This is a genomic window from Vibrio pomeroyi (genome assembly GCF_024347595.1).
Lineage (GTDB): Bacteria > Pseudomonadota > Gammaproteobacteria > Enterobacterales > Vibrionaceae > Vibrio > Vibrio pomeroyi.
The window spans coordinates 1038088-1095758 of record NZ_AP025507.1 but is presented as its reverse complement, the minus strand read 5'-3'; the positions used below and the strand labels follow the sequence as shown (position 1 = coordinate 1095758).

Annotated in this window: 53 protein-coding genes, 2 tRNA genes and 1 pseudogene (2 of these 56 only partly in view); 24 read left to right on the top strand and 32 right to left on the bottom strand. The window is 44.4% G+C overall.

The window, feature by feature from the left end:
• Positions 1–454: the 3' portion of a TDT family transporter gene (locus tag OCV12_RS20960; protein WP_449361573.1), read on the top strand. Its footprint begins 527 nt before the window's first position; only the last 454 of its 981 coding nucleotides appear in the window; its start codon lies off the left edge, out of view; its stop codon occupies positions 452–454.
• Positions 455–590: 136 nt separating this feature from the next.
• Here the strand turns inward: OCV12_RS20960 and hmpA are convergent, their stop codons facing one another.
• Positions 591–1787, bottom strand: a complete 1197-nt coding sequence (gene hmpA / locus OCV12_RS20955) for an NO-inducible flavohemoprotein (RefSeq protein WP_176679569.1) — start codon at positions 1785–1787, stop codon at positions 591–593.
• Positions 1788–2157: 370 nt separating this feature from the next.
• Here hmpA and norR point away from each other — a divergent pair, with 370 nt between their 5' ends.
• Together norR and OCV12_RS20945 are read left to right on the top strand one after the other, a co-directional pair.
• Positions 2158–3750, top strand: a complete 1593-nt coding sequence (gene norR / locus OCV12_RS20950) for a nitric oxide reductase transcriptional regulator NorR (protein WP_261886020.1) — start codon at positions 2158–2160, stop codon at positions 3748–3750.
• 89 nt (positions 3751–3839) lie between these two features.
• The gene (locus OCV12_RS20945; protein ID WP_239831204.1) at positions 3840–4199 is read left to right on the top strand and encodes a glutaredoxin family protein; all 360 of its coding nucleotides are present in this window, start codon (positions 3840–3842) and stop codon (positions 4197–4199) included.
• Positions 4200–4307: 108 nt separating this feature from the next.
• On the opposite strand, the gene OCV12_RS20940 is transcribed toward OCV12_RS20945, so the two are convergent.
• Positions 4308–4943, bottom strand: a complete 636-nt coding sequence (locus OCV12_RS20940; protein ID WP_261887116.1) for an OmpA family protein — start codon at positions 4941–4943, stop codon at positions 4308–4310.
• Positions 4944–5212: 269 nt separating this feature from the next.
• On the opposite strand from OCV12_RS20940, the gene OCV12_RS20935 reads away from it, so the two are divergent.
• The 6 genes from OCV12_RS20935 to OCV12_RS20910 all read left to right on the top strand — a co-directional run bounded on the left by OCV12_RS20935 (position 5213) and on the right by OCV12_RS20910 (position 10866).
• Positions 5213–5839: a thioredoxin domain-containing protein gene (locus OCV12_RS20935; RefSeq protein WP_017631826.1), complete on the top strand. Its 627-nt coding sequence runs from the start codon at positions 5213–5215 to the stop codon at positions 5837–5839.
• A 76-nt stretch (positions 5840–5915) separates the two neighbouring features.
• The gene (locus OCV12_RS20930) at positions 5916–6389 is read left to right on the top strand and encodes an FKBP-type peptidyl-prolyl cis-trans isomerase (RefSeq protein ID WP_176679566.1); all 474 of its coding nucleotides are present in this window, start codon (positions 5916–5918) and stop codon (positions 6387–6389) included.
• Positions 6390–6590: 201 nt separating this feature from the next.
• The gene (locus tag OCV12_RS20925; protein ID WP_261886019.1) at positions 6591–7184 is read left to right on the top strand and encodes a TetR/AcrR family transcriptional regulator; all 594 of its coding nucleotides are present in this window, start codon (positions 6591–6593) and stop codon (positions 7182–7184) included.
• 171 nt (positions 7185–7355) lie between these two features.
• Complete coding sequence (locus OCV12_RS20920) at positions 7356–8387, top strand: NADP-dependent oxidoreductase (protein ID WP_261886018.1); 1032 nt, start codon at positions 7356–7358, stop codon at positions 8385–8387.
• A 24-nt stretch (positions 8388–8411) separates the two neighbouring features.
• Complete coding sequence (locus OCV12_RS20915; RefSeq protein ID WP_261886017.1) at positions 8412–9032, top strand: glutathione S-transferase family protein; 621 nt, start codon at positions 8412–8414, stop codon at positions 9030–9032.
• 151 nt (positions 9033–9183) lie between these two features.
• Positions 9184–10866 carry an RluA family pseudouridine synthase gene (locus OCV12_RS20910; RefSeq protein WP_261886016.1) on the top strand — a complete coding sequence of 561 codons (1683 nt, stop codon included), beginning with the start codon at positions 9184–9186 and terminating at the stop codon, positions 10864–10866.
• 81 nt (positions 10867–10947) lie between these two features.
• Here the strand turns inward: OCV12_RS20910 and OCV12_RS20905 are convergent, their stop codons facing one another.
• Positions 10948–11307, bottom strand: a complete 360-nt coding sequence (locus tag OCV12_RS20905; protein WP_261886015.1) for a DoxX family protein — start codon at positions 11305–11307, stop codon at positions 10948–10950.
• 129 nt (positions 11308–11436) lie between these two features.
• On the opposite strand from OCV12_RS20905, the gene OCV12_RS20900 reads away from it, so the two are divergent.
• Positions 11437–12333: a LysR family transcriptional regulator gene (locus tag OCV12_RS20900; protein ID WP_261886014.1), complete on the top strand. Its 897-nt coding sequence runs from the start codon at positions 11437–11439 to the stop codon at positions 12331–12333.
• A gap of 54 nt (positions 12334–12387) precedes the next feature.
• On the opposite strand, the gene OCV12_RS20895 is transcribed toward OCV12_RS20900, so the two are convergent.
• The 3 genes from OCV12_RS20895 to OCV12_RS20885 form a co-directional block, all read right to left on the bottom strand.
• Positions 12388–12681, bottom strand: coding sequence for a YkgJ family cysteine cluster protein (locus tag OCV12_RS20895; protein ID WP_019821980.1), 294 nt, complete (start codon positions 12679–12681; stop codon positions 12388–12390).
• A gap of 165 nt (positions 12682–12846) precedes the next feature.
• On the bottom strand, positions 12847–14031 hold the full coding sequence (locus tag OCV12_RS20890; protein ID WP_176679559.1) for a D-alanyl-D-alanine carboxypeptidase family protein: 1185 nt from the start codon (positions 14029–14031) through the stop codon (positions 12847–12849).
• A gap of 172 nt (positions 14032–14203) precedes the next feature.
• A complete protein-coding gene (locus tag OCV12_RS20885; protein WP_261886013.1) occupies positions 14204–14800 on the bottom strand; it encodes a DUF4136 domain-containing protein in 597 nt (198 codons plus the stop codon).
• A gap of 268 nt (positions 14801–15068) precedes the next feature.
• On the opposite strand from OCV12_RS20885, the gene OCV12_RS20880 reads away from it, so the two are divergent.
• Entirely contained in the window at positions 15069–15323 is a 255-nt protein-coding gene (locus OCV12_RS20880; RefSeq protein ID WP_017068159.1) for a YgjV family protein, read from the top strand.
• 162 nt (positions 15324–15485) lie between these two features.
• Here the strand turns inward: OCV12_RS20880 and OCV12_RS20875 are convergent, their stop codons facing one another.
• Together OCV12_RS20875 and OCV12_RS20870 are read right to left on the bottom strand one after the other, a co-directional pair.
• Positions 15486–16949 carry a sensor domain-containing diguanylate cyclase gene (locus tag OCV12_RS20875; RefSeq protein WP_261886012.1) on the bottom strand — a complete coding sequence of 488 codons (1464 nt, stop codon included), beginning with the start codon at positions 16947–16949 and terminating at the stop codon, positions 15486–15488.
• A gap of 374 nt (positions 16950–17323) precedes the next feature.
• The gene (locus tag OCV12_RS20870) at positions 17324–20491 is read right to left on the bottom strand and encodes a chitinase C-terminal domain-containing protein (RefSeq protein WP_261886011.1); all 3168 of its coding nucleotides are present in this window, start codon (positions 20489–20491) and stop codon (positions 17324–17326) included.
• 450 nt (positions 20492–20941) lie between these two features.
• Between OCV12_RS20870 and OCV12_RS20865 the strand changes: the two genes are divergently transcribed.
• Positions 20942–22528, top strand: coding sequence for a BCCT family transporter (locus OCV12_RS20865; protein WP_017631810.1), 1587 nt, complete (start codon positions 20942–20944; stop codon positions 22526–22528).
• Between the two features lie 128 nt (positions 22529–22656).
• On the opposite strand, the gene OCV12_RS20860 is transcribed toward OCV12_RS20865, so the two are convergent.
• The gene (locus OCV12_RS20860) at positions 22657–23019 is read right to left on the bottom strand and encodes a RidA family protein (RefSeq protein ID WP_261886010.1); all 363 of its coding nucleotides are present in this window, start codon (positions 23017–23019) and stop codon (positions 22657–22659) included.
• Between the two features lie 250 nt (positions 23020–23269).
• On the opposite strand from OCV12_RS20860, the gene OCV12_RS20855 reads away from it, so the two are divergent.
• Positions 23270–23716 carry a YkgB family protein gene (locus OCV12_RS20855; RefSeq protein WP_261886009.1) on the top strand — a complete coding sequence of 149 codons (447 nt, stop codon included), beginning with the start codon at positions 23270–23272 and terminating at the stop codon, positions 23714–23716.
• A gap of 104 nt (positions 23717–23820) precedes the next feature.
• Here OCV12_RS20855 and OCV12_RS20850 read toward each other — a convergent pair whose 3' ends face one another.
• The 9 genes from OCV12_RS20850 to OCV12_RS20810 all read right to left on the bottom strand — a co-directional run bounded on the left by OCV12_RS20850 (position 23821) and on the right by OCV12_RS20810 (position 29992).
• Positions 23821–24297, bottom strand: coding sequence for a GNAT family N-acetyltransferase (locus tag OCV12_RS20850; protein ID WP_261886008.1), 477 nt, complete (start codon positions 24295–24297; stop codon positions 23821–23823).
• A 100-nt stretch (positions 24298–24397) separates the two neighbouring features.
• Positions 24398–24685, bottom strand: coding sequence for a YciI family protein (locus OCV12_RS20845; RefSeq protein WP_132936139.1), 288 nt, complete (start codon positions 24683–24685; stop codon positions 24398–24400).
• A gap of 44 nt (positions 24686–24729) precedes the next feature.
• Positions 24730–25248: a GNAT family N-acetyltransferase gene (locus OCV12_RS20840; protein WP_261886007.1), complete on the bottom strand. Its 519-nt coding sequence runs from the start codon at positions 25246–25248 to the stop codon at positions 24730–24732.
• A gap of 70 nt (positions 25249–25318) precedes the next feature.
• Positions 25319–25783, bottom strand: coding sequence for an acyltransferase (locus OCV12_RS20835; protein ID WP_261886006.1), 465 nt, complete (start codon positions 25781–25783; stop codon positions 25319–25321).
• A gap of 113 nt (positions 25784–25896) precedes the next feature.
• Complete coding sequence (locus OCV12_RS20830; RefSeq protein ID WP_165886753.1) at positions 25897–26046, bottom strand: hypothetical protein; 150 nt, start codon at positions 26044–26046, stop codon at positions 25897–25899.
• A 93-nt stretch (positions 26047–26139) separates the two neighbouring features.
• Positions 26140–26496 carry a hypothetical protein gene (locus OCV12_RS20825; protein WP_176679551.1) on the bottom strand — a complete coding sequence of 119 codons (357 nt, stop codon included), beginning with the start codon at positions 26494–26496 and terminating at the stop codon, positions 26140–26142.
• A 224-nt stretch (positions 26497–26720) separates the two neighbouring features.
• The gene (locus tag OCV12_RS20820) at positions 26721–27968 is read right to left on the bottom strand and encodes a RidA family protein (protein WP_261886005.1); all 1248 of its coding nucleotides are present in this window, start codon (positions 27966–27968) and stop codon (positions 26721–26723) included.
• Positions 27969–28590: 622 nt separating this feature from the next.
• Positions 28591–28941: a hypothetical protein gene (locus OCV12_RS20815; RefSeq protein ID WP_261886004.1), complete on the bottom strand. Its 351-nt coding sequence runs from the start codon at positions 28939–28941 to the stop codon at positions 28591–28593.
• Positions 28942–29107: 166 nt separating this feature from the next.
• The gene (locus tag OCV12_RS20810) at positions 29108–29992 is read right to left on the bottom strand and encodes an AraC family transcriptional regulator (RefSeq protein ID WP_017631246.1); all 885 of its coding nucleotides are present in this window, start codon (positions 29990–29992) and stop codon (positions 29108–29110) included.
• 193 nt (positions 29993–30185) lie between these two features.
• On the opposite strand from OCV12_RS20810, the gene OCV12_RS20805 reads away from it, so the two are divergent.
• The 6 genes from OCV12_RS20805 (at position 30186) to OCV12_RS20780 (ending at position 36178) form a co-directional block, all read left to right on the top strand.
• Entirely contained in the window at positions 30186–31334 is a 1149-nt protein-coding gene (locus OCV12_RS20805; RefSeq protein WP_261886003.1) for an iron-containing alcohol dehydrogenase, read from the top strand.
• Positions 31335–31587: 253 nt separating this feature from the next.
• The gene (locus OCV12_RS20800; protein WP_315972802.1) at positions 31588–32334 is read left to right on the top strand and encodes an amino acid ABC transporter ATP-binding protein; all 747 of its coding nucleotides are present in this window, start codon (positions 31588–31590) and stop codon (positions 32332–32334) included.
• Complete coding sequence (locus OCV12_RS20795; RefSeq protein WP_261886002.1) at positions 32334–33131, top strand: amino acid ABC transporter permease; 798 nt, start codon at positions 32334–32336, stop codon at positions 33129–33131. The genes OCV12_RS20800 and OCV12_RS20795 overlap by 1 nt, the downstream gene beginning before the upstream one ends.
• Before the next feature lie 12 nt (positions 33132–33143).
• A complete protein-coding gene (locus OCV12_RS20790; protein WP_261886001.1) occupies positions 33144–33953 on the top strand; it encodes a transporter substrate-binding domain-containing protein in 810 nt (269 codons plus the stop codon).
• Between the two features lie 139 nt (positions 33954–34092).
• The gene (locus OCV12_RS20785) at positions 34093–35016 is read left to right on the top strand and encodes an amino acid ABC transporter permease (RefSeq protein WP_261886000.1); all 924 of its coding nucleotides are present in this window, start codon (positions 34093–34095) and stop codon (positions 35014–35016) included.
• Positions 35017–35233: 217 nt separating this feature from the next.
• On the top strand, positions 35234–36178 hold the full coding sequence (locus OCV12_RS20780; protein WP_261885999.1) for an ADP-ribosylglycohydrolase family protein: 945 nt from the start codon (positions 35234–35236) through the stop codon (positions 36176–36178).
• A 193-nt stretch (positions 36179–36371) separates the two neighbouring features.
• Here the strand turns inward: OCV12_RS20780 and OCV12_RS20775 are convergent, their stop codons facing one another.
• Positions 36372–38378 (bottom strand): TonB-dependent siderophore receptor, encoded by a 2007-nt coding sequence (locus tag OCV12_RS20775; RefSeq protein WP_261885998.1) that lies wholly within the window; start codon positions 38376–38378, stop codon positions 36372–36374.
• 19 nt (positions 38379–38397) lie between these two features.
• Here OCV12_RS20775 and OCV12_RS20770 point away from each other — a divergent pair, with 19 nt between their 5' ends.
• Complete coding sequence (locus OCV12_RS20770; protein WP_261885997.1) at positions 38398–39606, top strand: helix-turn-helix domain-containing protein; 1209 nt, start codon at positions 38398–38400, stop codon at positions 39604–39606.
• Positions 39607–39623: 17 nt separating this feature from the next.
• Here the strand turns inward: OCV12_RS20770 and OCV12_RS20765 are convergent, their stop codons facing one another.
• Positions 39624–40514: a LysR family transcriptional regulator gene (locus tag OCV12_RS20765; RefSeq protein ID WP_261885996.1), complete on the bottom strand. Its 891-nt coding sequence runs from the start codon at positions 40512–40514 to the stop codon at positions 39624–39626.
• Between the two features lie 101 nt (positions 40515–40615).
• Between OCV12_RS20765 and OCV12_RS20760 the strand changes: the two genes are divergently transcribed.
• Positions 40616–41227: a LysE family translocator gene (locus tag OCV12_RS20760; RefSeq protein WP_261885995.1), complete on the top strand. Its 612-nt coding sequence runs from the start codon at positions 40616–40618 to the stop codon at positions 41225–41227.
• Positions 41228–41279: 52 nt separating this feature from the next.
• Here the strand turns inward: OCV12_RS20760 and OCV12_RS20755 are convergent, their stop codons facing one another.
• From OCV12_RS20755 to OCV12_RS20725, 7 genes and pseudogenes are all read right to left on the bottom strand, one after another.
• Positions 41280–42518, bottom strand: a complete 1239-nt coding sequence (locus OCV12_RS20755; protein ID WP_261885994.1) for a DUF1501 domain-containing protein — start codon at positions 42516–42518, stop codon at positions 41280–41282.
• A gap of 8 nt (positions 42519–42526) precedes the next feature.
• Entirely contained in the window at positions 42527–43888 is a 1362-nt protein-coding gene (locus OCV12_RS20750) for a DUF1800 domain-containing protein (protein WP_261885993.1), read from the bottom strand.
• A gap of 140 nt (positions 43889–44028) precedes the next feature.
• On the bottom strand, positions 44029–44460 hold the full coding sequence (locus tag OCV12_RS20745) for a GNAT family N-acetyltransferase (protein ID WP_261885992.1): 432 nt from the start codon (positions 44458–44460) through the stop codon (positions 44029–44031).
• 122 nt (positions 44461–44582) lie between these two features.
• Positions 44583–45077 (bottom strand): GNAT family N-acetyltransferase, encoded by a 495-nt coding sequence (locus OCV12_RS20740; protein ID WP_261885991.1) that lies wholly within the window; start codon positions 45075–45077, stop codon positions 44583–44585.
• 51 nt (positions 45078–45128) lie between these two features.
• A pseudogene (locus tag OCV12_RS20735) lies at positions 45129–45551 on the bottom strand (N-acetyltransferase).
• A 101-nt stretch (positions 45552–45652) separates the two neighbouring features.
• Positions 45653–45991 (bottom strand): zinc ribbon domain-containing protein YjdM, encoded by a 339-nt coding sequence (locus tag OCV12_RS20730; RefSeq protein WP_132745611.1) that lies wholly within the window; start codon positions 45989–45991, stop codon positions 45653–45655.
• Between the two features lie 198 nt (positions 45992–46189).
• The gene (locus OCV12_RS20725; protein WP_261887114.1) at positions 46190–47353 is read right to left on the bottom strand and encodes a threonine/serine exporter family protein; all 1164 of its coding nucleotides are present in this window, start codon (positions 47351–47353) and stop codon (positions 46190–46192) included.
• 520 nt (positions 47354–47873) lie between these two features.
• Here OCV12_RS20725 and OCV12_RS20720 point away from each other — a divergent pair.
• Both OCV12_RS20720 and OCV12_RS20715 read left to right on the top strand, forming a co-directional pair.
• Positions 47874–47948 (top strand) — tRNA-Gly (locus tag OCV12_RS20720).
• A 39-nt stretch (positions 47949–47987) separates the two neighbouring features.
• Positions 47988–48062 (top strand) — tRNA-Gly (locus tag OCV12_RS20715).
• A 178-nt stretch (positions 48063–48240) separates the two neighbouring features.
• On the opposite strand, the gene OCV12_RS20710 is transcribed toward OCV12_RS20715, so the two are convergent.
• Entirely contained in the window at positions 48241–50526 is a 2286-nt protein-coding gene (locus tag OCV12_RS20710) for a glycoside hydrolase family 9 protein (protein ID WP_261885990.1), read from the bottom strand.
• 300 nt (positions 50527–50826) lie between these two features.
• Here OCV12_RS20710 and OCV12_RS20705 point away from each other — a divergent pair, with 300 nt between their 5' ends.
• On the top strand, positions 50827–51084 hold the full coding sequence (locus OCV12_RS20705; protein WP_176679532.1) for a hypothetical protein: 258 nt from the start codon (positions 50827–50829) through the stop codon (positions 51082–51084).
• A gap of 101 nt (positions 51085–51185) precedes the next feature.
• Here the strand turns inward: OCV12_RS20705 and copI are convergent, their stop codons facing one another.
• From copI to OCV12_RS20685, 4 genes are all read right to left on the bottom strand, one after another.
• Positions 51186–51791 carry a copper-resistant cuproprotein CopI gene (copI, locus tag OCV12_RS20700; RefSeq protein ID WP_261885989.1) on the bottom strand — a complete coding sequence of 202 codons (606 nt, stop codon included), beginning with the start codon at positions 51789–51791 and terminating at the stop codon, positions 51186–51188.
• A gap of 105 nt (positions 51792–51896) precedes the next feature.
• Positions 51897–55040 (bottom strand): efflux RND transporter permease subunit, encoded by a 3144-nt coding sequence (locus tag OCV12_RS20695; RefSeq protein ID WP_261885988.1) that lies wholly within the window; start codon positions 55038–55040, stop codon positions 51897–51899.
• Positions 55037–56764, bottom strand: a complete 1728-nt coding sequence (locus tag OCV12_RS20690) for an efflux RND transporter periplasmic adaptor subunit (protein WP_261885987.1) — start codon at positions 56762–56764, stop codon at positions 55037–55039. The genes OCV12_RS20695 and OCV12_RS20690 overlap by 4 nt, the downstream gene beginning before the upstream one ends.
• Positions 56765–56774: 10 nt before the next feature.
• Positions 56775–57671, bottom strand: partial view of a TolC family protein gene (locus OCV12_RS20685; RefSeq protein WP_390904572.1) — the 3' portion only. Its footprint extends 468 nt past the window's final position; only the last 897 of its 1365 coding nucleotides appear in the window; its start codon lies beyond the right edge, outside the window; it ends in the stop codon at positions 56775–56777.

Genomic DNA, 57671 nt, shown 5'->3' with positions numbered 1-57671 from the left:
TGTGGTGTTATATCGCTTAGTATTTGAAGGCAACCTACCACGCAGAGCAAGACCAACACTGGCAATCATGGCCGCACCAGTAAACTTGTCTTTAGCAGCTTACTTGGTCAACTTTGATAATCCAGACCCTATTCTTACGGGCGCATTAGCGGGCATCGCCATCACCATGACGCTACTGATTTACTTGTGTTATATCCGATTGATGCGTTTGAAGTTCCAACCTTCGATTGCTGCAGTTACCTTTCCATCGGTGATCAGCGCCATTGCGATGCATCGCTTAACTACCTTTTTCGGGGCTGAATTTCCGCAATGGTATTGGCTACACAAGTTTGGTTTCTTTGAGCTGACCATCGCTACGATATTGGTCATTTGGGTCGCAGGCGGTTACGTGAAAATGTACTGGCCTGAATTTTTTGATACTAACTATATGTCGAAAAAGGCGAAGCGCTCTTAATTAACTCAAGCCCTCTTTGCTAGAGACCTATCTATTCAGCGCTACACTAAATAAAAAAGGCCTCACAGTGTGAGACCTTCTGAATGGGCAAGGTTTTAGTAGATCAGGCGAGTGTTAATAAAACTGCCGAGAGATCTTAGAAGTTAGCGTGAGGGCCGAATACTTCGTAGTGAACGCGTGAACGGTCAACTTTCAATGCATCAAGCTGCTCTACGATATTCTTCATGAAGCCAACAGGGCCACAAATGTAGAAGTCGCTCTCTTCAAAGCCTTTCGTATCCGAGATAGATGCTAGGTTCATTTGACCTTGGTGCGTGTTTTCACATGCCGATTCGCCTTTATCCATATACCACGTTTTTGCTTCCCAACCTTTATCAGCAACAATGTCTTTCACACGAGTTGTGAAAGAGTGTTGGCCTACGTTTTCACAAGCGTGAAGGTAAAGTACTGGCTCGCTTTTCTCTTCAGTGTTTAGGAATTCAAGCATAGACTGCATTGGCGTTACACCAACACCTGCAGAGATCAGTGTTACTGGCTTGCTGCGCTCTTGGTACATGAAGTCACCCGCAGGCGCATAAAGATTAACTTCATCGCCGATAGCAACGGTGTCATGAAGGTGGTTAGAAACCACACCTTGTGTTTCTTGGCCATGGCCTTCACGCTTCACAGAGATGCGGTATTGCTTACCGTTCGGCTTGTCAGATAACGAGTATTGGCGAATTTCGCTGTATTGCGCACCTTCAGGCTTCACTTCGATACCGATGTATTGACCTGGAGTGTAATCCAGAACGTCACCGCCATCTTTTGGCTGAAGGATGAAGCTAGTTACTAGAGCTGATTCTTCAATCTTGTCTGCAATAACGAACGTACGTGCTGCTTCCCAGCCGCCTACCGCTTGCTTACGCTGCAGGTAAAGCTCTGCTTCACGGTCGATGAATACTTGTGCTAAGAAAAGGTAAGCCGCTGTCCACGCCTCTTCCACTTCTGGAGTGAATGCTTCTGTTGCCAATTCGCGCAGTGTTTCAATCAGGTGTAAACCAACAATTTGGTAGTGCTCTGGTTGAATGTTAAAGCTTGTGTGTTTCTGAGCAATACGTTCAACGGCTGTTGTTAACGCTGCTAGGTTTTCAATGTTCTTTGCATAAGCCGCGATAGCTTCAAACAGTGCTACGCCTTGGCGACCTGTTCTTTGGTGAGTCATATTGAAGATATCTTTCAACTCAGGGTTATGCGTGAACATACGTTGATAAAAATGCTGAGTTAAAGCCGGGCCTGCGCTCTCAAGTAGCGGGATAGTAGATTTGATGATTTCGATATGTGCGTTGTTAAGCATGAATTTACTCCGAACACTGAGTCTTATGACCTATATGTCATTTTGACTACTTGAAAAATTATGAATGACTTTTCGATTTTCTGAAACCTTAGTTATTTTTAGAAACTGAGTGATTTTGACTCGTTTTCGCTTCAAAAAATCGTAAAACCTGATTAATGCCACCTGATTGATTAAGATCAAGAATACTCTTTTTAATCAGAGTTATAATCGGGCTTCGATGATTCTTTTGCACAATCGATGCCAAGTTTATCAATCCCCGTCATTACTGGTTTTATTCTCAAAACCCATCTTATAAAAATGTCAAAAAGACCTTTTTTTTAAGTCAATAAGACTCTACTATGTATATAAACACACAGAGTTAGAGTTTTTTATGCAAGATATCTCCGCATCTACCCTCATGGAAATGACCATTGGCCTTGCAAGTGGCGTGAACGATCAAGATCGTTTTAATCGCCTCATTGATGCTATTCGTAAAACCATCACGTGTGATTGTGTCGCGCTTTTAAGCCTTCAAGGTGACACACTAGTACCTATCGCAATGCAAGGGCTCAGTCGAGACACGTTCGGTCGTCGTTTCATCATTTCAGAGCACCCACGTTTTGCGGAGATATGTGCATCTCGCTCTCCTGTTCGTTTCGATTCTGATAGCTCACTCCCTGATCCTTTTGATGGTCTACTGATCGATCATGATGGCGATCTGCCAATGCACGCTTGTATGGGCCTGCCTCTACTATTTGGCGATAAGCTATTAGGCATTCTGACGCTAGACAGCCTGAAGCCGGATGTCTTCGCTAATATTCCAGCGCGTAACCTTGAAGTATTAGCAGCGATTGCGGCTTCAAGCATGCAAATGGCATTGACCTTCTCTCAGCTTGAGCATCAAGCAAAGCAATCTAAGCAGCTATTAGAAGAGTTGAACGTTGAAGCGTGGGAGCGTGACGGCGGCGAATTAATTGGTAACAGTGACACCATGGTCGCGCTTAAAAATGACATAGCAGTGGTAGCGCCGTCTGAATTCAACATTCTGATCCACGGTGACACGGGTGTAGGTAAAGAGTTAGTGGCTCGTACTCTGCATCATCAATCACAACGTAAACGCAACCCATTGGTTTACGTCAACTGTGCTGCGATTCCTGAAAATCTTGTAGAAAGTGAACTGTTTGGTCACGTGCGAGGCGCGTTTACAGGCGCAGACAAAAACCGTTTAGGTAAGTTTGCGTTGGCCGATAGCGGTACCCTATTCCTTGATGAAATTGGTGAGCTGCCGTTAGCTGCGCAAAGTAAGTTATTGCGAGCGCTACAAAACAACGAAATTCAACCTGTTGGTCAAGACAACATTCAAACTATTGATGTGCGCGTATTGGCTGCGACCAACCGAGACTTAAAAAAAGAAGTGGAAGATGGCCGATTCAGAGCCGACTTGTACCACCGATTGAGTGTTTACCCTATCGCGGTTCCTGCACTGAAAGATCGTGGTGACGATATCAGCTTATTAGCGGGCTTCTTCCTAGAGCAAGCGCGTCGTAAGCTTGGAATCAACCAAGTGAAATTCCGTTCTGATGTGCTTGTGTTCCTGAACCGCTATGGCTGGCCAGGTAACGTGCGTGAACTTGAGCATGTAATCAGCCGTTCGGCTTTGAAAGCACTGGCTCGCAGCACTAACAAGAACCTAGTGACGATTACCAAAGAAGATTGCGGCCCACTGGACCAAGATCAGCCAATCGCAACCACTCAAACGAAGACGACTCCGTTATCAACGCCAACTATCGATCTAACGGCAGGTTTACGTGGCGCAACAGACGATTTCCAGCGCACCATCATTACTGAGGTGTTAGAAGACGCCAACTTTAACTGGGCGCAGGCTGGTCGAGTTCTGAAAACAGACCGAGCAAACCTGACCAGACTTTCGAAGCGTTTAGGGTTAAATGTGGCTAAGTCTCACACGATCGAACGGACAAAATAGATATTAGCGGTTTGTTGCGAGCATCTGACAAAACTTGTGTATATAATGCTGCAAATTGTAACGCTAATTTTAAATATGTAGAGAGAGTTATGAAGTTTATCCGTTGGTTCTTAGGTCGCGTCATTTTGCTATTGAATTTTGTTTTCAGCCCTCGTGGTGTGAAGCGTTCTCAAGAAGAACAAAGCCAAGTGAATGAGCAAGCAAAAACGCACACGTTATACCAATTCGAAGCGTGCCCATTTTGTGTAAAAGTGCGCCGCGCGATGAAACGTCAATCGGTTCAGTTTGAACTTCGTGATGCAAAGAACAATGAACAACACCGTGCAGAGCTAGAAGCTGGTGGCGGTCGTGTGAAAGTGCCTTGCCTACGTATTGAAAAAGACGGCAAAACTGAGTGGATGTACGAGTCTTCAGACATCGTTGCTTACTTGGAAAAACAATTCGCATAAGCTCACAAGCTAAGCGAAAGCCAGATACAAAAAATCCCTCGAATGTGAGGGATTTTTTATGTCTGTTATTTGTGCATTCTTCTAGCTTGTGAGCAAAAACGCCAAAGGCTATTTAGCAACAATCAACATCAGCTCTACACGGCGGTTACACGCCTTACCTTGCGCTGAAGCGTTGGTGCAAGCCGGAACGTACTCGCCAAATCCGCGAGTATAGATTGAACGGCTCGACACATAGTTGCTCTCTAATCGCGCTTTCACTTCTTTTGCGCGCTGCTCGGATAGAGGATCATTGATTCGATCTGTGCCCGTGTTATCGGTATGCCCTTCAATCACAACATCGATATCTTGGCGTTGAGAAAGGTAGCTGCCTAGTGTGTCTAGCCATTGGTTGTAAGCAGGTTCAGGGAATGCAGAGCCTGTTTTAAAGTTCACATGTTGCTCAAGCTTTACCATTACATGATTGCCCGGTAGAACTTCAAAATCGATACGGTTTTGTCTGAGGAAAACTTCTAGCGGATCATTGGTTGATACGCCACGACCATAGTTGGTAGTAATGGTTGTTTGCTGACGAGAATTGCTCTGCATTGAATAACCACGATTACTCGCGACATGTGTCGCCTGAACCACGCCCCACTCTGGGTGCATAAGATCGTAATCGGTTTGTGGCGCAGTCTCTAGCATATCACCACCAAGTAAATCAGTTGGTGACGTCGTTTCACACCCAGCCAAAGCTATGCTTAACATTATTGCTAAATATCTCATTACTTCACCAACCACTCATGCAGATAAACCATTCACTAATGTCTATATCGGCACCGAGACAAAAACTTTAGACAAAAACTTTAGACAAAAGAGCACACATCAAAAAAAGTGCTTTTGATCACAGTTAACCGTCAACTAGCCTGTCTTCGCTCGCTAGTTCGAACTGTTTGCATTTATTTACCTTATAATTGTTTTCCAATTCCTACTAAATAGTTAGAATCTCACGACTTCTCAACGCTAGAGTAAACATTATGTTTAAACCATTTACTAAATTCATCACAGCAATCGCTGCCGTACTGATTATCGCCGGTTGTAGTGAAACAGATGAGCCACAAAAAGGCGTTCAATACGAAGCGCTTCCTACTGCTCTAACAGAATTTAACCTGTCTCCGATCACTGAAATCTTCTCTCTTAACTGTGGTCACTGTCGTCAAATGGAAAGTGCAATTCCAGAGATTGAGTCGCTTACAGACCAAACTATTGGCAAGATGCACGTAACATTCAATGAAAGTGCTCAAATTAGCGCAATGATCTACTACACAGCAGTGATGCAGCTTGATGCGACACCGGACCATGCCTTCATGGACGACCTATTCGGTGCGGTTCAAATGGGTGCAGACGCGACTCCAGAGCAACGTCAGCAAGCGCTAGAAACAGCATTCACTTCTCGCGGTCTGGTTAGCCCGTACCAACTGAACAAAGAGCAACAAGTTGCGCTTTTTGACTACGTTAAGAAAGCGGAAGAAGTTTCAGTAAAAGGTCAGATCAACTCAGTACCAACATTTATCATCAACGGTAAATACCAAGTGCTGACAGCCGGTCACCAAGATGTTGCTGGTATCGCAAAAACGATCAACTACCTTTTGACTCAACCATAATCACGGCTGTTGCCAACTGATTAACACATTTTGTATTAACTACGAAATTCAGCACTCAATATAAATAGGTTTTACTATGTCTAAATTTGTCATCCCGGTCATTGTCTTTCTTTTGGCGGGTTTCATGATTTACCGTACTTGGACGAATCATAAGTCTGGTGCAGAAAACTTCGAACAAGGTCAACAGTTCCTTATCGAGAATGGCGCTAAAGAAGGTGTTGTAACGACTGAAAGCGGCCTACAGTACCTTGTACTTGAAGAAGGCACAGGTACAGAGCACCCAACAAAGAACAGCAAAGTAACAGTTCACTACCACGGTACTTTGATTGACGGCACGGTTTTCGATAGCTCTGTTGAGCGCGGCGAGCCAATCTCATTTGCTCTTAAGCAAGTAATCAAAGGCTGGCAAGAAGGTTTGACTTACATGGTTGAAGGCCAAAAAGTTCGTCTGTTTATCCCAAGCCCATTGGCTTACGGTAAAGGCGGTTCAGGCCCTATCCCACCATCAGCAACACTGATTTTTGATGTTGAGCTAATCTCTATCCAATAATCGAATTGCTATAAACAAGCTTCTGATTAAGCCCCAACATGCACACCATGTTGGGGCTTTTTTATGTAGCTATATGTTTTAAAGCGGTTTTAATTGAGATCTTTCTAAGCTATCGCTGAAAAATACAGTCAACATCCAAGGCCAATCAAACGAAATTAGACCCACTAGACGACTGGTCTAATTTAAACTATAGTACCGACCATGAACGAAAAAACGAATGACACACGCCTGCACATTTTAAATGTTGGCTATCAATTAATAGTGAACAACGGCTTCAATGGCGTTGGCTTATCACAATTGCTTAAAGAAGCGGACGTGCCGAAGGGTTCGTTTTACCACTACTTTAAATCGAAAGAGAAATTTGGTGAGGCGTTAATTCAGCACTATTTTGAAAACTACATCACTAAGATTGAATCCATTCTGGTACACGGTGAAGGCAACCATTATCAACGTATTCTGGGTTACTTTTCACTGTGGGCAAAGACTGAAAATGGCACCTGTAACGCACATAAATGTTTAGTGGTTAAGCTCAGCGCTGAAGTCTCTGATCTTTCTGATCCTATGCGCCAAGCTCTGCTCAAAGGAGCTGAAAAAGTCACTCAAACGATACAGCACTGCGTTGCTGGTGGTGTGGATGATGGCTCTATCAAAGTAGGAAACAGCCAAGAAGTTGCTCAGAACCTATACTCAATGTGGTTGGGCGCCAGCTTATTGAGTAAGTTAAGCCAGAGTCCTCAGAGCTTGGAATCGGCATTAAGCCTTACCGAACGAATTTTAAAAGGTGAAAGCGAATAACGCGCACCGCGCCTTATTCGCTTTTGCTTGCTTTGAATTGCTTTAACCCGCTTTAACTTAAAAGAAATCACCCGCCCTCTTATCAATTTGATGACGGCGGGATTTTTAGACAACAAGACTAGACGACTGGTCTAATTCTAAATGAACACAATATAAAATTAAGGACATCCAATGACTCAACAAGACAATCGCCGCATCGTATTGGCTTCTCGCCCAGTTGGCGCACCGACTCAAGATAACTTCCGCTTAGAGACAGTGGCTGCACCAACAATTAACGACGGCGAGATGTTACTTCGCTCGGTTTACCTATCTCTTGATCCTTACATGCGTGGCCGAATGAGCGATGCGAAATCTTACGCAGACCCAGTTGCTATTGATGATGTGATGGTTGGTGCAACCGTGTGTCAGGTTGAAGCGTCAAACAACAGCGATTTTGAAGTTGGCGAATGGGTATTGGCGTACACAGGTTGGCAAGATTATGGTATTTCTAACGGCGAAGGTCTTATCAAGCTAGGTAAAGAGCCAAGCCACCCTTCTTACGCACTAGGCATCATGGGTATGCCAGGCTTTACCGCTTACATGGGTTTATTGGATATCGGCCAACCGAAAGAAGGCGACACATTAGTTGTGGCGGCGGCGACAGGCCCTGTAGGCGCAACTGTTGGACAAATCGGTAAACTGAAAGGTTGTCGTGTCATTGGCGTGGCTGGCGGTCAAGAGAAATGCCAGTACGCAAAAGAGGTTCTTGGCTTTGATGAATGTATCGACCACAAGGCAGACGACTTCGCAGAACAACTGGCGAAAGCGTGTGACAACGGCATCGACGTTTACTTTGAAAACGTTGGCGGCAAAGTATTCGATGCTGTAATGCCTCTTCTAAACACAGGCGCTCGTATCCCTGTTTGCGGCCTTATCTCTCAATACAACGCGACATCACTTCCTGAAGGCCCAGATCGCATCTCTAGCCTAATGGGCACTCTTTTAGTTAAGCGCATTAAGATGCAAGGCTTCATCATCTTTGATGACTACGCGCACCGTTACAACGAGTTTGCAACTCAAATGACCGAATGGCTGTCTCAAGGAAAAATGCACTACCGTGAGCACCTAATTGAAGGCCTAGACGAAGCACCACAAGCTTTCATGGGTCTATTAGAAGGTCAGAACTTCGGCAAACTTGTTATCAAAACTAACGAAGCAAAATAGCTCAAAGATAGAATAGGCAGAATTATGATTACTTTACATCACCTGAATAAATCGCGTTCGAAACGTATCATCTGGCTACTCGAAGAGCTTGGTGTCGACTATCAAATTAAACCTTACCAACGAGACAGTGTCACGTTTTTAGCACCACCAGAACTGAAGTCTGTTCACCCTCTTGGTAAATCTCCAGTCATTGAAGATGATGGCATTGTGATCAGTGAATCTGGCGCAATTACTGAGTACCTTATCGACAAGTTTAGCCAAGGTAAATTCGCACCAGTGCGTGGCACAGTTGAATATGTTGAATATTCACAATGGCTACACTTTGCTGAAAGCTCGGGTATTTTGCCAATGCTGCTTAAGATCTTCGTGATGAAAGACGGCTGCGAGACAAACTTCCTTGGTGGTTATGCCGACGACGAAAATCAAAAGATCTTAACCTTCGTTAACGAAGCACTTGAAGGCAAAACCTATCTTGTAGGCGAAACACTCACTGGTGCCGATTTCATGATGTCGTTCATCGTAGAAATTGTGGGTAACTTTGGCGCGACTACGCTCTACCCTAACATTGCTAAATACGGTGATCTTTTAGCAAGCCATCCTGCTTACCAAAAAGCGGAGCAATCAGAGTTAGAACACTCTAACTAATCAAGATTTGTTCCATTCAATGCTTCTATAGCATGAAGATGACAATCTAAATGAAGCCAAAGCCGATTTATCTTCCGCTTTGGCTTCTCATTTGCCTCCATTTCGACAACAATATCGAGCTCTAACCGAATACCCATAGAGTTTGATCTTCATGTCAGCAAACCTTGCTCAATACACACCACTGCGCACGTTAAACCAAACAGCGAATCAAGCGTTGTCGCTGCCAGAGCGTTTTACATTCCCGTATTACTATACTCCGCATCCTTTGTGTGAATTAGCGATGCAGCAGCTTCAACAGTCTCTGCTTGACTGTGGTGTGAATGAAACATCGCAAGGTAACCTCTATGCCGTTCTTCTGGTTCAACATCCTCAAACTCAAGAACTAGGCTACCTTTCTGCGTTTTCAGGTTTGCAGCTAGATTCGTCTTTGGAACCTCTGCTATCGAGTATCGCCTTCGTTCCTTCTGCTTTTGATGAGCAGCAGTTTGAAGCCCTAAACACGCAAAACTTAACTCAGCAAACAACATTAGCTAACGACATTGCGAACCTAGAGAAAACTCACAACCTCGATGAATTGACTGCAACGCTGAGCGAACTTAAAAACGACGCGAGTAAAGTAATCGAAACCTTTCAACTCACTATGGCTGCCAACAAAGCACAGCGTAATGAGCTTAGAGAGCAAGCTAACCAAGAGAAAGAACTAGGTAACCTAGAGTCTGCAGCCAGCCTACTCAAACAATTAGGTAACCAAAGCAGCCAAGAGAAGCGAGACTTAAAAGCACTTCGAATTGAGTGGAAGCAAAAGATCGCAGAACGTCAGTTACAAGTTGATGCCATAGAAACCGATCTCAAAAGCCGCAAGCAAGACTACCAAGCCATTTCCGCAGAACTAGAGACTCAGCGTTTGTCTCATTATCGCTTTATCAACCAAGCCGCAGAGCCAAAGAGCCTGCTTGAATTATTAGATGGTAAAGACGCGCTTAAAGGTTCAGGTGACTGCTGCCTACCCAAGCTGCTTAATTTTGCCTTTGAGCACAGCTTTCAACCATTAGCTTTATCTGAGTTTTGGTGGGGATTGCCGCCAACAAATATCATTCGACAACACGGAAACCTTTACCCTGTTTGTCAGAGCAAAAGCTTCGAGATTCTCGACCACCAGCTAACTGGCGTTGAGTTAGAAGATAATCCGCTTATCGTAAACCCTGCGGTGGGTAAGTCGTTTGATATTGTTTACGAAGATGACGAGATCGTAGTCGTGAACAAGCCTGAAGAGTTCTTGTCGGTTCCGGGCAAGTTCATTGAAGACTCAGTTTATACTCGCATTAAAGCACGCTACCCAGACGCCACTGGCCCGTTGATTATCCATAGACTGGACATGTCGACATCTGGCTTGCTGATCTTGGCGCTGACTGCCGAGTCCAACAAACACATCCAAAAACAGTTCATCGATAGAACGGTCGAGAAACGTTACACCGCTTTACTTGATGGTGATATCCACGGGGATTCTGGCGATATTAGCTTGCCGTTACGCGGCGACATCACCGACAGACCAAGACAGCTCGTTTGCCATGAACATGGGCGTAACGCTGAAACGCATTGGCAAGCCGTCAGCACCAACAACGGCAAAACCAAGGTTCACTTGTACCCTAAAACAGGTCGTACCCACCAGCTGCGTGTTCACTGTGCTCACCCATCAGGCCTCGGTGTACCAATCCGCGGTGATGACCTTTATGGCTACAAACGTGAACGCCTGCACCTTCATGCGGGCTACCTAAAACTCATTCACCCAACAACCGGGGAATGGATGGAGTTTGAAGTACCGTCTGAATTCTAAATCGACTTTCTTGCGTAGGGCTTTCGAGCCCTACTCTTATTAAATAACCTACAAATAGGCTTTCAATACACTACATAGAGGCTAGTACCAGAAAGCTAATACTAAAAAACTTGAACACAACAAGGTGACTATCGCAGGAATACCGTCTTTCCAAGTATCAAATCTTAAATGGAAATAAAGTGCTCCTATTGAAGTCGCTCCAAGTATTGCTCCGCCCATCACTTGAGTCTGTTCTGGTGAAATTTCACATAGAGCTAAAATCAAAAGTACTGCTCCTGTCAGTTCGACTAACCCCACCAGAAACATAATCACTCTATTCAAGCCATAGCTTTTAAAGAAACCAAGTTGAATTTCAAATACCTTCTTTTGCCAACCAAGTGTTTTAATCGAACTCGCCAACACAAAGAACACCACCATCAAAATGCTGATTGCTGTACCCATCTCGCTACCTCTATAAGAATCACATTAATTTCAACGATGCTATTTAAGCATTCATAATTGAGGTGATAAATGCTAGCTTTAGGATAGTTAAGATTCCAAATTGGAATAGATAAACCAAAGGCGAGTAAGATGGACAAGATCGAATGTATTCGCATCTTTGTGGAAACCGCGCAACTGAATAGCTTCACTGCAACGGCCAACAAGTTAGACATGACACAAAGTGCAGTGAGCAAGAAGATAGCGTGGTTGGAGAGTGACTTAGGGATCACTTTGTTTCAACGAAACAGCCGAAAAATCTCCCTCACTCATGCAGGAAAAGACTACCTCACCTATTGCTCCCGTTTACTCGAAGAGATGTCTACCATAGAAAGCAAACTCAAGCGTGAGACTGAATCCGTAGAAGGCGAGCTTAAGATCTCAGCACCAAGTGCATTTTCTACAATGTTATTGAGCGAACCACTTCAAGCCTTTATTGAGCAGCATCCAGGTATCCGTGTAAACCTCAGTGTCGACGACCGAATTGTAAACCTGAATGACCACAACATTGATATTGCTATCCGAGCATCACAACTCAAAGACTCAGGGTTAAAGGCTCGCTTCCTGTTCAACAACAAAATCCAATACGTTGCATCACCCGATTACCTAAGTAAGTACGGGAAACCTGAAAACCCCAAAGATCTTAGCCAACATCAGTGCTTAACCTATTCTTTGATGAATCCGGCAAGCGAATGGCGTTTCACCGATAAAGAGCACCAATGCACCAGCGTGAAAGTAAACCAGATTTTTACGTCAGACAGCCCAGAAATGCTGCTGACTATGGCTCGACAAGGTTTAGGCGTGGTTGCGTTACCGGATTGGATGAGTGACGAGTTTGTTGAAAAAGGAGAATTAACGCGGTTATTGGAAGGTTGGAATAACGAATACTTGCCGATGTACGCGGTGTACCATGCAAGTGATTATTTGCCTCAGCGAATTCGTGTGTTTATCGATTTTCTCGCAGAGTGCTTGAGCTCCACTGATAATTAGAGCTCTACGAACAATAGAGCTCAGGCAATAGTTAATACATTACTTTGGTGACGCTTAACCCATCACATCTTTGCGCTGGTCAACGCATTCAAAAGAGCCCATTTCAAACTCACGACAGATCCAAGGTCGGTTTTCGTAGATGGTACACATCAGTGTTTCCCGATCGACCGCTGAGCACCAACCATCATCTAGACGTTTCATGGTTTCACCGCCCCATTCGTCATAAGCGATATGCTCTTCTGGAACGCCAGTGTCTGTGATGATCATAACCTCTAAACGACAACAGCACGCCTGACAATTGGCACAAGTTACTTCAGGTTCGGTGATGTTCTTTATCTCTATGGTCATATGTGACTACACTGCTAAATTTTGCGTATAGTAATCGAAACCGCTCGCTACGGCTAATAAAGAAAGCAGCCAACACTGTTTTCGGGCGGACAAAATTAAAAACGGGCGTTGTGATTGACTCACAACACCCGTTAGATTTTTCGTTTAGCTAGGTAGAAGCGCTATCTAGAATAGACTCGCAAAAAACAACTTAACGTAATCCATTAAACGCTTGAACAACCCGCCCTGCTCGACTGCTTCAAGTGCAATCAAAGGTTGAGTTTGAACATCTTCGCCATCGACTGTGTAGTGAACCACACCTAAAGTTTGCCCTTCGGCAATCGGTGCTTTCAGTTCAGAGTTAAGCTCGATAGACGCGGTCAGCTTTTTACTGTCTGACTTAGGCAACGTGATAAACGTATCTTCCGCAACACCAAGCTTCAATGTGTCTTGATCACCAAACCACACCTTCTCTTCTGCTACTTGATCGCCGCCTTGATGCGGGTTTAGCGTGTCGAAGAAGCGGAAGCCGTAACTCAATAGCTGCTTACTGTCTGACTCACGGCTCTTAACGCTTGATGCGCCCATAACCACCGCGATAAGTCGCATTTCACCTTGTGTCGCAGAGCTCGCTAAGCTATAGCCTGCGCCAGATGTGTAGCCTGTCTTCATGCCATCAACGGTTAAGCTTCTATCACGTAGCAAGCCATTACGGTTGTGCTGTGTGATACCGTTATAGCTGAAAGAACGTTCGCTATATAAGCCATACACATCAGGAAGATCTTTAATAATCGCTCGGCCAAGCAGCGCGATATCATAAGGAGTCGAATAGAGGTCTTCGGCATCTAGACCGTGTGCGTTAGCAAAATGGGTATTTTCCAATTTGAGAGAAGTCGCCCAAGAGTTCATCAAATCAACGAAAGCATCTTGTGAACCCGCTACGTGCTCGGCAATAGCAACACTGGCATCGTTGCCCGATTGAATGATCAAACCACGATACAGGTCCATCATCGCCACATCAGTATTCACTTCAATGAACATCTTTGAAGAGTCCGGGAAGTTCTTCGCCCATGCGTTTTCACTGATACGCACTTGGTCGTCAGCAGAGATGTTGCCTCGCTTCATCTCTTGGCCAGCAACATAGCTGGTCATCAGCTTGGTTAAGCTTGCTGGGTTTAACTTAGTGTGTGCATTGTTTTCGACAAGCACATCACCAGAATTGAAGTCGATTAACACATACCCTTTCGCACCTAAGCTAGGTGGAGTCGGTACGATAGAAGGTGCTGCGACGGCGGCATTACTAACCATCGCGGCGTTACTTACAATGAATATACTTAATAGAGGGAGAGAGTATTTGGAGAACAGTTTCATTGAATCAAACCTAAGTTAACGTTTTGTCCAGTATAGACAAATGCTAGCAAAAGAAGCGCGAACTTTACGTTGCTTTACGCAAATGTACCTTTAGTTACAAATAAAAAAGTATAATCTGCGATCTGTCCGTTTTTTAGACAGATAATATTGACTCAATGAATATATTTAATACTTAGTTTAAGCGCTCGGGCATGCGTCTAAATAGCATCTCAACAAAGCCTGAAATACGTTGTTTGCTTTCGCCAGATTCCAGTTGTGGTTGAATGCCAGATTGCGCTAATGCTCGCCACTGAATCATTTCTGAATTTGGTACTGAAAACACGATATACAGAGATCCTTTTTCGGCCAATTTACCTTTGCCATCATAGAAAGGTACGCCCGTAGAAAGCTGAACCGCATCAAAAATTGAATTGTCATTGAGCTCTGATTCTTCCGCGAGCCCGAAACCAACCACTACATCACCAAGACTGCCGTCCTGTTCCAAACGGTATCCTTTCTCAGACAATTGCTCTTCAATTGCGTCACGTACCATATCGGTAACCAAGGTTTCATCGTATTTTTGAGAAAGATAGACCTGTTCAGATTGTGGGTGCCACGAGTATGTCGTCACACCATCTTTCATGAATTCGAAGTCACCGCTTGTCACTACACCATAGTCATGTGCTGCTGGTTGTTCTTGTGTGGTACAAGCCGTCAGTCCAACCGCCATTAAAGCCAACAGTGCCGCTCTTTTTATGCTTTTTGTTGCACAAATGGATCGTTTTATCATTCGCGGAGTCCCTACCTATATAAGAATAACTATCAATTTAACCTCCAACATAATTAGTAATTATGTTAATAGAAAGGTCATTAAACGTTTGCGTAATCGCTAACCTTCACTTCTGCCCGTTTTGGGGGTTTAATCACAAAAACAGAGTTGGTATAGTCTACCCCGTTAAACAAAACCAGACCATTCGAGGCACGGAGCTTCCTCAATCATCTCATGAAGAGAAGAATTGGTACCGACAAAGTATCGGCAAATTTAAGAGGGTCAAACAATGGAATTCAATATGGTTGAAATTTTAGGTTACGCTGCGTCTATTATGGTCGCAATTTCATTAACAATGAAAGATATCGTTCGTCTGCGTGTCCTTAACTTTATCGGTTGTGCTCTCTTCACAGCTTACGGCATCATGATTGACGCATGGCCAGTTGCTGCAACCAACGGTTTTATCGCTTGTGTAAACATCTACTTCCTTGCAAAAATGCAAAAGGAAAAAAAAACGGAAGCGATGAAAGCAGCGAAAGCTTAAATTAGCGACTCGCATTTCAAAAATTTGTGAAAAAGCCCAAACGGTTCCTCTCGTTCTAGTAAGAACAGAAGCACAGTTTGGGCTTTTTTATGTCTGTCGTTTATCAATCTCTTGATCTGTCGTTTTAAAAGTTGTCTTCACAGCGACACCGTCGAAAGTGTATCAAGTATAAGCAATCCGATATTCGTTCTCTCGATACATCTGGGTGTTATTGCGGCCACTCTCTTTGGCTTGATATAGCGCTTTGTCGGCTTTTTCGATTGTACCTTCTATCTGAAACAACACCTGAGCATAACAACACCCTGCACTCACTGTTACTGGTGACACCAAGCCTTGTATTTGTTCGACTCTGTGTCTTAACGATTCTGACAATTCAAACAGTTGACGCTCATCACAGTCAAACGTCACCAGAATAAACTCTTCGCCACCATAACGAGCAATCAAGCGATGATCACTTGTAAACTGCTTCAAGGTTTTTGCGACGGCACAAATCACCCGATCACCCTGAGCATGTCCGTGTAGGTCATTCACTGATTTAAAATGGTCAATATCCAATAGAATAACGCCAACACCTTGTAAGGGATAAGGCGAGTTATCCGATATTCTCAGCTTAATCTGCTCAATGAAACTGCGCCGACTATGGAGTCCAGTAAGATAATCAAGGCTCGCCACATCTAAGATCTTTAGGTGACGATGCCGCAGGTAAAGGACCAGAACCACAATAATACTCAGTAGGCTAACCACCAACGTCATCAAACTTGCCAGCAACAAGCTGTGATTTTTGTTGAGCTCTTGTTCTAACACACCCGCAGAAATAACCCAGTTCAGGTATGGATAAAACTTATAGAAGATGTTTTTGCTTGTCGTGCCATCTTCTGTAGAGATTGAGTAGCTAAAGTGACCTTCAGGTTCAGCCACAACCTTATCGAGCAGCAACTCTGAAGAGTCTTCAATCAAGGCTTTTAAATGCTGGTGTTCAAAGTTAGGTTGAAGAACTAACTCACCCTGTAAATCAACGATATACACATAACCACTATCGCCATAAGAGTACTTTCTCAGTTTGTCTTTAAGCGCTTCAAGATCAACAAGATACATCAGTTCATCTTTATAAGTGGTCGCCACCAATGTATTACCACTCGGGAGCCTCACTGAATATGCAACCTTCGCACGTTTACCGACTTCATGTGGATTGACATGAGAATACTGAGTCATTCCTGATTTTAAACTCAGTTGTTGTTGAATATGGGTTAAATGCGCACGATTTTGCCCTTGTAGAAACGGATGATACAGATGAACACCTTGAGGCGACATTAAATAGATATAACCAGACTCTCCAATCACCAATTCATTGGCGATTCGGATGACCTCGTCGACTTCCTGTTCTGGATTGACACGCACGGTATGAGAGGCGACGGTATCAGTCACACCTTTGAGGTAGGTTCTTATCGCTTCGTTGACTGTGGTGTCTACGATGTCATAGCTCGCGTTCACAATGGTACGAAAGAAGAACTGGTTGGATTCTAATAGTGATTCTTTCGTTCGGTTGAACTGAACAGCAGAAAGGATCAAAGAAACTACGGCCAGTACAATTGAAAAACTAAGAATGTATTTACGTCTGACTTTCAAAATGACCCCGTAGCTTTTTAATTTTAGGGAACGCTATTGTTTTTGTGATAAGCAGACTGTTTTATATCATAGTTGTGCTTTTTACTGAACGAGTGTCGATATTTTGAGAGATTTCTATACGCAATCTGTGACTTATAGCAAAAACGCCGAACTGAATTCAGTTCGGCGTTTTAATTTTACGTTTGAGTTGTATGTTTAAATTACACTAAATCACTGATAAATAAATTCAAAACCATTCGTATTTATTATCTTTTATCATTGCCTTTAGCATTATTTTAGCTCAGTACACGATGTTTAAATGCGCTCTTACATTCACTTATCCAACAGTCGTGTACTGCACGGTTAACGTATTGGTATAAACCATTTCGTCTTTATTAAGAACAAACCTGAGTCCAGCTACCGTCGCTACCCGGCTCAGAGCTTGTCCACCAGTTAGCTTGGTAAATACTACCGTTGTGAACCACTTGGTCACCCGTGTTTGCATGGCTTGGATTACCTGCCCAATCTTTCTTAGGTAGATCTGGGTAAACCGTTAAACCCGCAGTGTCACATGTACCAGGGTTTGTGCCACCATCGCCAGGGTTACCACCACCAGAGCTGATATCACCTAATGGTAAATCGGGTTGCTCGAAGCTAAAGGCATAGTCGACACCATTCACACTCACTGCATAGTTTGCAGGGCCTGAAATTGGCAAGTAATACACCATATCTAGCTCATACACACCACCAGCAGGAAGATCTTCCCATGCAGGTAACGTGAACGCTACACGGTGCATAGTACCGTCTAATCCGCCGATGTTATCCGCACGAGTATGACCCGAAGCAATCACAGACAAACCACCGCCCGATTGATCTTTCGCGTTATCAGGAGCTGATACTGGGATATCGAATTGGAACTCAGTTCCCCCCGGAAGTGCTTGCCCTGTGTTGTTCGTGAACGTGATCTTAGGGTTGATTGGGTAGTTTTGGTCACCGACTTTGAAGCCACCAACCGATACCGCGATATCTAGCGCTTCTGTTGGGATAGCACCCGTCGCGACTTTGTTTCCATATGGGGTTGCAGACTTAAACTTATCGTAGATAGCTTTCGTCATTGTGTTACCCATGTGGAACTCACCGTTACCGCTGTTACACGCTTGCTCAGTGGTATCGATTGAAGTTCGGTTGCCGCTCGCATCCAGTACATAACAGTTATAATCCCCTGCTAGTTCCCAGAACATAATGCCGCCGATTTCTTTATCGATAACGTAGTCCGCTTTCACATCGATAGACTGCTTATCTTCTGTAGAAAGGAATACGCCCTTCTCTGCATTCCACAACCAAGGTGCAACCGCCACGCTGTCGTAGTTACGCGTGTAAGTGCCGGTTAGAACATCCGTTGGATCGTTGACAGGGTCAAGCTTGTAAGCATCCGCATAAGAACCCCAAATACCTTTCTCTAGGTTCTTCGCATGCCACATTGGGTTGGAACCCGCACCCATCTCGTTGCCTTTCGGATCGGTATCGTGCCACATGTTGTCGATACCAATTGCGCCATGACCACAGTTGTTCTTCTCGCCTTCGCCTGTACCCGCCGCACATTCAGATTGATTTGGCAGTGCAGCTCGGCCCCAAAGACCATTCTCACCACCCGTTACACCTTGCCAACCACGCGTGTAGTAAGGTACACCGATGTTAATACGACCTGCTGGCATAGAACCACGGAAGTAATGGTAAGCCCAATCCGTGTTCAGATAACCGATACCACCGTAAGCCGCAGTGCCATAAACATTCCACTGTGCTAGCTCTGAATCTTTACCTGTATCAAACAAGGCAGCGTTATGACCAACGTGATCGTTCCATGCACCGTGAAGGTCGTAAGACATGATGTTTACGTAATCGAGATACTTGGTGACATCAAATGTTTCCATACCGCGCAATAGGTAACCAGAAGAAGGAGCCGCGATAGTTAACATGTAATGATTGCCATCTTCCGCAGACGCCACATCAAGCTTCTCACGTAGCACTTTCATCAATACTTGGTACGAAGCCCAGAGGTACTGACGACGTGGTTCCATGAAGTCCTTGTCGTATGGGTTACCTGCACCCGCCATTGAAGTTGGGTATTCGTAATCGATATCAAGACCGTCGAACTGGTATTTACGAAGCATTTCAACCGCTGAAGTCGCGAATGTTTCGATACCTTGATGGTTGATAGAGCCATCAGCATTGGTTGTCATGGTGTAGAAACCACCATCAGCAACTCGGCTGCCGTCAGTCGCGAAGTGACCGCCTGTTTCAGCCCAACCACCGATTGAGATTAACGTTTTAACGCCGTGTTTTTTCTTCGCTGTTGCGAGTGCACCAAAATGACCTTTAAAACCTAAAGCAGGATCAACTTCCACGCCCGGCCACTCTTTACCTACAGCAGCATTATTAGGATCATTTACATCACCCACATTTACTTTGCCGTCTGAACCAATGCTCACGAATGCGTAGTTAATGTGTGTAAGTTGTTCCCAAGGAATATCATTTACTAGGTAAGCGGCTTGTGGGTCGTCCCCTGCACGCCAGCTTGTGAAGTAACCAATCACACGACGTGGGTGATCCGCGCCCATCTTCTCGCGGCCTTCATCATCGTAAATCGTACAGTAAGGGACATCGATACCTTGCGTTTGATACAAGCCATCAGGTCGACAAGTACTCACCGTTGGAGCGCCGTTAACTGTCAAAGAAGCCAGTGCTGAATCTGCCGTTGCGCCTTGGTTGTCTGTCGCTTTCGCGTAAACCGCTAAAGAGCCTGCTTGAATGGTTGTGTAATCTAGCGTGTATGGGCTGGTCGCTGCTGTACCCACAAGAGCACCCGCTACGTAGAAATCAACCTTATCAACCGTGCCATCGCTGTCTGCTGCCGTTGCTGTCAGTGTGACTACACCACCAACATCAACGGATGTCGCTGAAAGTGCTACCGAAACTGTCGGTGCTTCATTACCTGGTTGTGCTGAATCAACAGAAACAGAAACCGCACTTGCAACACTTGCTGCGCCTTCATTATCCGTTGCAACAACTGAAACTTGATGGTTACCAGACGTTGCAGCCCAAGCCGCTTCAAATGGTGCCGCTGTCACTACTGCAACCGAAGAACCATCGACAAAGAATTCTACCGAAGCGACACTGCCATCAGAGTCCAGTGCTGTTGCGCTAAGTACCACATTATCGCCTTCAACAATCACATCGGATGCGGTTGGCGCTGTTAACGAGGCTGTTGGCGCTTCATTTGGTGTACCGCCGCCTCCATTACCGCTACACACATCCAGTTTTTTCCACTGTGCGTAATCACCTTCAAATTGGCTCGGGTTGTTGTTTTGATTCCAGTAATTCGCTGAGTACGCGCTGCCGTCATGTGAAACCTGATCACCACCGGTGTAAACCGTGGCTGAGTCCCACGTTTCTAACGTTGAACAATCAACAGCCGCATAACTGTTGAACGCCATTAAGCATGACGCGGTGAGAGTACTGAGTGTAAAAACCTTCTTGGCCACTCTTCCTTGGTTTAGGTGCATGTTAGCTATCCCTTAAGTTGTTGTTTCAAGATGTTTAATCTAAATGGCATTTTCCTCACCACTTAAATCTCTTCGCAAAACAACTGTAGGTAACAGCGCCAATTAAACACCTAAAATATTCAGTATTTATAAAATGACTCGCATTAATTTGTTTATAGCATGCAATGAGTCGACACTTATTTTGCACCAACAACTAATATTAATTTATTTCGGAAAGCTAAAAAATAATGTCTCAAAAATCGGAAATGTGACTCAGGTTTGAGAAAAAATTCGCATTAAATCTAACCAAAAAGTAGAGATTTATAGGCGATTTGATGTTCTTTTTAGAATTCGCCCACTTTTTGATAACAAATGTGTTAGTATCGGCGGCTTTTTTGACGAACCTCACATTTCTATGCAAGTGTGGGAGAAATACATAGGCTTGAAAGAGCCAAATATAGCGAAGAAATAATGTCCAACTTGACGCAAGTCGCCAACGAAAACATCAACGCAGAATCTACTTCTATCGATTTCAATAAAGCTCAATCTTTGGGTGAAAAACTGGAACTCGGAAACCCAGTCTTTTGGCTTAGTGGCAGTTTTTTAACCCTCTTTGTCATCCTCGCTTTCACCAACACCTCCGTGTTGTCCGAACTTGTTAACATCGGCTTTAGTTACTCAACTAAGTGGTTCGGTGCTTTCTGGCAAGTCCTATTACTACTCAACTTCATCATCGGCTTAGTGCTTGCACTAGGACGTACAGGCCACGTTCGTCTAGGAACGCTTGCCCTCCCTGAAATGACCACTTTTAAATGGATGTCTATCGTCTTATGTACGCTGCTAGCTGGCGGCGGTGTGTTTTGGGCAGCAGCAGAGCCTATTGCTCACTTTGTTTCAGCGCCGCCACTTTATGGCAACGCTGATCCGCAAGCGATGGCGTTTAACGCTCTATCACAATCTTTCATGCACTGGGGTTTCCTTGCATGGGCAATCTTAGGTGGCTTGTCTTCTATCGTGTTAATGCACCTGCATTACGACAAAGGCCTTCCTCTTAAGCCTCGCACTCTGCTTTACCCCGTACTTGGCGACAAGGCAATCAACAGCTGGGTGGGTAACGTAGTCGACGCATGCAGCATTGTTGCTGTAGCCGCAGGTACTATCGGCCCTATCGGTTTCCTTGGCCTACAAATCAGCTACGCATTGAGTGAACTGTTTGGTATTTCAGACAGCTTTGCAACTCAAAGCGTGGTGATCCTGTTTGCAATCGCAATGTACACATTGTCTGCATTAAGTGGCGTGAACAAGGGCATCCAACTGGTTAGCCGTTACAACATCATCTTGTCTGTGTGCCTAATCGGCTACATCCTTCTAGTAGGCCCAACGAGCTTCATCGTTGACGGTTATCTACAAGGCATGGGCGAAATGGTTGATAACTTCATCCCAATGGCGCTTTACCGCCAAGATACGGCGTGGCTAGGTGGTTGGACAGTATTCTTCTGGGGCTGGTTCTTAGGCTATGGCCCGATGATGGCAATCTTTATTGCTCGTATCTCACGCGGCCGTACCATTCGCCAAATGATCGTTTCTATCAGCATCGTTGCACCGCTTGTAACGTGTTTCTGGTTCAGCATTGTTGGTGGTAGTGGTTTAGCGTTTGAATTAGAGAACCCAGGCGTGATTTCTAGCGCGTTCGAAGGCTTCAACCTTCCAGCAGTTCTTCTAGCAATTACCGCGCAACTGCCGTTCCCTACTCTGATTGCGATTCTGTTCCTTATTCTGACGACCACGTTCATCGTGACAACAGGTGACTCAATGACTTACACAATCAGTGTAGTAATGACGGGCACAACAGAGCCGAACGCAGCAGTACGTACCTTCTGGGGTATCATCATGGGTGCGGTAGCTATTGCACTTATCTCGATGGGCTCTGGAGGCATCTCTGCGCTACAGTCATTCATTGTGATCACGGCCGTGCCTGTATCCTTCATCTTGCTACCGTGTTTATGGCACGCACCAAAGATCGCAAAACAGATGGCAAGAGATCAAGGCATCGCTTAATACCTAATCCGATTTAGTATCGGTTAGCGTGTAAAACGAAAAAGCCACTCAAGTGATTCACCTGAGTGGCTTTGTTTTATCTGTTCGTTACCTGTATTGACGAAGCTTACTTCTACCGATAGTTCGGCTTATTGAAACTTTTCACCCGCAGCAACCATAAAAGACATCTCAACCAATAGCTCTGGGTTTGCCAATTCAGCTTTTACACACGCTCGGCTTGGTGCGCTACCTTCAGGGAACCACGAATCCCACACTTCATTGAGTGCATCAAAGTTAGCAAAATCTGTTAGGTAAATTGTCACCGACAATACGCGAGATTTATCGCTGTCGATTAAACTCATCATTTCTTCAGCTTGGTCAAAAATTTGCTGAACCTGACTCTTAATTCCTACCGATGTATCCGTCTCTGGTACTTCAACAAAGCTTGCGATGCCATTAAAAACAGTGACATCAGACCAACGCTTGGTCGGGTTAATTCTATGGATTTTCACGGGCGATTCTCTTCTTATAATTTGGATTTACGTCAGCGTAATCTAATCCAAATTACTAATATTGAAAACAAAAATTAGAATGGACCTCTTCCTGCTTTAAAACTCCCCTTTGCAACCAACCACTTTTCGGCTTGATTCATGAAGTCTCAAACTAGCGCTTACTAAAAAAGATTAAGTATTATTCTCACAGCGAAATTAATTTTGTACTCGTGCGGTCATATTCAGGGATTTTATTAAATGGAGTACTTTTATGCATGTTCAAACCTATGATTTAAAACAGACTAATGTGGGATATAACCTTGGAGTGGTTGGCGTTGCATTAGTGCTCGCTTGGATTGGTATTTACAAGTTTACGCCAACCGAAGCGATGCTCATTGAACCGTTAATCGCAAATCACCCTGCAATGAACTGGCTTTACAATCTGTTCTCAGTGCAAGCTGTGTCTAACATGGTGGGTGGCGCGGAGATCATTGTCGCAATTGGACTGATCGTTGGATTTAAGAAACCGAAAGTTGCCTTCTATTCAGGCATTGCAGCAGCGGCTATCTTTGTTGTGACACTCAGCTTCCTGATTACAACGCCAAATGCTTGGAAAGTTTCAGATGGCATATTGGTCACTAACTTCTTCCTAGTGAAAGACATCCTGTTCTTGGCGATCGCTATTAGCGTAATCGAACGTAACAAACCTCAGAAGTAACCGTAAATCTATAAGTGGCCGTAACTAGAAGTAACCTTAAACCTTGAAATAAAAAGACTCGAAGCTGGCTAGAAGGACGCTGCCAGCTTCTAATGTATAAGCTTTTATTCTGCACCGGCATCGTGATTGAAGCATTGTCTCGTTACCAAGCCCCATTTTTCGTCCTGATATTGATCTTCCACGTAGTTACCTGATGTGTAGTCGTTAACAACCTCTCTCCAGAACTTAACAGCATGCTCTGCGCCGAGTACTTGCTTGATCTCCCAACTGCCTTTTAGGTGTTCAAACAGCTCACAGATAAACCGTTTCCCGACTTTGTTTTTTCGAAAATAAGGCACGACATAGAAATCGCAGATCTCAAACTCGTTTGGCGCTTTAGTTTCAATGGCGGTTAACGCTGCAGGAACGCCATCAATGTAGAGTAAGTAACCCGTTACGGTCTCACCAAGCGTCGGGTAAATCTCAAACAAGCCATACTCGTCTGGTTTATCTCCGATGATCTTTGAAAACTCAGCGGCATAACCCTGATATAGATTCGCGTATACCTGCTGATTACCACTATAGACTGTCACAATATTCATAAACTGATCTCTGTATTGTTCACTCTGCAATTCATGTGAACGTATATTTACCACACTCATTATCTCAGTGATCGTAAAAGGAGTTGCCGATATCCGACGGTTATGTAACCAAAAACTCAAATTCTTTTGAAGCTTTCGTTGGTAGCATCTCGATAACTTCGTATTTAGCTATACCTTCTCGATGAAATGGGTCTTGAGTAAGAATCGCATCTAGTTGCTCTCGATTACTGAGCGTAGATAAGATAACTCCACCTGTTCGAGGTTTTTTACGCCCAGACAGCTGAAAATACCCCAATTCATACTGCTCATTCAAAAATTTAACATGTTCAGGAATGAAGCGGTCTACCTCTTCCATCGGCACTTGGTATTCGAGAGAAACAATAAACATAATAATTCCTTATTTCAGAATATGAGTGATGTTGAGAAAATTATTTAAACAGATAACGCTTTACGATAGTAATTGGCGTCTTGATTTTCCCCTTTGAAGACAGCGTAGTTCTCTACAGTCCCAACTAACTCAAAGCCTGTATTGGATAAGATTTTATTTGAGCCAACATTACCCACTAACGCATAGGCATCAACATATTTAAGGGAAGAGTACTCAGCCAAGTAGACAAGTAACTTCCTCACTGCGTTAGACGCAATACCTTTAGAACCAAATGAGCGACCAACTCGATAGCCTAACTCTCCACTTTCACCGTTGAGGCCGATATCACGAACGTTGATTCGCCCACAAATAGTGCCATTAGCGTCTTTGATCAACATAGGAATCATCTCGCCATTGTCATACTCTGTTAGAAAGTTCGTGACTTGCTCGGCAACACCCACATTGGAATAGAAACGGTCTTCCCGGGCTGGGACAAATTGCTCAAACCACTCTCTATTTTCGACTTCAAACTCCAACAAAGCACTGACATCGCTTGGGTGAAGTAAGTGTAAAAATACATCCATAATCAATACTCTGTCGCTTATCTAAAAAGCCGCACCTTATGATTCATACAGCTCAGCTTGTCTTCTGAGTTTAAGGTAAGTCTCTTAACTTCTTAGCAGGGTTGCCTGCATAAATACCTTTCTCAGTGATGTCTTTGGTCACCACACTACCCGCTCCAATCACCACCCCTTCGCAAATGCTGACAGACAACACTGTCGCGTTGGAACCAATGGTAACGTTATTTGCGATAACGGTGCGTCCCCAGCTGTCTGGGTTTGGATCCGGCTTACCCTCTTTGAACAAATCATTCGCGAACATCACGCCGTGGCCGACGAAGCAATCACTTCCGATAGTCACATACTCACAGATAAAGGTATGGGACTGAATCTTACTTCTCTCGCCTATCACGGAGTTCTTTTGAATTTCAACAAATGGTCCAACTAACACATCATCTTTAAGTTCACAACCATAAACGTTGCTCGGCTCGATGATAGTGACATTCTCACCACAGGCAATATTAGTAATCTGCGCCTTTAAAACTCTAGGACTTGCCATACTTCCTCTCGACATTAGCGTCACAATTCAACCTAAGCGATTGTGCCGTATGCATTAAAGTGCATCAAATAGAGATATTAAGAGTTGGCAATAGATCAAAGATCCTGCATAAATTAAAACAAGCCAACCAACACGACTGACAACAGTATGCCTCCGATAAAACTTGGGGCATGAAATGGGCGAGCTTTAGATTTTACGTACTCTTTCTGAAGCTCTTCTTGATAAGTTTTGACGGCAAGTTCTTTTACGTAGTTATTTTGCATAATAAGCTCCTTTTCAATGATTAAGAGAAGCTTAAGACTTGAAGTAAGGTTGAGGTAAAGCAAAAATTCAGATTAATTGAACACTTTATTTTGTTACTCAAGGATTACCCTAAAGACATCGTTATTCACACCACCTACGTCCACTAACTCTCCAGTTTTCACATGAAGTGACGTGTTTAGTTGTCGAGTTGAGCGTGGCTCTTTCGTTTCTCGAATCACGAGCATATCGACCAAGTAACCAGAGTCTTGCTTTCGTATTGACCCCGAAAAAGTCACGCTTTCAACCCTGTCCGCGAGTACAGAATTAAATGTTTTATCTTCTAGCACACCTGCGGAGATCGATGTATCGCCATAAAACAACGTGATACTGGTTGGTTCAGGTGCTAACACTTGATTGGATGAACACCCCATCATAGCTAGGCACAACATTAAAATAACTCGAAATTGCATAAACTGGTTTTCTTACGTTAAGCGTCTGTTTTTCATATTAAAACACTTCGCATCAATAAACGCCATACGTTGGCAGAAGCTTGTTTAGAGTGATTTGTGTAGTGAGGCTTAACGATTGGTTTATATCTTGAGATGGGGCTCGCTATTCACAGATTCGGCTCTAACTCCTTGTTAAGAAGTCAGAGCCGACATTGGATCGCTATATTCAAAATGAGTTCAGTGAATTAAGAAACGACGTCTTGTGGAGGTGTTCCTTCGCAGTTAGAAACGACGGCATCAATTTGGATTAGAGCATTCATAGGAATCTCTGAAACCCCTACCACCGTTCTTGCCGGTAACTCAGCATTAAAGAACGTAGTGTAGATTTCGTTGACCGCATCAATATCTGAAACATCTTTAAGCTGGATATTAATTTTCACCGTATCGTCCATGTTGTGGTCAACACTTTCAATGATCGCCTTAATATTTTTAAGACACTGTTCAGCTTGCTCTTTTATGCCACCAGCAACCACTTCATTGGTTTTCGGATCTACAGGTAGTTGACCAGAAATATGATTGTAGTGAGAGAAAGCAACGGTGTGCGAATAAGGCATAAATGGCGCATCAACCGTATTATTAGCTTCAATAACCAGTAAACGAGTGTCTTCTGGCAGTTGTGGCGGTGTGCCATCGCCGTGTGAAACGGACGTATCGATTTGAACTAAAGCACCCATTGGTAGTTCAGCAGCATTAACAAGTGTTCTTGCTGGTACATAACTTGGGAAGAACTTAGCGCAAACTTCATTTACCTTTTCTGCATCTTCAATATTTTTAAGGTAAATCGTGGTTTTAACCACATCGTTCATGACATGACCGATGCTCTCTAGAATCGTTTTAATGTTTGTTAAACATTGTGTTGTTTGTTCTGTGATACCACCTGAAACCAACTCACCTGTATTTACATCGATAGGCAATTGAGCTGAAAGGTTGTTGTAGTGAGAAAAAGCCGCTGTCTGAGTAGAGACAACACTTTGAGGCGCGTTATCTGTATTCCTTGATACCTTCACCAGCGCGCAAGGTGCTTGTGGTTTAGTTCCTTCGCCGTTTGAAATAAGCGCATCCATTTGAACTAAAGCGTCAGTGTTTGGAAGCGCAGCTACGCCCACAACAGTGCGTGTAGGTAGACTGTTTTGGAAGAAGCTTTTGTAAACTTCATCGATAGCATCGATATCAGAAATATTCTTAACGAAAACATTAATCTTCACGACATCATCCATAACATGGTCGATGCTTTCAACAATAGCCTTAATATTATTTAAGCATTGTGCTGCTTGGTCTTTAATATCACCAATCACAACTTCACCTGTTTTAGGAGCGACAGGTAATTGAGCTGAAAAGTTATTATAATGAGAAAAAGCGACCGTTTGTGTAGATACAGAATTTGTTGGTGCGTTTTCAGTATTTCTTGAAAATTTAATGATATCGCTACTCATCGAAATTATCCTTTTAATAATATAGGAATACGTGTTTATGTTGAACAATCGTATTGGAAAGAATGATTAAAGTAGCACCATGTTAAGTTAATTATTTTAGGGGAAACGTGATACCCGTCAGACTCTAAGGTGACTATAAATCAGTAAGTTACAGAATAATTAGTCATCACACGACTAAATATCCGTCACATTTGGCTTTATCAACTGCTAAATTCTCATTAATTTTCAAACTATTCAATAATCTTGAATACTCTCTCAGATAATTCTATGAGTTATTCCAAAAATTTAGATGCTGTTTGATAGGTTGTTCACAATAAAACAGCCTTATTATCAGAACCATTGAGCTATCAATAAAATACCCTGCATAAACTCTTAAGCTATTTAACTAATTATTTTAAAGAGGCTGTTTTATACAAGTAAGTTAATAATATGTTCGATAATCAAATGCCAATAATCGGACAAAGCCCATGGTTAGATACATTTACTCATATAATTAAACAAGCGACATGTTTAGGATAACTGCGTGAGAAAGGTGGTTGTGATACTAAGAAGTGCTGTTTTCTGAAATTAAGATGGCGCCAAGACTAGCCATAGACGCCATTGTGTCTGGTGAACCTTCAATTCAAAGGAATTGCAGAATAAAGCAAGCAATGAAAGCAGGTAAACCAGCGATGAACAACACTAAGCCTGTCTGGTAATTCAATCGGTAGTGTTCTTGTTGGTCTTTATCAAAGTCATGCCCTTCGACCATTTTGTAGACTTTATCTGTAATTGGGTCATCAAGGCGTGTCGTTTTACTATGAACACCACCCTCCCACATTAACTTTGCTAGAACCCAAATAACAATGACCACAAAAAACAAGAAGTCGACGAGCCTTGTCGTGGCAAAGAAAGGAAAAAACTGAGAAAGCGCTAAAACAATCAACGCTGCTGTTAAATTAATTAGCGCTACTTTCTTCAATAAATCGAGCAAACTATCTCCTAGAAAAAGTATGTAATTTAGGTGTTCTTCAAATGACTATGATTTGTATACGAACAAGTATTTATAAAATAAATACTTCTCGATCAACCGAAAAATACGTGTGATATCGCATATTATGAAATGCCGCACGTTTCGGAACATAGATATCGAGTAAACGCTAAACAGCTCTTGGGGTGGTATTGAAGTGACGCTTAAATTCGCGGCTGAATTGAGATGGGCTAGAATAGCCGACTCGGCGTGCAGCATCGTTGATTCGTAGGCCTTCTAACTGGATCAACTCTTTGGCTTTGTTGAGCCTGACCTTCTTCAAGTATTGAAGTGGCGATTCAAAGGTGACGTTACGAAAAGCATTATGGAAAGCAGACACACTCATGTTCGCTTCATCGGCAAGCGATTGAACGGTAATGGTTTGGTCATACTCTTCATGTACTTTAGACAGTGCTTTGGCAACACGTGCGTAATGGCCGTCGTGATGGGCAAGATCGAATAACACACGCCCCTCTGAACCAGTGAGCGCGCGATAAACAATTTCGCTAACAAGCGCATCGCCCAATATGTTGGCTTCGATGTCGCAATGCAGGGTTTTGATCAGTCGAGTAAAACTTTCTAGCATCCTATCTTCCATAGGGGTCGACTCTAAGCCGCTCGAGTTCTGCTTATGTTTGTTGCAGTAGCTTTCGAGAAAGCCTTGATCTTCCAACTTTTTTACCAAGCTGTGTAAACGCTGAGAATCAATGTTGATCGATAAACCAAGCAAGGGTTCCCCATCGACAGGTAAGGCTTCGCACTCTAATGGCATTGGCACACCAACAACGAGGTAATCGCCCGCGGCGTAAGTAACAGGCCTTTCACCGATATAGATGTTCTTTTTACCCTGCCCGAGCATGATGATGCCAGACTGATAGGTAAAAGGTTGGCGCTGGTTACCACCACTGCTTCGGTAAAACCAGACACCCTCGATCTCAGTTTCTCTGATCCCTTCGAGATCATCCCAACCTTTGTATTCAACGTAAGACTGCATTAACTGAGCGAGTGTATTCATAACTGGTGATATTCCATTCAAGGTGCGGAGTGTATTTGCACAAAAGCCAAAAAAGAATAACAAGTTTGTAGAAATAGGCAATTAATTTGGAGGAACTGGCCTTCACCACCCTAAATTCCTGTACTAATATGCAAATATAGAAATTGAGCAATAAATCAGAATAAAAAATCTAGCTTTACACAAGGAACCTACAATGCAATTTACTTATGTTAACCCTACAGTAATCCACTTCGGCCAAGGCCAAATCAACGCTATCAGCCAAGCGGTTGATACTTCAAAGAAAGTACTTGTCATCTACGGTGGCGGTTCAATCAAAAGCAATGGTGTTTACGACCAAGTAGTCGCATCTCTTAAAGATCACGCTTGGATTGAGTTTTCTGGTGTTGAAGCCAACCCAACGAAAGAGACGCTAGACAAAGCCGTCGCTCTTGTTAAAGAAGAAAACGTAGAATTCATTATCGCTGTCGGTGGTGGTTCGGTAATCGATGGTTCTAAGTATGTGGCTGCAGCGGCTAAATACGACGGTGACGGTTGGGACATCCTAACAGGAAAACACCAAGTAACAGAAGCAACGCCAATCGGTGCAGTGTTAACGCTTCCTGCTACAGGTTCTGAATCTAACATGGGTGCGGTAATCACGCGTAAAGCGACTCAAGAGAAGCTGGCTTTCCTTAACCCTGCGGTACAGCCTAAGTTTGCGGTAATGGACCCAGATGTAATGAAGTCTCTACCTGAACGACAGCTAGTTAATGGTTTAGTTGATGCTTGGGTACACGTGTGTGAGCAATACATCACAATGCCAACAGACGCGATGGTTCAAGACGGTTACGCAGAAACACTGCTGAAAAACCTACTTGTGCTGGGTAAGCAATACGACGAGCGTGACAACGACGCATGGCGTGCAAACCTAATGTGGACAGCAAACCAAGCACTTAACGGCCTGATTGGCACGGGTGTTCCTCAAGATTGGGCAACACACATGATTGGCCACGAGTTCACAGCACTATGGCACGTAGACCACGCGCGTTCACTTGCGATTGTTCAACCTTCATTACTTCGTAACCAAATCGAAGCGAAGCGTGGCAAGCTAGAGCAAATGGGTCGTAATGTATTTGGCCTAGAAGCAGGTGCTGACTTAGCAGAGCGCACTATCGATGCAATCGAAGCGTTCTACCACAGCCTAGACGTTGCAACTATGTTCGACGGCTACGAAGCAACTAAAGCGGCAGCAATCGACAACGTTGTTGCTCAGCTTGAATCGCACGGTTACCTGCAACTTGGTGAGAACCAAGCAATCACGCCAGAGAAAACACGTGAGATTCTAGAGTCTGCGATTCACTAAGCTCGTTAAAGCTTAAAGATGGCCGAACAAAGTAGAATTACAAAGACAATTTGAACAAGTGAAATGCCGTAAACAAGATTTATGGCATCACACTGAACCAAATACTTTGGCCCTACGTATATCAAAAGCAGCGTCCATTTTAGGCGTTGCTTTTTATTTGCCCTACAAGATGCTATTAAATTCTCATAAGTCCCTAATTTTATGTGCAATCATATTTCTATATTGTTAAGGTAAACCTGTCTCTTTACTAGGTATGAACAACGATTTGAACAATCTCAAGGAAATGGTTAAGTTTAAGTCACTTAACAAGTGGTATGGTGATTTTCATGCCCTAAAGGATATCGATTTAAATATTGAACAGGGAGAGATAGTGGTGATTTGCGGACCGTCTGGTTCAGGTAAATCAACCTTGATCCGCTGTATCAATCAGCTAGAACCCTTCGAAAGTGGCGAGCTTTCCGTGCTAGAACAAACGCTTCCGTGCAAATTCCACACGCCAGGCCAAGTCGGAATGGTGTTTCAGCACTTCCATTTGTTTCCCCACCTTACTGTGCTTGAAAACCTGACTCTGTCTCCGATTCGTACGCTCAAGAAAAGCAAAGAAGAAGCAGAGGAAACGGCTATGCACTATCTCGAATGTGTGCACATTGCCGAGCAAGCGAATAAGTACCCAGCTCAACTTTCTGGTGGCCAACAACAACGTGTTGCGATTGCTCGCTCTCTTTGTATGAAGCCAGAACTCCTATTGTTTGATGAACCGACATCTGCTCTTGATCCGGAAATGATCAATGAGGTGCTTGATGTGATGGTTGAGCTTGCAAGTGAAGGGATTACCATGGTGTGTGTGACACACGAAATGGGCTTTGCGAAACGTGTTGCCGACCGTGTCATATTTATGGACGAAGGACAAATCGTGGAATCCAATACACCACAATGCCTGTTCGAGAATCCTCAACACGAGCGTACTCAAGCGTTCCTAAATCAGATTCTGACTTACTGATGCTGCTTAAAATTGTAAAACCTGCCCTATCTGCATTGGTACAAATTGTTGTGCTCGCGGCTGCGGTTGTCTGGATTCTCGATTCTGGCGCACAAGCCATGGGATACAGCTGGCAATGGGAACGCGTGCCCGACTACATCGCCTTTTATGAAGATGGCGAATGGTGGCCTGCAGAATTGATGGAAGGGCTACTCGTCACCATCAATATCTCTCTGATTTCTTTGGTCGCTACGTTGGCTATTGGTTTAACCACAGCCCTATTACGTCACTCTAATTCTGTGGTTGGGCGAACCTTAGCCACCAGCTATGTCGAGTTGATTCGTAATACGCCGTTATTAGTACAAATCTATTTGCTCTATTTTGTGTTTGGCCCCGTACTAGGGCTGGATCGCTTTAGCACGGCTGTTTTAGCCTTGGCACTTTTCCAAGGGGCATACACTGCCGAGATATTCCGAGCCGGTTTAAATGGCATTGCTAAAGGACAATTTGAAGCGGCTCAATCTTTGGGCTTATCAAAGACCTATACTTATTGGGATGTGATTCTTCCTCAGGTGATTCAACGCACGTTGCCGCCTTTGACGAATGAGGTTATCTCCCTTATCAAAAACTCTTCGATTGTGAGTGTCATGGCGATTTTTGACCTGACAACCGAAGCCAGAAACATTGTTTCTGAAACCGCGATGCCATTTGAGATCTGGTTCTCTGTGGCGATCATTTATCTCGCACTTACACTTTCACTTTCTGCCGTTGCAGCTTGGCTTGAGCATAAGCTCGGAGCTAACTGGCGAACACAATAAGGATTTATCAGCATGAAGCTATTTAAAACCGCAATTACAGCTCTACTTGCGCTTGCCGTAAGTTTGCCTGCACTTGCTTCTGATACGCCTAACCTAGATAAAATCAACGAACGTGGCTCTCTACGTGTTGGTATGTCGACTTTTGTACCTTGGGCGATGCGTAACAAACAAGGTGATCTTGTTGGCTTTGAAATCGATGTGGCAAAACGCCTAGCTGAAGATTCAGGCTGGAAAGTTGAGTTTGTACCGACGGCATGGGATGGCATTATCCCTTCTCTACTGTCGAACAAGTTTGATGTGATCATCGGTGGTTTGTCGATCACTGGAGCACGCTCTAAGAGTGTGTTGTTTACTGAACCTTACTCTCATTCAGGTGTTCAACTAGCAGCAAACAAAGAACTGGCTGAAGGTTTTACTCAGATCTCTGATTTCGATTCTCGCCGTGTGAAAATTGCAGCACGTCGCGGCGCATTCACGGTTCAAGTGGCTCGTGAAACTTTCCCGAAAGCAAAAGTACTTCAGTTCGATGACGATGCTCAAGCGTTCCAAGAAGTGCTAAACGGCAATGCTCACGCGGTTATCGCCTCTAGCCCGAAACCAGAGCACGAAGCGATCAAAAACGCAGACACACTATTCATTCCATTTGAAGAGCGTCTGTCAAAAGGTAACGAAGCATTTGCTGTGCGCCTAGGTGAAACAGACAAAACTGAGTTCTTCAACGAGTGGATCAAAGCACGTACTGAAGACGGTTGGTTGAAAGAGCGTTACGAGTACTGGTTCTCTACTCTAGATTGGCAAGATCAGATTGCTCAAGGTCAGTAATCGACAGCTAATTAGACGCTAAATAACCAATCAAGGCAGTACCTTACTGGTACTGCCTTTTATGAAACACCCGAGATAGCTATAAACTCATAGCCTACTCTAACAACACATTAATTATCATTGTTTAAACAGGAATGACGTGAGTAGTACTAGCGCATTATCAACGCCCAAGCCCAATCTTCACACGAAGCATTGGTATCAACGCCTCAATCTATTAGATGGAGTGTTGTTTGCCATCATTTGTGCGTTCGCAGGTTGGCTTTATTATCGCTCTGCTGTCGGTATTAATTATCAGTGGCGATGGGAAGACGCGTTCACGTTAATCTTTATTCCACCGTCTCAAGGCAGTATTCCTTATTTCTTCCAAGGCTTGGTCGCAACATTGCGTTTGAGCTTATGGAGCATGGTGTTAGCGCTCTCTTTCGGCACACTGTTAGGGGTAGCAAGACACTCTAAGATCGCTTTATTCAAAACACCGGCGCTGCTTTTCATCCAGTTGGTTCGAAACATTCCACCATTAGTGTTTGTTTTTATCTTTTACTTCTTTGTGTCTAACCAGTTGATCCCTTTACTTGGTTTAGAAACCCTTCTACGTGAACACAATGGCGAAATTAACGCAGTTCAAGATTTCCTATTCGGGCCTGCAAACCTTTGGGAAAACTTAGCCTCTGGCGTAATCTGTATTGGCCTGCTCTCTTCCGCTTATATCGCTGAGGTTATTCGAGCTGGCTTAGAAAGCATCCCTAAAGGACAATGGGAAGCGGCCGACTCTCTGGGCTTGTCTGCATTCTCTAAATATCGATATGTGGTTGGCCCACAGGTGTTAACCGCGATCACGCCACCTTTAGCGGGTCAGGCAATTTCTCTAGTAAAAGACACCTCGATTGTGTCACTGATTTCGATTCAAGAGATGACATTTGTTGGCACTGAAATGGCGAACTCTTCCGGTTTGATCTTCGAGATCTGGCTGATTGTTGGCGCGGTTTACTTCGCGTTATGTTTCACCCTTTCACGTATTTTCAAAGTCATTGAACAACGCTCGAGTGTTTACCTTAACCGCTAATGCCATTGTTTATTTAGACGTGTATTCAAGCGTCTGTTAGATGCCAACATAACCACCTAAGTCATAATATTCATCCACTTAGCCTGATTGGTTTAACTCATTGACCAATCAGGATTAATTGCTTAAAACTCTCTACCGAAACACAGCAAACCCATCATTTAGACACTATACTTGAAGTATCAAATTCCATTGGATCTTCTCAAGGACTTCACTCAGCATGGACAATCATAAAGAAAGAGCTTTTTACGCCGTTGTTGGCGCATTGGTTGGAGACGCCGCTTCCATGGGACTGCATTGGTTGTATGACCAAGAGAGGATCTTACACGTGGCAGGGTTTGAACCAGAATTTCGCTCGCCAAACCAGTTCGATTATCAAGACAAGGGCTACTTCGCCCACCAAGGTAAAACCGCTGGCGACCAATCACAATACGGTGCTCAGTTATTGGCGATGGTCGATAGCCTAGTCGATAATCAACACTACGACGAAGCGAGTTACATTAAGCACTTCCGTTTCTGGTTTGATTTTGGTGGTAGTTGGCAAGGTTACATTGATAAAGCGACTCGTATGAGCTTGCTGAACATACATCAACTAGAGCTAGCAGATGCTCCAATCACAGCTTGTGGCGCTGATGACACCCAATTACCTGCGGTTTCAAAACTGATTCCTTTGGTGGCATGTACTTACACCTCTCACACCTTACCGGCTATGGTCGAGAGTGCGGTTCGAGTCACTAATAATAATGATAAAGCGGTAGAGTGGGCACAAGCCATCACCCTACTGATTCAAGCTGCTATTCAAGGCAACTCTCCACTCCAATCGGTAGAAATGGTACGACAAACCTGCAGCAAGTTTATACACGACCAAATCGATGAAGCACTGGCTGAGCCCGAGCTTTCAATAACAGATGCCGCGAAAAAGCTCGGATTACATTGTGAATTGAGTGCCGCGTTCCCACTACTTATTCGCATCATTGCTGGCGCTCAGAGCTTTAAACAAGGCATTCGCGACAATATCTTATGTGGTGGTGATAGCTGCGGGCGTGCGATTGTGATTGGCGCGGTATTAGCGGCTTGCTTCTATGAAGAAGACGGAGCGATTCCAACAGAATGGCTAAACCAAGTCGAACTCAATGGTGGTGTCTTGTCTCTGCCAATTGAATAGTGTTGTGGAGCCAGATTAACTGTTCAGGTAACCAAAAACTAAAGCGCCTCTCGATTCCTTGCTCGAGAGGCGCTTTTCTTTTCACTAAAACGAATGTATTAAACGGATAACTTCAATTTCGAACGATACACTTTGCGGATCCCTACGACCGTGTATCTATCGCTCTAACCAAACCTATGAGCTTAAACCTTTCCTAGAACTGATATGCGGCAGAAAGCTTGTAGTTACGGCCCGGTTCATAGTCATCCAAGGTAAAGCCTCTTGCTGTGCCTGAACGAGATGCGTGTGAGGTGTATTGCTCATCAAACACGTTATCGATACCAAAGGTAACAGACAATCCGTCAACATTTGATGGCACCCATTGAGCGTAAAGGTTATGAACATCGTAACCTTCTTTGATTGGCTGACCATCGAATACGTTGTCTTCGTCTTTAACAAACATCGAGTTCCAACCAAAGATCGTTTCCAACGCTTCAGACTGATAATCCAGAGTCAACGTGATGCTATCGCCCATATCAATACTGCGACCATTGCCACCCGCGACAGCGCCGCCTGTGTCTTTGTTTTTAGTATCTGAACGCGCATAAGACAGTTTGCTGTTAAACATCTCGTAGCCGTAAGACACGCTTGCCTCGAAGCCTTTAATCTCTACATCACCCAAGTTGTAAATCAAGTAACTCTGGCTTCCAGCCTGGTACTCTTCAGTAATGTAATCATCAATATTGGTTTGGAACACAGTTAGGTTAGCACCAACAAAGTGATCATCTATACGCTTGTCGAAACGCACACCACCTTGTGTGTTCTGCCCGGTTTCAGCTTTGATATCGTCCGCTAAGTAAGCGACATCTTGGTAAGCAATAAAGGTTTCCATCAACTCTGGGCCTTTGAACAGCGAGCGCGTGCTTGCGAACAATGTCCAATCTTGAGTCACGTCCCATTGTGTTGCCAACGACCACGTTACGTCGTCAAAGTCGTCGTTTCCTGTCTCAGCTTTTCGCTGGTAATCATCAAAGCGAACGCCCGCGATGATAGAAAAGGCTTGAGTAAAGTAGAACTGGTCTTCAACAAAAAGTGCCGTAGAAATTGCTGACTCGTCCATAAACTTACTGCTGCCGTAATAGCTGCTTGATGACTTGTCCATGTAGTCAAAGCCATAGGTCGCGATGTTATCAAACGACATTAAACGGTAGTCCGATTGGAACTTTGTATTCAAGCCAAAGTTTTGGTTCTTCGCAGTGTTGTTAGACAAGCGATTCGATGGCCAACGCGGTGCCATAACGCTTTCATCACGCTGAATCTCAGTCTCTGTATTATACAGAGTAACGTTACCCTTATGACTTTCACCTCGTAGCTCATAGCTAGCCGTTATTGTGTCACGGTCATAATCGGTAGGAATGAGAATATCGTTAGATAAGCTTTCATTCGCACCACCCGACATATCTGGGCGCGGACTGTAATCACCGCTATCACGATAGAGATCATAAGAGAGTTCAAAGCGGTGTAAGTCACTCGGCTCAAAACCAATCTTACCGAGAATGTTGTATACATCCCCTTCTGAACCAAAGGTTTCATTGCCATCGCCGTCTTTAAAATCATCACGGCTCATGTAGTGGCTGTAGAGCATGGCATCAACGTTATCCGACAATAAGCCATACACAGTTAATGAACCTTGCTGGCTTGCATTCGTGGCATAGCCGCCATAAACACGAGCGCCAAAGCTCTCATCGTAACGAAGCAGATCTTTCGCGTCTTTGGTTTCAAACAACACAGAACCACCAAGTCCATTTTGCGTGACCGAGTTGTTACCCACTTGAATATCGGCCGATTTCAAGATGTCTGGGTTAAGAGTGAGGTTACCAATATGGTGGAACATGTTCGCGTGCTGAGAAGCACCGTCGAGTCGAATATCTAAGTCAGTTTCGCTTAAACCACGGATGGTAATTCGTTGGTTGACCGAGTGCGTTCCGCCAACATCAACACCGGGAATCTCACGCAGCAAGTCCGACATATGGTCAGCTTGCTTGAGTGACATATCATCGGCAATGATAGATTCAGTGTTACTAGATACCTTCGTTCCCCACACCACGACTTCATCAAAGTGCGATGTGCTCTCTTCTGCCATCACAGGGCTACTGAACGCGCTGGCTATAGCAATACAGAGGGTTGAAAGCTTGATTGTTGAGCTGACTGGGCTTTCCATAATTCAATCCTAGATGTAAATGATAATAATTCGCAAATATGATAAAGTTGTAGTTTATAAATGCACAGATGATTTGCTTATGCGAAAACGCATAGCTGTTATGAGGAAAGGTCAAATGGGTGAAGTAGTGTCAGAGCAAACTAAACTTGCCGAAACGGCTATGACTGAAAGAGTAGAGTTAAACAAGAAAGCTGTGTTAACAAAAAAAGTCGCTCTAACCAAAAAGCTAGAACAGACTGAAAAGCAGATCATCGTGACACAAGGTCAAACCAAGCAGACCTCGCTCGCTGAAGGTAAATTCCTTTCTTATCAATACAATGACCAAATTTTCGTGCATGGCGGTCGCTGTATTGAATTGGTCGATAGCAACATAGTCTCAACGGCTCACTCCGCTATCCTGATTACCATTCTTCTCGAAGGAAAACTCACCTTTGGCTACGACGATCTCGAGTTCGATCTCGATGCCAGCAATGGACCACAAGGCGTGGTAGTCAACTTAGCCAAACCAGCCAACTTTAGACGCTCGTTAATTCAAGATAACAAGATGAATAAGATCAATATCTTGGTTAAGCCACAATGGGTAAAACCACGTTTAAGTGACCACTGTTCAAGCAAATCATTCTTAGATTCACACAAGGCGTTTTACGATGTGCAGTTCAACGCTGACATCATTCAACTCGCCAATACGCTCACTAGCCAAGCTACACCGACCAACTTTCAAGACAAGCTTGTCGTAGAGACGTTAACCCAGCAGTTGCTTGCTCAAACCTTGTCTCAGATGCCGATTCAATGCTGCCAAGAGTGCACTTCTGAGGACATTAACGCTAGTCCAAATGGCACGGATAAGAACGTTGGTCTTGACCAAAACGATAACCAAGTTTCGGCTGAAAAAGGGTTCGACGCTAAGATAGAAGACATCATCAGCTACATTGAAATCAACTTGGATAAGCCACTCAGCCTTGAAAGCATCGCAGGTCGATTCTCGATGAGTATCTCCAACTTACAACGCCGATTTAAGCAGTCTTACAACCTGACGATCAACGGCTACATCCGACACCGACGCTTAGATATCGCGCGACAACACTTAGAGCGAGGCTTGGTATCAATCACCGAAGCCGCCTATGAAGCGGGTTATCAGCACCCTTCTAACTTCACCAATGCATTTAAGAAAGCGTTCGGTGTTCCACCCCATGCACTTGCCAAACACTCTGCATCAAGAGGCAGCTAACTTCTGACGCACGAATACTATAGGTTCTTAATAACTGGAACACACTGCGACAACTCGCTCTTCAACCAAGTGACGAATAAACTACCTGACTCGTCCTGATTGCTATCTTGCGTGAGCAACATGTACTGATGGCCAGAAGGTACAAATCCAAACGGCGCGATTAAGTTACCTCTTTCGATATCGTCGGCGACAAGTGGATACGACCCAAGCGCTATGCCTAACCCATCGACAGCCGCCTGAAAGCAAAAGTAGAAGTGTGCAAATGTTTGGTTCGCAGTAGATTTTGACAGCTCTCCGCCATTAACTGTGTCTTTAGTGATAGCTCCCCAATCACTCCAAGCATTTAGTCGCGTGCTGCTGTGCAGTAATTTCACATCACCTGAGTTATCTTTTACCTTTTGCCAATAATCCGGTGAGCATACAGGGCCGACCCACTCTTCAACTAACGGTATCTGTTTGTAACTCTCGGTTAATTTAAAGTCATCTCGGCGAATCGCCATATCGAGGCCAGTAGCATCTAAATTCACAGCCCCACCAGCGGTAGACAAACGAACATCAATGCCCGACTCGGCGTAAAAATCCCCTAAACGTGGCATCAACCAACGCATGGTTAATGTTGGCTCGCACGACACCTCGAGTGCATGGTTGTTGAGTTGATTGAGCTTTTGGACGCCGGTATCCAACGCCTGAAACGCTTGCTCTGTGTAACCTCTGAGTAACTCACCCTCTTTGGTCAAACACACATTACGACCCTGCTTATAAAACAGAGTTTGAGACAGATAGTTTTCCAGAACCTTGATCTGTTTGCTCACCGCACCATGGGTAATACTGAGTTTTTCCGCCGCTTCACTGTAACTCTTAGAGTGAGCCGCAACATGGAAAACATGAAATGCTTTAAGATGCCTCATGTGTGACTTTTTCTCACAATTTAATGGAATTCATTTCGATTATAGGCAGCAATTAAAAGCCATACAATGACGGCTCATCAAATAAGAGAGTTGGAGTATTTATGGAGTGGTTAAGCTTAGCGGTGTTAGGACTATTGATTGTTATAAGTCCTGGTGCTGATTTCGTTTTGGTTTTGAAGAACAGTGTTAATCAAGGAAGACAAGCCGGTATTTGGACTGCGATAGGTGTCAGCTTAGCGATTTGTGTTCACATCAGTTATTCGATGCTAGGCATTAGTTACTTAATCTCACAGAATGAGCAGCTTTTCGACATCATTCGATACGCAGGTGCCGCTTACCTTATTTACCTCGGCATAAAAGGCATCTTAAGCACAGACAGCAAACTCGCCCCTATGGAAGGAAAGACGCAAAACATCGGTATCTGGCGCTACTTGGCGCAAGGCTTTCTGTGTAACGTACTAAACCCTAAAACCATGTTGTTCTTCTTGAGTATCTTCAGCCAAGTGATCTCACCCGATTCTACGAACCAACATGTCGCACTCGGTTATGGGCTTTATATGATTATTCTTCACGGCTTGTGGTTTGGAATTGTCGCAATGTTATTTACTTCGAATACGTTGCAAAAACACTTGTTGAAAGCCAAGAAAAGACTCAACCAAGCGTGTGGGGTTGGATTGGTTACATTCGGGGCATTGTTGGCGGTTAAGTCTTAAACCACATTCAAAGCTATGCCCCAAAGCCGACAATCTAAGGCTCAAAGCCATTTCAGATTATTTGAAGTGGCTTTACCCTTTCACTATCAGGGAAGATGGTGTTTAGCTGCTTCGTATTAATAGATAGGTGCTCGCCTAGCACACCTTTAATTACACCTCGCATGTCGGTGGTTGGTCTGAGATCTCGCCCTTGGTACAGATTTTCTTGGCTTAACCCCGACCAGCTGGCGATAACTTGTCCCCCAGAAGCGCCTGAATTCGATATGTTTGAAGCCTTATTAGCCATAGCACCACCAGCAACAAACATGACATTGCCTGTGCCATGATCGGTGCCTTTTGTACCGTTTTCCTTAGCCGTTCGACCAAACTCACTGGCGGCGATGATCACCGTGTTATTCCAGCGAGCCCCTAACGATGCCTTAAGCGCTGCTAATCCTGCATCCAAGGTTTTAAGTTGGTTACTCAACCTACCATTAACGCTGCCTTGATTGGCATGCGTGTCCCAACCACCGAGTTCTAATGCAGCGATGTTTGGCCCGTTGTCAGCAGATAAGATGTCGCCCGTTTTACTCATCAATGACTTAAATTGTTTGCCAACGCCTTGGTCACCCACCAGCTCATCGATTTTCATTACACTTTCGAAATTAGCAGACAACATTTGGTCACTTTGGAAGAGTTCTTCAAGTAGCTCAGTTTGTTTGTCGCGTGTTTTCAACCGGTTTGGATACCAACTTGCCACAGTAGACTCACCCTGCATGATGAGCGGCAGGCCGGAATCAATCGCAATTCCATCGTATTGTTCTGAACTCATCGTAAGTAAACGGTTTAGCCACCCTTCTGTATTAAAGGGATCGGAAGTGCCGTTTTCTAATATCTTTTGTCCATCAAAATGAGAACGCTCGCGATAAGCGGTTGAACAAGCGTGAACGAAGCTAAGTTCTTTATTTTCATACCATTGATGACAACTTTTAAGCGAAGGGTGTAACCCAAAAAAGCTATCAAGCTTAAGCAGCTGATTAGGCTTTAAGCCGATATTTGGTCTTAGATCTGCGTAATCAGGGTCAGCATGAGGTACCACAACGTTTAATCCATCCATCGCGCCACGCAGTGAGATCCAAACAAAGATATTGTCTGAACGTGTTTTGGCAAAGCTCGGAAATGGCAACATCGCACTCACACCAACGGCAGCGGCCATACCCATGAACTGGCGTCGATTGATACTTTGCAGGCTGTGATCGTGTGGCTCATGACTCGGCGACTTCATCTGCTGCGAACCGTTTGTCTTTTTCATACCCACTCCTAACGATATTGAAACTGTGGGCTTAACCACAACAGGGAAAGTTGCATTGCAGCACTGTCAGCTTTGCTCAATACAATTTGAGTATGTTCATCAATCGCATCGCCATATAAAGCTGCGATCACGTCATCCACTATCGCCTTTGGTTTTGTACCCGAGGCCTTAGCTGACTTTATCGCGATTGAGGCGAGCCTATTAGCGACTTGCATACGCTGAGTTAATGCCGAAGGGCTGTTGTAGTCTCTGTCTTGATCCGACCATCCTGCAGGTGAACCCGGTTTAAAAGGTGGTTGGCCTAACGTGTTGAGAGTGTTCAGTGCTTGCTTATCGTTTATAGGAATGTCGGCACTGCGAAGTACCGCAAATAGCCACTCTTTCGGCGGTCTGAATCGATTGGGCTTGGGTTCGTTTGCCTCTTTACTCTCCAGTAACAAGCGGTAAACAGGCAGCAAATCACCATTACCTTTTAAGTATGCAGCAACCATCTGTTCTGAGAGCTCTTTAGGCGTATCACCAATAAAATGCTGGCAAAGCTTATCAACCAAATGTTTCGCTGTGTCTTGGTGGGTGGCTAAGGCTTTTAAACACGACTCCCCTTGTGAGATACCTGATTGGGAGTAGGATTTTCCAAGTAAGGTGATACTGCCTGGCTCATGGAGGTTGTTAGCAAATCGAAAACCGGCATTTGGGGATTGGAATTTAATACCCCATCCCGAAATCGCTTTTGCCAAGGCAATTACATCTTGTTGGGTATAAGAACCATCAACACCGAGGGTGTGAAGCTCTAGAATTTCGCGAGCGAGGTTTTCATTCAGTCCCTTATCACGGCGCTTACCGACTTTGGAATTGGGCCCAATGGAGAGTTGATTATCAAGATACAAAAGCATGGCTGGATGTTTTGAAGATGCCATCAGCATGTCGCTGAAATTACCATTCCAATGCTTGCGAACCACATCGTTTTCAATACTTGCAGCTAAGGGCATCAGCTTTCGATTGTCGACCGAGATGGCGAAGTGGTTACTCCAAAACTGAATGATGCGCTCTTGAAAACCATAAGGCGTTTCAACGCTTTGCAGATGACGAGCTTGAGCTTGTTGTCGGTAGTGAGTTCGAAGAAAAGACTGTGCCTCTTTCTTCATTGCTTGCATCTTTTGCTCATCACCCTTGGCTTTCTTTCGCTGTTCACGATTCTCGCCGACGGTTATCAGGATAGATTCGGTTGTGGGTAAAGCTTGAATGGACTGATGAATAAATGGCTTTTTATCCAACTGTTCTAAAGGCGAATAATAGGTTGTTTGACCTAATCTAGGCCCAAAACCAAACCTTTGTTCACCCACGATTTTTGAAGTTGGGTAATAATTCATTGCACACTCCCTTACGCTCGATCTGTTCTAAGTGTAATCGCTTAGTCATCAAGCATAGGGAGCTTTACAAGGTTTTACGTTAGATGGGTGTCAGGTGCCTATCAAGTTACAGACACGGTTTGATCATTTTGAATGAATGTCTATTTACGCCACATATAGACAAACTGGTCGTTTTGCGAGGTGATTTCGAAACCGAACCTTAAATACAGCTCTCCAACGCGATTACCTTGTAGATAACACAACTCAACTGGCTTACTGAGCTTGTCTGTGTGATCTAAACAATCAGTGAGGATTTTGCTACCAATGCCTTTACCATGATACTCGGGAAGCAGAAAGAATCGACAAAAGTAGAAGTGGTCACCTTTGTCTTGCAGCAACACACTACCAATCGCTTTGCCCTGATACTCAATGATTTCAGGCCTTTCTTCTGCCCACTCTTCGGCGTGTATGTCTCGTTGAACTTGCTCATCCCAGCCAAAAACAGCTTTGATCGGCTCAAATTCAGCGGCCTTTTTTAGCTCAAACAGAAATTCATAATCTGATGACTGAGCGGGTCTTGTCGAATACTTCAAAATATCTCCAGCAATAATCGATGAACTATAACCAAAGAAACCACCATCAATGGTGGCTTCAATTTAATAAAGTCTCACTAACGGAAAGTAAGCGCACCTAAGCAAGTGCCGTGCTTTAGTGTTCATTTTGGGTCTAGTTGATAACGCAACACCTCTTGCTGATCTTGCTCGGAATAAAAGGTATTTAAGAACTGGCCGCCGCACTTCTCAATCACTTTTTGCGAAGCAACATTGTCGCAATCACAGGTAATAATAGCGCCTTCGATAAGTGCATGACGCTGAACCCAAGACAACATGTGACTTGCGATTCCTCGTCCTCTCGCTTGGGGCAGAGTCTCGTAGCCGATGTGCCCGATAACGTCATGAATGTATTCACTGGTGCCGTGACGAACTCTAATCACACCAATAATCTGCTCAGACTCAATACAAAAATAAGTAGAAGCTGGCGTCCACCCTTCAGGCAAGCACTCGCCTTTTGAATAAGCGATTCGCTTTTCTAAGTAAGCATCACTGCCATCGGTAATACCGGTATAGATTTCGAGTCCATCATCAATACAAGCTTTTACATAATGGTGGAACGCAATCGAGTGCGCCATATCAGCTTTGACTATATCCATATAACTTCTATCCCTACCTAATACTCGTCTAACTATTCACTAAGCCCAACGCTAGGCCAAATGCATGGTGTACTCTTGGTGCCCTGTGTGCTCATCGGCTTGTTCACTTACGATGCTAAAGCCTTGAGAAAGGTAGAACCCAATGGTCGCTTAATTCTCTTTGTACACATTCAAAGACAAGTTCGGGCATTCAAGCTTGGCATGTTGCATGAGCTGTTTCCCGATGCCACTCCCTTGAAGCTCAGGGCAGACAAAGATCGCGGCCAATATGCCTTCATAAAGCGAATAAAACCCACGAACTTCCCCATCAACTTGGAACACATAGGTTTGTGAGGCAGGAAGGTAGATATCGCGCATATTACCCACTTGTGACTCCCAAAATTCAGGTGCCATGAAGTTGTGCGCCTCAATGGAAGCCGTGAGCCATATATTTAGGACCGTTTCGGTGTCGGCTGCGCTGTATTCTCTGATCATCTTGATTCTCTAACGTTTAAGTTTGACTCTGTTTGCTAGTCAGTATGCTCAACAACGGCCCAAAAGCATTGAACATTTACGACAATCGTCCGAAAAAATGGTTACTGCTTTTTCACGTATTTTGCAGTCACCAGCATTTCACCGCCACCATCAAGCTTACAATCTAGCTGGTGATCTTTGCCTTCGTTGATGCGTCGAATCACTGCTTTGGTACCAATTTTCAGTACGCTAGAGCTGCCTTTCACTTTTAAATCTTTAATGAAGGTGACTTTATCACCGGTATCTAACACTGCGCCGTTAACGTCCTTTACACGCGCAGCTTCTCTTTCTAAACGCTCTTCTTCTGGGTTCCATTCATAGGCACACTCAGGGCAGATTAGGTTGTTTTGGTCTGGGTAGACATATTCAGATTGGCATTGCGGACAAGGAGGTAAAGACATACGTTAATACTTCATTTAAATAGAATTTGCGTCCATTTTAATGACTCTTGCTAGGCTTAGCGAGTACAAATCTATCAGATTTTCTGAAGATAAACTTAAAGTAGGAAAAGAGCGGCTCTAAAACGAACAAACACAGCCGCTAAGCTGTGTTTGTTGAAGAAACGAAGTTACCTGAGCGCCAGTTGGAATCTAATCAGATTAACGTTCTACTTTTGGTGAGTAGATCGAATACGCGGTAATTTGCCCTGCCACAATCGCGGAGAACATAAACAGCGCCGATAAACCAATACTCGGGATCGGCAAGATAGATTGTTCAAACACTGATTGACTTGCACTCACTAGAACGCGGCTACCCGGAACCAAGATGATGATGCCTTGCACGATGTAAATAGAGCCAGTGAGCTCCATCTTTTTAGCAATCCAAGTACCGTATAAAGTGATAAGAACGGTGGTTACCCAAGTACCCACAACCCAACCACTGTCAAAACCTAGATAGAACGGGCCCCACATACCCAAAACCGCAACTGGCAAACCAAGTAAGATGTCTTTAGGGCGAGCATTGAACATCACACCGATAGACACTGAGATCAGCACCAAGCCGGATATGTGCATCCACACTGGCACCGCATTGGTATAGTCGATGGAGACTGCTTGTCCCCATATCGCTTCACCAATATTGAGACCCATGATAATCCCAACAAACAACTTGATCAGCGTTAAGGCACTCTGCCCTAGCAAACTGGTACCCGAAACGAGATCGTTGAAGGCCAAACATTCTAATGCGTTGGCTATGGATAATCCGGGGACAAATAAAACGATTGACGCAATACACAACGCCCACACCGGGGTCGGCAAACCTGTGCTTGCCAAAAATGCCACAAAGATACCCGTCAATAATGCTGAGATAAATTCAACCGCAATTGCACGACGTGAATGCAGGACTTGCTGACATACCCAAACCATCAAACCCAATAACGCAGAAAAACCAACCGCTTCCAACGTACTGCCGACTAGCATCAAGTACGCAGGCGGAATACCCATATTAGCTAGTGCGGTAACAAACTTAGAGTAACCGACAGGCTCAGGAACTGGCTCACTGCTCGGTTGGTTAATACGAATGATGGTGTTTGCCAACAAACTCAGATTAATTGAAGCAGGCTTTAGGCGCTTAAGAATAACGGCGTTGTTATCATCTGGAAATTGATAGTTAATCGCGGTTGGTGTTGCTTGGATCATCACATCCACACCATGCTTTTTTGCATAGAACTGTGTGTATTTTTCAAGCTTATAGGGAGCACAACCGCTGCGGTGAAGAGTGTCACCAATTTCAACAATTTTGTTAATTCTGAACTGAGAAGGCATGGGTATTTTAGGCGAGACAAAATGTGCGGCAAATGTACCAAACGACAGACGGAATGACGAGACTTTTGCGTGAATTATCAACTAAATTCGTTACTTTTTTCTGCGAACGCACAGAGGCGTGTATTACTCTACTCATTTGGGATTAGTTTAATGAATAATACGAATCGTTCGTAAGTTAAATCTATGCATCCACATTGTTATAAACGCACTTATAAATTCAGCTCAAATTTCGATTGTGTTAACACGTTAAACCATAGATTTTGCCTGTGTTGATGAGGAAATAACATCCGATATCAGTTTATAAATTCATCCCCTTCCCCTTTTCTTAAACTATCAAGTCAGCACCCGTTTAAATCTTGGGCTTAACGAGAGTTTAGTCACATTTTATTCACTATCTAAACGCCAGACATGATTGAAAAACTAGCGGAGTGGTGGTTATGCGAGCACTTAGAATAAAAATGAAAGAAAAAGGTTTCGTTTTCAGTTAGATGTGGCATTATCAAACTCGTTAAGACGATGTGCGTGCATCGTATAATGGCTATTACCTCAGCCTTCCAAGCTGATGATGCGGGTTCGATTCCCGCTGCACGCTCCAAGTCTTCTTAATGCCTCAGTCTTACCCTTAAGACAGTGTGCGTGCATCGTATAATGGCTATTACCTCAGCCTTCCAAGCTGATGATGCGGGTTCGATTCCCGCTGCACGCTCCAACTTCTGTTTAGTTTCAAATTCTCTTTAGTTACAATATCCCTTTAGATGTACCATCTCCTCTTAGCTTCAAAACCTAAAACAATTAGAACTGCGCACTTCATTGTGTGATTTTTTGTATTAAAAAGAGCAATACCAAATGATATTACTCTTTGAATATTCATAATTTAATTGATTACCTCAATCAAGTTGCCCTTCATCTAAGGCAGAAGTAACCCATACTAGAGGCGCATTCCAGTTGATGGTTATCTCGTTCAACGTCCAAGCTCCAATATTATCGCTGTAACACGTTTGTCCAACACACTTACCTTTCATCATAGCGGCAATAGGATCACTAAAACTTACCGAATTTGGGCCTCCAATTAACGCACCCGGCGCTGGTTTTGGTGAACTTTCATCAACAGCATAAGCCCAGAATCGATGATGAGGATTCTCAGCAGGTTTCGTTCCATAACCAGTAACATAAGAGATATTCATTGGGTTACCTCCTAGGATATAATCCATCGCACTAGCCGCCGCTTTGATGTATCGAACATCATTAGAAAAATCGTGAGCGTAAATCAAAAAAATACTTCGGTTTACAAGGTTAGAGTTTGAGCCCCACGAATACTCTTCGACTGTATAAGGGATGTTGTAGCCTTCATTGGCAACTTGCTTGGTATAAGATTCTGCCGTTTTAATGATGTTCTTACGTGCTTGTTCAATAACTTGGCTGTCTAATGAGTTAGGTACCACGGCTAAACTCACGGTGCCCGCAGGCGCTATATACTGCCAATACATGTCACCATCGGCATTGATGTTCCCCTTCGGCACTTCAAGGTAGTGTGGAGAATCAATCAATACTTTTTTGTAAACCTCATCATTGGTTGTGATAAAGAGCTCGGCCGCAGCCCAGTATCGCTCATCACTCAATTCGATATCATCATACGGCCCAGAACCAGTGAAGTTATCGTAAGCATAGATATCTTGATGTTGATTTGCTGCGTTCCACGCTTTGGTCGCTGAATCCAAACATAACTGCGAAAAATCACTGTCGATATCTTTCCAAATACGTGCGCACTGAGCACCGATTGCCGCCAGATTCAATGAAGCTGCAGTAGTAGGATAACCAACATAACGTTTCTGAGTATCTTTGTGTGGCGGTAATGGCATACCAGTCCAAGACTCATCCGCGATCTTGTGGAATGCCAGCCCTCTCGCGTTAATCTCGGTAAGTTTTAGCTGTTTACTGGCAGACTGATTACCAACAGGAACGGCTATTGGCGTGTCCGAGTCGACTTGCATCGCTAACATGAACTCTATGTTCCAGCGAGCTTCAGACAACAGCGGGTTAACGCCATTGGTTGCTTCAGGGATTTTAACTTTCCCATCTGAAAACGGAAGTGATTTGTTCTCTAAGAACTTGCCTCGCTCATATAAATTCAGGAGCGTCCAAGTTGAAATACCACTATTTACTGTGTACTTACCATGGTCGCCCGCATCGTACCAACCACCGGTTGCATCAATAGTCAGATCACAGCCAGGCCATCTATTTCCCCAGCTATCGACTTTATCAAAACATGTCACCCTATCGGACATGTGGCCACCAGGCCTCGCGAGATCGTCGCGTTGAACGAACTCAGGTTTTATCTCGATACCGCTACGGTTTTGATAAAAGTAAGACAAGGCATCGAGCTTTAACTGGCTATAAACATCGCTTCTAATATCGAATGGATAACTGACATCATCGCCGACTTTGATCGTTAATCCGTTCATTGTCTCTGTATAGTTTGAAAGGTTAACTCGGTGAATGTGCTCACCCGACGCTTTATTTAGGCCGAACACTTCTGTTTTACCGAGGTCGAGGCTGATCCCAGAATGAGATACTAATGTCCATTTAAGAGGTTCAGTTGACGAGTTTTCAACAAAGATATACTTGTCGGATTGAGGTAAGAAGCCAACTTGGTTAGCTCGGATAGGCATCTTAGTCGCTACTTTTACAAATGGCTTACCTACAACAGAAACGTTATCAACACAGATGACACCCGTTTTCTGTGCTCCTAATTGAAACTGGAATTCTGTATCGGCGTCACTCTCAAGTTCTTGCACAAAATCAAACGTATAGCTTTGCTTGTCTGTTGATACACCCACGTCACTTAGAAAATAATGCGTATAAGGAGGCCCTTCATGTTGGATCAAGGCTTTCATCTCAGTATCAGTATTTGCATATATATCGAACGATACCTGATATTTCTGACCTTGCTCTAAACCAATACCGCTGTGGCCTAAAATTACATCCCAAGAATTGTTCCCCGGGTTTTTAATATCAATACAAGCTTCGTTGCTTTCTGTTGTTACATCGGCTCCTGCATTCCACCAACCATTCATATTGGCTTCGAAGTTACTATTTCTAATCTGTTCTTCTGCGTGTATCGATCCAGAAGATAAAATCATGACAATCGCGAGAGATAACGTTCCTTTTTGCATCATTCTTCCTTAGAGATGTTTCATATATCCAAGGAAACTAACTAAATAGATTCAATAATAGAGAGTTAACATTCGCAAAAAACAGACTCGTAAAAATAAATCTTATGATTTTTTGTGATGTTTAACACTAAGGAACAAGCTCATGAATCAATTGCATGGATAGCCAAAACGAGTTTGTGACGGTACTTTTGATTTAGCCAAGAGTTTCACAAAAATGCTGGTTTAATAATCTTGGTCAATATCCAAAAAAACGGTTGTGTTAATGTGCGCGCATTAGCAACAACCCCAAAATAATTAAAAATGTTTAAAAGCAATGAGTTAACAATCAACATCGAAGCAATCAATGTCGCACTGTCAAAAGTCGAAAATGCGAACAAAATTCAGCTTAATACGTTGAAGGGTTATGTGAGCAACGAACCAGAGCAAGCCGTTCTTGCATTTCGCTCTTTAAGTGAAGTGGAATCGATCGACGACAAGCTTAAGAAGATCATGTCAGAGCTACCGCACCTAAGTGGTGAAGCTCAGCACCTACTGGAAACATCGATCCTATTACAGTAGTGGCCAAGAAAGATAAGTCTCAACTACGCGATGAGCTAAGACTTATCTTTAAGCTTTCTTGTACTTGTCTAGCAGCTACTTCTAGCTCTATTAGATAATGCCTACAGCGTTATCGACTTCGCCATACCCGCTTCTGTGTGACCTGGGATATTGCATGCGAACTCTACGTGATTATCACCGTGAAAATGCCAAAGCACCTGCTTCGCTTTGCCCGGCTTCACCGTCACTGTGCTGCCAGAGTCATGATGGTGGTTACTCATATTTTTCATCATTTCACGATGCTCTAACTGCTCGGTGGCAGAACCAATTGAGAATTCGTGGTCAATCTTGCCTGTATTCATCACTACAAACTGAACGACGTCATTAGGCTCAATATCGACCTTGTTCTTAAACGTAATTCTCATGTCGTCACTCAGTAGAACATGAACCACTTTATCGGGTTTAGCGCCTTGAGCTGGCATGCCCACTTCCGACATACCTTCCATGTCCATCATTCCATCCATATTCATCATCTTGGAATGGTCCATCTTTCCACCCTTAATCATGCTGTGATCCATCTTTGAATGATCCATTTCTCCGCTCTTCATCATCGAGTGGTCCATACCTGAGTGATCCATGTTTGAGTGGTCACCAGCTGAATGGTTCATAGCAGCAAAAGCCGTTGCAGTAGTCAGTGTTAGAGCTATGGCAATCAGTGTCTTTTTCATAGTCGTTCCTTAGATTAATTCTGTTGGTGTTGTTAGTTTTATATGTTCATGTGGGGCGCCCTTACCTACTCCTATCTCGCAAGTAAGGGCTTTATAGTCAGTACGTTATTTACTTGTCTCGTTTTGGCTCTGAGTGAGCTCACGCTGCTTCCAAAGTTTAAAGATCGCAGGTAGCACCAATAACGTGAGTAATAACGCAGATGCCATTCCGCCTATCATCGGCGCTGCGATTCGTTGCATCACCTCTGAGCCAGTACCTTCGCCATACATGATTGGAATTAGGCCAATGATCACTGTAAGAACCGTCATCATGACTGGACGCACACGAAGCCCTGCCCCTTCACGAATGGCATCTGTGAGATCAGCTTGTTGAAGTGTCTGTTGATTCTGCTCTGCATCGAGCTTTTTGAAATGCCACGCTTGGTTGAGGTACACCAACATAATTACCCCAATCTCTACCGCAACGCCCGCTAGCGCGATGAAACCAACACCAACCGCAATGGAGAAGTTGTAGTTGAGGTAATGCATCAACCACAAACCACCCACCATAGCTAACGGTAATGTCAGCATGATCATCATTACTTCACCGACACGGCGGAAGCTCAAGTACAGCAGCAACATGATGATGGCGATGGTGATAGGCACTACCACACTCAGGCGATCTTTGGCGCGTTCCATGTATTCGTATTGGCCTGACCATGCGAGCGAGTAACCAGCAGGTAATACAATTTGCTCAGCAACCACTTGTTGCGCTTCTGCCACGTAAGAACCAAGGTCACGACCATCAATATCCACGAACACCCAACCGTTAGGACGCGCATTCTCTGTTTTGATCATCGGTGGGCCATCTTCGTAGCGAATGTCAGCGACATCAGACAAAGCAATACGAGCACCGTTTGGCGTAACGAGTGGTAAGTTCTGCAACTTCACCACAGAATCACGATAATCTTGCGGGTATCGAACGTTGATTGGGTAACGCTCTAGCCCTTCTACCGTTTCGCCGACATTCATCCCACCAACCGCAGTCGAAATAACCTGCTGCACTTCTTTGATGCTTAACCCGTAACGAGCAGCAGAACGGCGCTTGATGTCTATCGTGACATAACGACCACCAGCCACACGTTCGGCATACACAGAGGCCGTGCCACTTACACCGTTCAAGATAGGCTCAAGCTGAGAACCGATATCCTCAATAACACTCAGATCTGGTCCTGCAATCTTGATTCCGATTGGCGTTTTAATACCGGTAGCTAGCATGTCGATACGAGTCTTAATTGGCATAACCCACGCGTTTGTTAAACCCGGGAACTGAATCAGATCATCTAACTCTTTACGTAACGACTCTGTAGTGACGCCGTCACGCCACTCATCTCGTGGTTTAAGCTGAATAACGGTTTCAATCATTGTGAGTGGTGCAGGATCGGTCGCCGTTTCCGCACGCCCAATCTTGCCCCATGTGGTTTCAACTTCTGGGATGGTTTTGATTAACTTGTTGGTTTGCTGTACCAGCTCACGCGCCTTACCTATCGAGATCCCCGGATAAGTAGTCGGCATGTACATCAAGTCACCTTCATCCAAAGGCGGAATGAACTCGCTGCCAAGCTTGCTGGTTGGGTAATACGCAGAAGCCATCAAACCCAATGCAATCACGATCATGACTTTCGGATACTTGAGGCTTAGATTAAGCAATGGTTTATACATCGCGACTAAGCTGCGGTTCACTGGGTTCTTGTGTTCAGGTAATACGTTGCCACGAATGAAGTAACCCATTAGCACTGGCACAAGCGTGATAGCCAAGCCTGCAGCCGCCGCCATTGCATACGTTTTGGTAAACGCGAGTGGCGAGAACATCTTGCCCTCTTGGCCTTCTAATGCGAATACCGGAACAAAGCTTAAGGTAATGATGATCAGCGAGAAGAACAGCGGTGCTCCCACCTCTTCTGCTGCCTTACCGATCACTTGCCAACGGTTTTTGTCAGTGAGCGGAGTCCGTTCAATGTGCTTGTGAACGTTCTCAATCATTACGATTGCACCATCGACCATGGCACCAATCGCAATTGCGATACCACCGAGAGACATGATGTTGGCATTAATGCCCTGCCAATGCATCACGATAAACGCACCTAAAATACCGACAGGCAAGCTAAGCGCGATAACCAATGATGAACGAATATGGAATAGGAACAGCGCACACACAATCGCAACCACGATGAACTCTTCAGCCAACTTCTTCCATAGGTTTTCTACCGCAGAATCAATCAAGGTTGAACGGTCATAGGTCGCGACAATTTCGACCCCGTCTGGTAATCCCGCTTGTAGCTCTGCGAGTTTACTCTTAACAGAATCAATCACTTCACTGGCATTTTCACCAAAGCGCATCACGATAACACCACCAACCGCTTCGCCTTCACCATTGAGCTCTGAGATACCGCGACGCATCTGTGGACCAAGGTTAATGTCAGCAATATCGCCCAATAACAGCGGTGTGCCTTTGTCGGTCACTTTTAGTGGCAGTGATTGAATATCTTCAATGCTTGTGAGGTAACCCGTAGTGCGAACCATGTGTTCGGCTTCAGCAATCTCAACCACTGAAGCACCCGTTTCTTGGTTACCATCTTGGATGGCCTTATTAACTTGCTGAAGCGTTAGGTCATAAGCACGTAATTTGGCAGGATCGATCTGCACTTGATACTGCTTCACCATACCGCCTACCGTCGCGACTTCAGATACGCCCTCAACGGTTTGCAGTTCATACTTCAAAAACCAGTCTTGCAGGCTGCGAAGATCCGCTAAGTCGTGCTGACCGGTTTTATCTTGCAATACATAGCTGTAAACCCAGCCCACACCAGTTGCATCTGGTCCTAATGTTGGCTTAGCACTCGATGGCAAGTTAGGCGCGACTTGGCTCAGGTATTCCAACACGCGAGAACGCGCCCAATACATATCAGTATCGTCATTGAAGATGATATAGACGTAGGAATCGCCAAAGAACGAGTAACCACGAACTGTTTCAGCGCCGGGTACGGCTAACATCGCAGTAGTAAGCGGATACGTGACTTGATCTTCAACCACTTGCGGCGCTTGACCCGGATAGCTGGTTTTGATGATCACCTGCACATCAGACAGATCAGGAATCGCATCAACGGGCGTGTTTTTAACGCTGTATAGCCCACCAAACACGATGGCGACAGTCGCAACCAGAACCAAAAATCGGTTACTGATGGACCAGCGAATAATTGCATTGATCATAATGTGCCCTCACCCGCTTCTAAAGATTTGAGCACATAATCTGAACCTTGCTTTGCCACTAGAAACCGAATGGTTTGCCCCTCAACAAACTCAGATAGATCAAGGTCGTCACTGGCTTGGAAGTTCATTTCACCCGCTTTCCAATCCCACACGGGTACTGGTTTGTGGTTTACTGTGATCATTCCGAAATCCGGCATTAGCATGGTGATGTCACCCTTCACCCACACTTCACCCGCCATTCGATGTTCGCTGACCTTGTAATCAACAACTTCATACTGGCCTGACTCCGTTTTCATCATTTCAAAATCAACGACTTGCCCGCGCTTAAGCTGGCTAATGTCCAAACCTTCAACGAAGGTGAAGTTCATCACCATGCCCGGCCAATCCCACTCAGGAACAGGTTGATGATTGATGGTCGCCATACGACTGCCTTGCATAACATCTGCAATTTCACCTTTTGCCCAAGCTGTTTCTGCTTGCTCTTCCGCACCATTGATTCGTGACAAATCCGCTGATTGACTAGATTCCGAGTCGAGCATGAAGTGCGCTGAAGTGACGATCTGTTCGCCTTGTGTAAGCCCTTGCAACACCTCGATCTTGTCGCCCGCTTCGCGACCCACTTCAATGCGTGCTGAACGGTATTTACCTTCACCTTCAGACAACACAACACGAGTCATACCACCGGAATGGATAACCGAAGATCTAGGAATGGTAAGGACTTGATCATCACTGATTGGTTTCAGTGCTATATTGGCGAACATGTTTGGTTTGAGCTCGCCATTAGGGTTAGAGAACTTCAAACGAACGCGTAAGGTTCGAGTTTTAGGGTCAAGAATCGGATATACGTAATCCACATTGCCTTGCCACTCTTTGCCCGGAATCGCGTCCAGTGTCATCTCTGCGTTACTGCCCGATGAGATCCAGTGTGCTTGGCGCTCAAACACCTCTGCGTCAACCCAGACTTCATCTAGCGGCCCTGCACTGATTACTGCTTGAGCTGGTGAAAGATAACCACCTTCACGAATATTGAGGCTAGCGATAACGCCATCTGCAGGCGCTTTGATTTCAATGGTTTGTGAAGCTTTGCCTTGTCGTGAAATCGAGCGGATCTGCGCCTTATCGACACCTAAGGTAACCAAGCGTTCAGTCGATCCTTTGATCAATCCTTTGCGACCCGTTTTGTACGCACTAAGTAACTCTTCTTGTGCCTTAACCAGCTCTGGAGAGTAAAGCGTGAAGAGGACATCGCCTTTGTTTACCTTCTCACCAACTGCATTGATATAAAGCTTCTCCACCCAGCCCGCAGCGCGGACGTTGGTTTGCCACAATGTACTTTCATCGAACGCCACATAACCGACCGTTTCAATACGTGGCGACAAAGCTTCTAACCCTACCTTTGCTGTTTTGACACCGAGGTTGTTTTCCACAGAAGCGTCGATAAACACGGTTCCGGTTTTGTCTGAACCACCAGTTAAGTCATCGGCATACACCGGGACCAAATCCATACCCATTGGCGATTTACCCGGCTTGTCACGCTGATAATTTGGGTCCATTGGTGCAACCCAATAAAGTGGATCATCACTTGAACTGGCCGCTGAACTTGTCCCACTAGAAGCAGCCATAGCCGACATATCGTGAGCTGAATTAAAGAGAAAGTGATTGGCACCAAAACCTAATGCGCCACCGACCAATAAAGCGATTGTTGCTACTTTTACTGATTTCATTGTCTGTTCCTTATTGATGGTTTGTCGCGGTAAGTTGTGGTTGTTCCACTTGATAATCAAAGCCACTAACGAGTGACGCGAGCTTACTATTCACGATGTTGAGATCAGTAATCAAACGCTGTTGCTCTAGCTTTAAAGCAAGCTCGTCTGCCGTTGCAGAGATCACATCGTTAAATTGTGCAGTGTTGTTTTGATAGCCTCGCTCCACAGCGCTGATCCGTGCCGTTGTCTGAGGTAATAAGGAGTTTTGGTAACGCTCTAAACGTTGGGTGAGGTTCGCCTTATCCACCAATAACGCATTCACTTGCGCGTTCATTTGGGAAAGTAATGTGTCTTTTTGGGACTTAGCTGCACCAACTTGGTACTGAGCCGCAGACAAGTTCTTATCTTGTCGGTTGCCCGTAAACAGAGGGATGTCGACCGTTAGATAAGCACTCACAAGATCAGAAGCAGGTTCGCCCGCCATGTTGTTCGCTTGTCGATGGGCATACATCACTTCCACACCAAACTGCGGCGTATAAGCTTGCTCAGCCAGTTCTACTTGAGTTTGGTTAGATGAGATAGTCGCGTCCGTGATCTTAACGAGCGGATGCTCCATCAACAGTTGATAGTGCTTGGTTGCATCGTTGCTGGTTGATAATTTGCTTTCCAATAACGACCAATCAATTTGATTAGTCGCATGAAGTCTCTCCTGAGGATCAAGAGTCTGTGAATCAACAGCCTGAGAGCTAATCTCTTGAGTCCCTAACCAGTCTGATCCTAACCACTCAGACAGTTGAGAGATGAGACGGCGTTGAACTTGCTGATTAGCTTGCAGTTTCTCATCAAGCTTGCTGACTTGAAGCTGCGCATTAAGTAGGTCTTGCGCTTCGCTTTTACCTATCGAGTAATTGGTTTGCACATAGTT

What these genes read in the sequence shown, in the direction of transcription:
- hmpA (WP_176679569.1), bottom strand. Translation starts at nt 1,787, where the DNA reads ATGCTTAACAACGCACATATCGAAATCATCAAATCTACTATCCCGCTA.
- norR (WP_261886020.1), top strand. Translation starts at nt 2,158, where the DNA reads ATGCAAGATATCTCCGCATCTACCCTCATGGAAATGACCATTGGCCTT.
- OCV12_RS20945 (WP_239831204.1), top strand. Translation starts at nt 3,840, where the DNA reads ATGAAGTTTATCCGTTGGTTCTTAGGTCGCGTCATTTTGCTATTGAAT.
- OCV12_RS20940 (WP_261887116.1), bottom strand. Translation starts at nt 4,943, where the DNA reads ATGTTAAGCATAGCTTTGGCTGGGTGTGAAACGACGTCACCAACTGAT.
- OCV12_RS20935 (WP_017631826.1), top strand. Translation starts at nt 5,213, where the DNA reads ATGTTTAAACCATTTACTAAATTCATCACAGCAATCGCTGCCGTACTG.
- OCV12_RS20930 (WP_176679566.1), top strand. Translation starts at nt 5,916, where the DNA reads ATGTCTAAATTTGTCATCCCGGTCATTGTCTTTCTTTTGGCGGGTTTC.
- OCV12_RS20925 (WP_261886019.1), top strand. Translation starts at nt 6,591, where the DNA reads ATGAACGAAAAAACGAATGACACACGCCTGCACATTTTAAATGTTGGC.
- OCV12_RS20920 (WP_261886018.1), top strand. Translation starts at nt 7,356, where the DNA reads ATGACTCAACAAGACAATCGCCGCATCGTATTGGCTTCTCGCCCAGTT.
- OCV12_RS20915 (WP_261886017.1), top strand. Translation starts at nt 8,412, where the DNA reads ATGATTACTTTACATCACCTGAATAAATCGCGTTCGAAACGTATCATC.
- OCV12_RS20910 (WP_261886016.1), top strand. Translation starts at nt 9,184, where the DNA reads ATGTCAGCAAACCTTGCTCAATACACACCACTGCGCACGTTAAACCAA.
- OCV12_RS20905 (WP_261886015.1), bottom strand. Translation starts at nt 11,307, where the DNA reads ATGGGTACAGCAATCAGCATTTTGATGGTGGTGTTCTTTGTGTTGGCG.
- OCV12_RS20900 (WP_261886014.1), top strand. Translation starts at nt 11,437, where the DNA reads ATGGACAAGATCGAATGTATTCGCATCTTTGTGGAAACCGCGCAACTG.
- OCV12_RS20895 (WP_019821980.1), bottom strand. Translation starts at nt 12,681, where the DNA reads ATGACCATAGAGATAAAGAACATCACCGAACCTGAAGTAACTTGTGCC.
- OCV12_RS20890 (WP_176679559.1), bottom strand. Translation starts at nt 14,031, where the DNA reads ATGAAACTGTTCTCCAAATACTCTCTCCCTCTATTAAGTATATTCATT.
- OCV12_RS20885 (WP_261886013.1), bottom strand. Translation starts at nt 14,800, where the DNA reads ATGATAAAACGATCCATTTGTGCAACAAAAAGCATAAAAAGAGCGGCA.
- OCV12_RS20880 (WP_017068159.1), top strand. Translation starts at nt 15,069, where the DNA reads ATGGAATTCAATATGGTTGAAATTTTAGGTTACGCTGCGTCTATTATG.
- OCV12_RS20870 (WP_261886011.1), bottom strand. Translation starts at nt 20,491, where the DNA reads ATGCACCTAAACCAAGGAAGAGTGGCCAAGAAGGTTTTTACACTCAGT.
- OCV12_RS20865 (WP_017631810.1), top strand. Translation starts at nt 20,942, where the DNA reads ATGTCCAACTTGACGCAAGTCGCCAACGAAAACATCAACGCAGAATCT.
- OCV12_RS20855 (WP_261886009.1), top strand. Translation starts at nt 23,270, where the DNA reads ATGCATGTTCAAACCTATGATTTAAAACAGACTAATGTGGGATATAAC.
- OCV12_RS20850 (WP_261886008.1), bottom strand. Translation starts at nt 24,297, where the DNA reads ATGAATATTGTGACAGTCTATAGTGGTAATCAGCAGGTATACGCGAAT.
- OCV12_RS20845 (WP_132936139.1), bottom strand. Translation starts at nt 24,685, where the DNA reads ATGTTTATTGTTTCTCTCGAATACCAAGTGCCGATGGAAGAGGTAGAC.
- OCV12_RS20840 (WP_261886007.1), bottom strand. Translation starts at nt 25,248, where the DNA reads ATGGATGTATTTTTACACTTACTTCACCCAAGCGATGTCAGTGCTTTG.
- OCV12_RS20835 (WP_261886006.1), bottom strand. Translation starts at nt 25,783, where the DNA reads ATGGCAAGTCCTAGAGTTTTAAAGGCGCAGATTACTAATATTGCCTGT.
- OCV12_RS20830 (WP_165886753.1), bottom strand. Translation starts at nt 26,046, where the DNA reads ATGCAAAATAACTACGTAAAAGAACTTGCCGTCAAAACTTATCAAGAA.
- OCV12_RS20825 (WP_176679551.1), bottom strand. Translation starts at nt 26,496, where the DNA reads ATGCAATTTCGAGTTATTTTAATGTTGTGCCTAGCTATGATGGGGTGT.
- OCV12_RS20820 (WP_261886005.1), bottom strand. Translation starts at nt 27,968, where the DNA reads ATGAGTAGCGATATCATTAAATTTTCAAGAAATACTGAAAACGCACCA.
- OCV12_RS20810 (WP_017631246.1), bottom strand. Translation starts at nt 29,992, where the DNA reads ATGAATACACTCGCTCAGTTAATGCAGTCTTACGTTGAATACAAAGGT.
- OCV12_RS20805 (WP_261886003.1), top strand. Translation starts at nt 30,186, where the DNA reads ATGCAATTTACTTATGTTAACCCTACAGTAATCCACTTCGGCCAAGGC.
- OCV12_RS20800 (WP_315972802.1), top strand. Translation starts at nt 31,588, where the DNA reads ATGAACAACGATTTGAACAATCTCAAGGAAATGGTTAAGTTTAAGTCA.
- OCV12_RS20795 (WP_261886002.1), top strand. Translation starts at nt 32,334, where the DNA reads ATGCTGCTTAAAATTGTAAAACCTGCCCTATCTGCATTGGTACAAATT.
- OCV12_RS20790 (WP_261886001.1), top strand. Translation starts at nt 33,144, where the DNA reads ATGAAGCTATTTAAAACCGCAATTACAGCTCTACTTGCGCTTGCCGTA.
- OCV12_RS20780 (WP_261885999.1), top strand. Translation starts at nt 35,234, where the DNA reads ATGGACAATCATAAAGAAAGAGCTTTTTACGCCGTTGTTGGCGCATTG.
- OCV12_RS20775 (WP_261885998.1), bottom strand. Translation starts at nt 38,378, where the DNA reads ATGGAAAGCCCAGTCAGCTCAACAATCAAGCTTTCAACCCTCTGTATT.
- OCV12_RS20770 (WP_261885997.1), top strand. Translation starts at nt 38,398, where the DNA reads ATGATAATAATTCGCAAATATGATAAAGTTGTAGTTTATAAATGCACA.
- OCV12_RS20765 (WP_261885996.1), bottom strand. Translation starts at nt 40,514, where the DNA reads ATGAGGCATCTTAAAGCATTTCATGTTTTCCATGTTGCGGCTCACTCT.
- OCV12_RS20760 (WP_261885995.1), top strand. Translation starts at nt 40,616, where the DNA reads ATGGAGTGGTTAAGCTTAGCGGTGTTAGGACTATTGATTGTTATAAGT.
- OCV12_RS20755 (WP_261885994.1), bottom strand. Translation starts at nt 42,518, where the DNA reads ATGAAAAAGACAAACGGTTCGCAGCAGATGAAGTCGCCGAGTCATGAG.
- OCV12_RS20750 (WP_261885993.1), bottom strand. Translation starts at nt 43,888, where the DNA reads ATGAATTATTACCCAACTTCAAAAATCGTGGGTGAACAAAGGTTTGGT.
- OCV12_RS20740 (WP_261885991.1), bottom strand. Translation starts at nt 45,077, where the DNA reads ATGGATATAGTCAAAGCTGATATGGCGCACTCGATTGCGTTCCACCAT.
- OCV12_RS20730 (WP_132745611.1), bottom strand. Translation starts at nt 45,991, where the DNA reads ATGTCTTTACCTCCTTGTCCGCAATGCCAATCTGAATATGTCTACCCA.
- OCV12_RS20725 (WP_261887114.1), bottom strand. Translation starts at nt 47,353, where the DNA reads ATGCCTTCTCAGTTCAGAATTAACAAAATTGTTGAAATTGGTGACACT.
- OCV12_RS20710 (WP_261885990.1), bottom strand. Translation starts at nt 50,526, where the DNA reads ATGCAAAAAGGAACGTTATCTCTCGCGATTGTCATGATTTTATCTTCT.
- OCV12_RS20705 (WP_176679532.1), top strand. Translation starts at nt 50,827, where the DNA reads ATGTTTAAAAGCAATGAGTTAACAATCAACATCGAAGCAATCAATGTC.
- copI (WP_261885989.1), bottom strand. Translation starts at nt 51,791, where the DNA reads ATGAAAAAGACACTGATTGCCATAGCTCTAACACTGACTACTGCAACG.
- OCV12_RS20695 (WP_261885988.1), bottom strand. Translation starts at nt 55,040, where the DNA reads ATGATCAATGCAATTATTCGCTGGTCCATCAGTAACCGATTTTTGGTT.
- OCV12_RS20690 (WP_261885987.1), bottom strand. Translation starts at nt 56,764, where the DNA reads ATGAAATCAGTAAAAGTAGCAACAATCGCTTTATTGGTCGGTGGCGCA.